Origin of the sequence: Mycobacterium colombiense (assembly GCF_001953985.1) — a bacterium.
GTDB classification, from domain to species: Bacteria; Actinomycetota; Actinomycetes; order Mycobacteriales; family Mycobacteriaceae; genus Mycobacterium; species Mycobacterium colombiense_B.
This window is the reverse complement of record NZ_MBEI01000040.1, coordinates 1-50,523: the sequence shown is the minus strand read 5'-3', so window position 1 is coordinate 50,523 and position 50,523 is coordinate 1. Positions and strand designations below refer to the sequence as shown.

Below are 50,523 nucleotides of genomic sequence, written 5' to 3'. Positions count from 1 at the left end.
GGCGGGGGCGCTCGGCCCGCCCTCCCCGGGCCCCCCCCAACCCCCCCCGGGGGGCGGGGGGGGGGCCCGGCGGCGGGTGGGGTTTGGGGCCCCTTCTCTCCCACCGCGCGCCCGCCCCCCGGGGGGGGGCCACCGCGATGCGGTGCAGGTGCCGATCGATGTTGAACTTCTCGTCGTCCACCCAGACCGGGTGGTCGAGATTCAGCGGACTGTTCGCAAGTTTTTCGCGGAACGCCGGGATCGCCTTGATGCGTAGTGCAAGGGCGTCACGCAGCCGGTCGAAGCTGTAGCCGCCCGGCGCCGTGGACGTGTCCAGCTCGATGATCGAACACACATGCATGGGCTGTGCCGAGCTCTCCAGGTACAGGAAGCTGGCGTCCAGTCCACTCAGCCGCTGCATGCGCGCATGGTATGTCTCACACCGTCACGGCGATGCAACTGCGCAAAAGAAATGGCAGAATCGAGTAGTCCAACGAACCCGGGGACCTGCAACGGCCACGAGGATCGAACCGACCACCTTTAGGGACAATGATGTCTGAGCACAACGTTTACGGTGCCAACTCGCCTGCGCAGCCCGAAAGGCCGCGGACCAAGATTCGCACCCACCACCTGCAGAAGATGAAGGCCGAAGGCCACAAGTGGGCCATGCTCACGGCCTACGACTACTCGACGGCCCGCATCTTCGACGAGGCCGGCATCCCGGTGCTGCTGGTCGGCGACTCGGCGGCCAACGTGGTGTACGGCTACGACACCACCGTGCCCGTCTCGATCGACGAGTTGATTCCATTGGTGCGCGGCGTGGTGCGGGGTGCCCCGCACGCGCTGGTCGTCGCCGACCTGCCGTTCGGCAGCTACGAGTCCGGGCCGGCCGCCGCGCTGGCCGCCGCCACCCGGTTCATGAAGGAGGGCGGCGCGCACGCGGTCAAGCTCGAGGGCGGTGAGCGGGTGGCGGAGCAGATCGCCTGCCTGACCGCCGCCGGCATTCCGGTGATGGCGCACATCGGCTTCACCCCGCAGAGCGTCAACGGCCTGGGCGGCTTCCGGGTGCAGGGCCGCGGCGACGCCGCCGAGCAGACCGTGCACGACGCGATCGCGGTCGCCGAGGCCGGCGCGTTCTCCGTCGTCATGGAGATGGTGCCGGCCGAACTGGCCACCCAGATCACCGGCAAGCTGACCATCCCGACCGTCGGCATCGGCGCCGGACCCAACTGCGACGGCCAGGTCCTGGTTTGGCAGGACATGGCCGGTATGAGCAGTGGCAAAGCCGCCCGCTTCGTCAAGCGGTTCGCGGACATCGGCGGGGAATTGCGCCGGGCCGCAACGCAATATGCGCAAGAGGTGGCCGGCGGGGTCTTTCCCGCCGACGAGCACTGCTTCTGATCCGCCCGCTGGGGGAGCCGCGCGGTGTTTTGCGCGGTCACGCCGCGGGTCTGAGGTACATGCCTGGTCGACGCGTTATCCCTGTCACCATGAAACCGCTGAAAAGCGTTGCGGTACAGGGATGTACGATAGCCTCGCGGAGAAGATCTGAACTCTGACGAGCAGGGGTGGACCACATCGACCGGGGGAATCGCGGTGACTTCGTGCACCGTCGAACCGTGCTGGCGCTGCCGCTGCTAGTAGCGGGAGGCATGGCTTTGGCCCAGACACCACGCGCGTCGGCGCGACCGCCCAACACCTCGCCGCAGGCAAGCCGGTGGTCGCCCGAGCGGGCCAACCGCTGGTATCAGGCGCAGGGCTGGCCGGTCGGCGCGAACTACATCACCTCCAACGCCATCAATCAGCTGGAGATGTTCCAGCGCGAAACCTTCGACCCACGGCGCATCGATACCGAGCTGGGCTGGGCGCGGACCAACGGGTTCAACGCGATACGGGTCTTCCTGCACGACCAGCTCTGGGCGCAGGACTACCGCGGGTTTCAGGGCCGGCTCGCCCAGTTCGTCGACATCGCCGCCCGCCACGGCATCAAACCGCTGTTCGTCCTGTTCGATTCGTGCTGGGACCCCTTCCCCAAGGCCGGCCCGCAGCGGGCACCGCGCCCGGGCATCCACAACTCCGGCTGGGTGCAGAGTCCGGGGGCGGCGCGCCTCGACGATCACGGCTACCTGCACACCATGCGCGGCTATGTCACCGGGGTGCTGACGCAGTTCCGCAGTGACGACCGCATCCTGGGCTGGGATCTGTGGAACGAGCCGGACAACCCGGCCAACGCCTACGCCTCGGTCGAGCGCAAAGACAAGGTGGACCTGGTCGCCCAGCTGCTGCCCCAGGTGTTCGAGTGGGCGCGGCGGGTCGATCCCTGCCAGCCGTTGACCAGCGGCGTCTGGCACGGCGAGTGGGCCGACCCGGGACGCCGCAGCGTCATCAGCGGCATCCAGCTCGACAACTCCGACGTCATCACGTTCCACTCCTACGCCGGCCCGGAGGAGTTCGAGAGACGCATCGCCGAGCTCGTCCCGCTGGGCCGCCCGATCCTGTGCACCGAGTACATGGCCCGGCCGCTGGGCAGCACGGTGCAGTCCATCCTGCCGATCGCGAAGCGGGCCAACGTCGGCGCGTTCAACTGGGGACTGGTCACCGGGAAGACGCAGACCTTCTTCCCGTGGGATTCCTGGGACCACCCGAACCCGGACCCCGCGATGCCGCGGGAGTGGTTTCACGACCTGCTGGGCCCCGACGGACGGCCATTCCGCGACACCGAGATCCAGACGATTCTGGAGCTGAGCGACCTGGCGATGCACATGCAACAGCGGCCGCCACCACCGGCCGGCTGAGGGCGATCGGTCAGCGGCACCGATTCTGGAAGTCGGTCAACGGCTGGCGAATGCCCTCGAGGTCGGTGTGGGTCTGCGGGTTGGCGTCCATGTACTGCTTCAACTGCGCACGCATGTCGTCGCGCGGCTGACCCTTCAAGCTGGTGAAGTACGCGTTGACGTCGGGGTGGGTGAACAAATACGCCGACGTCGCCGCGGCAACGCCCGACGAGACCTGGGCAAGATCGGCCGCCGTGCAATTCGGTTGCGACGAAGGCGCCGGTTCCGGGTCGTCCATCGGCCAGTCCGCGGCGGCCGAACCCGCCGTCCCGAAAAGCATTGCCACACTGACCGCGCCGGCCGCCATTGCGCCGGCAACAATTCGGGCCGCCGGGCGAACAAAAGACACCATGGAAACGCTCCTTCATCTCCGCATCCGCAACCGCGGCCGTTATCGGTACCGCAAACCATAAGTGGTTTTCTCGCCGCGCATGGGCTAATCACCGGCAAAGGAATATGGAGCCATTCTTCGATCTCGGCCCGCCGGTCGCGCCGCGACGGCAGAATGCTGTACGGGTGGCAGGAAGGAGACCGCAGATGATTCGGCGCCGCTGGTTTGCCGCAGTGCTGGTGTTCTCCGGCTTGGCCGTAACTCCCGCAATTGTCGTTGCCGCGCATTCCGCCGATCGGGCCGAGGCAACCGTGTGTGTGAACGCGGGCCGGCGCATCTCGGTCAGCGGGTGCACCAACATCGCCGACAACATCGAACGCTATGTCCCGCCGCCCGCCGCATATGCGCCGCTGCCCGAGGACGACGCGCCTCCTCCGCCCCCGCCGCCGTAACGGCGGCCGCGCCGGGCGCTCCACGCACCCGCCGATCCGCGACGGCCTCGTCGCTTCGGTATGGCAGGCTATGGGTGCTCATTTCCCATCCGATCCGTTCACGGCCGCGGCGACGCGCCCAACGCGCCCTCAATGGAGCCGAAGATGCCTGCAAAAGCGCCGCAACCCTCGCGTCATCTCGAGGTCGAGCGCAAGTTCGACGTAGTCGAGTCCACCGTGTCCCCCTCGTTCGAGGGGATCGCCGCGGTCGCCCACGTCGAGAAGTCACCAATGCAAACCCTGGATGCGACGTACTTCGATACGCCCATACACGATTTGGCGCGCAACAAGGTCACCCTGCGCCGCCGCACCGGTGGCTCGGACGCGGGATGGCACCTGAAGCTGCCGTCCGGTCCCGACGCCCGCACCGAGGTCCGCCTACCGCTGGACGCATCGGAGGCAAACGACTCGGTGCCCGATGAGTTGACGGACGTGGTGCTGGCGATCGTGCGCGACCGCCCGCTGCAGCCCGTCGCGCGCATCACCACCCGGCGCGAAAGCCAGGTGCTCTACGACGCCGCGGGCACCGCGCTGGCCGAGTTCAGCAACGACCATGTCACCGCGTGGTCGACGCGGGGATCCGAGGACACCGACTCGCCGACCGAACAGGAGTGGCGCGAGTGGGAATTGGAGCTCCTCGAAGCGAGCGGGCTCTCCAACGGGACGGCCGGTGTCGAGCTGCTGAACCGGTTGAGCAACCGGCTGCTGGACGCCGGGGCCGCGCCGGCGGGTCACGGCTCAAAGCTGGCGCGGGTGCTCGGCACGCCGCCCAACGGCGCCACGCCGCCCGGGGATCCGCTGCAGCGCGCGATCGCCGAGCAGGTCCGCGAGCTGGTGGTGTGGGATCGCGCGGTACGCGCCGACGCCTACGACTCCATCCACCAGATGCGGGTGACCACCCGCAAGCTGCGCAGCCTGCTGCGCGACTACCAGGAGTCCTTCGGGCTGCCCGAGGACGGGTGGGTCCTGGACGAGTTGCGTGAGCTGGCCGCAATTCTGGGCGTGGCGCGCGACGCCGAGGTGCTCGCCGAGCGATACGAGCGCGAATTGGACGGGCTCGCACCGGAATTGGTGCGCGGGCCGGTGCGCGAGCGTCTGGTCGGGGGCGCCCAGCGGCGCTACCAGACCGGGCTGCGCCGGTCATTGATCGCCATGCGCTCGCAGCGGTACTTCCGCCTGCTGGACTCCCTCGACCTGATAGCGGCCGAAACCCCGGGCGCCGCCACGGCCGAGGAACAGCCGCCGGTGACCATCGAGGCCGCCTACAAGAAGGTCCGCAAGGCCCAGAAGGCCGCCGCCCAGGTCGACCGCGAGCACCCCGACGACCAACATCAACGCGACGAGGCGATCCACCGGATCCGCAAGCGCGCCAAGCGACTTCGCTACACCGCCTCCGCCACCGGCGCCGCGAAGGTGTCCGAACAGGCCAAGGCGGTCCAGTCGTTGCTCGGTGACCATCAAGACAGCGTCGTCAGCCGCGAGCATCTGCGTCAGGAGGCCGAGATCGCGCACGCCGCCGGCGAGGACACCTTCACCTACGGGCTGTTGTATCAGCGCGAGGCCGACCTGGCCGACCGCTGCCGCGACGAACTCGACGACACCCTGCGCGAACTCGCCAAGGCGGTCCGCAAGGCGGGGCATTAGAAGGCGGGCGAGTTGGCCTGTAAGCCGGATTCTGTTCCCCGCCGCCGCGCGTAAGCAACGGCGGCGCGGCGGCGACCATCCATCTGGACACACCGTCACCGGGTGCCTCGAGCGGCCTACCCGCAGGCTCGGGCGAGCAGCCCTCGAGCGCCTGCGCGGCCACACCTTAGGTGCGGCCTTCTTGGCCTTGCTTCGGGTGGGGTTTGCCTAGCCACCCCGGTCACCCGGGATGCTGGTGCGCTCTTACCGCACCGTTTCACCCTTACCACCGCGAGGATGGCGGTCTGTTTTCTGTGGCACTTTCCCGCGAGTCACCTCGGATTGCCGTTAGCAATCACCCTGCTCTGTGAAGTCCGGACTTTCCTCGAACCGCTTGGGACGGTCCGCGGCCGCCCGGCCAACTCGTCCGCGACGATCCACGGTACTACCTGCGGCATGCTGTTGCCAGCAACTATGGCTCGCGCGGCTCTATCGTGGACCTGATGGACCGATGGGCAAAGCGTGTCGACACCGGCGATTGGGACGCCATCGCCGCCGAGGTCGACGAGTACGGCGGCGCGCTGCTGCCGCGGCTGGTCACGTCGGGTGAAGCCGCCCGGCTGCGCAAGCTCTACGCCGACGACGACCTGTTTCGGTCGACCATCGACATGGCGCCCAAACGCTATGGCGCCGGGCAATACCGCTACTTTGACGCGCCCTACCCCGCACCGATCGAAGAGCTCAAACAGGCCCTGTATCCCCGGCTGCTGCCGATAGCGCGCGACTGGTGGGGCAAGCTTGGCCGGGACGCACCCTGGCCGGACCGCCTCGACGATTGGCTGGCCGCCTGTCACGCCGCCGGTCAGAACAGGTCGACCGCCCTGATGCTGAAATACGGTGCGGGCGACTGGAATGCGTTGCACCGGGATCTCTACGGCGACTTGGTTTTCCCGCTCCAGGTCGTCATCAACCTGAGCAACCCCGAGACCGACTACACCGGCGGCGAATTCCTGCTCGTCGAACAACGGCTGCGGGCCCAATCCCGCGGCATGGCAACGCAACTGCCGCAGGGACACGGGTATGTCTTCACCACCCGGGAGCGACCGGTGCCCTCGGCCCGGGGCTGGTCCGCGGCTCCGGTGCGCCACGGCGTCTCGGTCGTTCGCTCCGGCGAGCGCTACGCGATGGGGCTGATCTTTCACGACGCGGCATAGGCGGGACTATCCCGTTTTCCGCAACACCATGATGTTGTCGGCCATCGTTCCGACTTCCCCGTTCGGGCCGACCATTTCGCGGTCGACGGCCTCGGTCCGCAGCCGGGTCCACCGCGGCGGGTTGAGGTCCAGGGACCCGAGGACCTCCTCGATGCCGGCGAAGTGGTGATCGTGATGCTCCGCCCACGGCGGTGGCGCCCCGTGGTCGACGATCAACAGCACCCCACCACGATCCACTCGCTCGGCCGCCCGCTGTAGCACCCCGTCGCGTTCCAGTCGCGCCGGGGAGTGCAGATACTGCGCGGATACCAGGTCGAAGGCCCCTTCGGGAAAGCTCTCGTTGAGGTCGTGCCGCTGAAAGTCAATGTGTGCGAGCAAGTTCCGCGCCGACGCGGCCTCGGTGGCGCGCTGTAACGCGGTGGCCGAGATATCGACGGCCACCACCTGCCAGCCGCGCTCGGCCAGCCACAGCGCGTCGGCCCCCTCACCGCAGCCCAGGTCCAGCGCCCGGCCCGCCGGCAGGCCGGCGGCCACCTCGGCCAGGCGGGGATTGACCCGTCCGCTCCACGCTCGCTCCACCGAGCGGTAGCGCTCCTCCCAGAATCGCTGGGCGTCATCAGGTTTGCACGAATTGTCCACACCGCGAGCTTGCCTACCGGATACGATTTTGCCAAGCTGAATTGCCATGCAGGCAAAAACCACCACCCCCGACATCGACCTCCTGGTGCGCCGGCGGCTGCGCGAACTGCGGGTGCAGCGAGGCTTGACGCTGCAGGAGGTCGGCGAGCGCGCCGGCATCGACGTCTCGACGCTCAGCCGCCTCGAGTCCGGAAAACGCCGGCTGGCCCTGGATCACCTGCCCCGGCTGGCCCGGGCCCTGTCGGTCAGCACCGACGAGCTGCTGCAGACGCCGCCCACTCCCGACCCGCGGGTGCGCGGCGCCGCGCACACCCACCACGGCGTCACCTATTGGCCGCTGACCCGCCAGCGCCCCGCCGGTGGCCTGCACGCGTTCAAGGTCCGGGTCAGCGCGCGTCGCCGCACCCCGCCGGCCGAGCTGCCGGTGCACGAGGGCCAGGACTGGATGTATGTGCTTTCCGGCCGGATGCGGCTCATCCTGGGCGAGCGCGACTTCACCATCGACCCTGGCCAAGCCGTCGAGTTCTCGACCTGGACGCCGCACTGGTTCGGGGTGGTGGACGGGCCGGTGGAGGCCATCGTGATCTTCGGAGCGCACGGCGAACGGCTCCACCTGCATAGTTGATCCGCGTCAGCCCATTGCCCAACAGGCACGCCGGTGCCAGGCTGACCGCATGACAGAAGCCGAAAGTTTCGTCGACCAAACGGTCACGGGGCTCGCGGAGCCGCAACCGATGTACAAGGCGCTGCGCGAAACCACCCCCGTGTTCCGGTCGCCGCAGGCGGTCGTTCTCAGCCGCCTGGCAGACATCGAAATGGCGCTGAAACACACCGAGCTGTTCTCGTCGAACATGGATGCGGTCGACCTGGGTAACGTGCGGCCGCTGATCCCGCTGCAGATCGACCCGCCCGAGCACGCGAAGTATCGGCGGATCCTCGATCCGCTGTTCACGCCGCGGGAGATGGCCCGGCGCGAACCCCGGGTCACCGAGCTGGTCAACGAGATGATCGACCGATTCGCCGGCCGGGGCGAATGCGACTTCCACACCGAGTTCGCGGTGCCGCTGCCCTGCACCGTCTTTCTGCAGCTGCTCGGCCTGCCGCTGGGCGACCTCGACCAATTCCTGGTGTGGAAAGACGGCGTCATCCGCCCCGAGGGCGACTCGGGCTACGACCGCCGCCACGAGAGCTCCGCCGGCGTGGCCCAGCAGATCTACGCATACTTCGACCGCGCGATCGACGACCACATCGCCAGCCCGCGCGACGACGTGCTGTCGGCGATGATTGCGGCGAACTTCAAAGACGGTGCCGGCCAACCACTGTCGCGCGAGGAGCTGCTCGACATCTGCTTCCTGTTCCTGATTGCCGGACTGGACACGGTCACCGACTCGCTCGACTGCTTCTTCGTGTACCTGGCGCGTCACCCCGATCACCGTCATCAACTCGTCGAGCAGCCCGACGTCCTGCCCAGCGCGGTCGAGGAGTTGTTGCGTTGGGAGACACCGGTGCCAGGCGTCGCCCGGGTCGCCATCCAGGACGTCGAGGTGGGCGGGTGCCCGATCAGCAAGGGCGAGCGGGTCAGCCCGTTACTGGGCGCGGCCAACACCGACCCCGCCGAGTTCCCCGACCCGGAGCTGGTGGACTTCACCCGCAACCCCAACCGGCACCGGGCGTTCGGCGGCGGACCGCACCGTTGCCTCGGCTCGCACCTGGCCCGCATGGAGTTGCGGGTGGCGTTGCGCGAATTCCACCGTCGCATACCCGATTACCAGATCAAGCCCGGCACCGAGCTGACCTACACCGCCGCGCTGCGTTCGGTGGAGTCGCTGCCGCTGGTCTTTCCGGTGTCATGAGCCGCGTCGGTGTCGACCCCGACCGGTGCGCCGGGCACGGGCGCTGCTACACCCTGGCCCCCGACGTCTTCGACGCAGACGAGGTCGGACACTGCCTGGTGCTCGTCGACGAGGTGTCCGGCGAGCTGGAAGCGCAGGCCGTGACCGCCGAACAGAACTGCCCGGAGAGCGCCATCACGCTGTCGCGCTGACCGCCGGCGACATACGTCGGCCATCGAATCGCGCTAGAACACGCCGTCGCGGGGTAACCCCGGGTATGGCCATGAATGTCGCTCACAAGCTGATCAGCTCGCATCTGGAGTCCGGGGAGATGTCCCCGGGAGAAGAGATCGCGCTCCGCATCGATCAGACGCTGACCCAGGATGCGACCGGCACGCTGGTGATGCAGGAACTCGAGGCGCTCGGGCTCGATCACGCCCGCACCGAGGTCAGCGTGCAGTACGTCGACCACAACCTGCTGCAGGGCGACGAGAAGAACGCCGAGGATCACGAGTACCTGCGCACCGCGGCGCAACGCTTCGGATTGTGGTTCTCCAAACCGGGCAACGGAGTCTCGCACCCAACCCACATGCAGCGCTTCGGCATCCCCGGCAAGACGATGGTGGGCTCCGACTCCCACACTCCGGCAGCCGGATCGCTGGGCATGCTCGCGATCGGTGTCGGCGGCCTCGAGGTGGCGCTGGCGATAACCGGGCGGCCACTGCACATCCGCATGCCCGAGGTATGGGGGGTGCGGCTCGAGGGTGAGCTGCCCCAGTGGTGTTCGGCCAAAGACGTGATCCTGGAGATGTTGCGCCGCCACGACGTCAAGGGCGGGGTGAACCGGATCATCGAGTATCACGGCCCCGGCGTGGCGACGCTGACGGCGATGGACCGCCACGTGATCGCCAACATGGGCGCCGAACTCGGCGCCACGACGACGGTGTTTCCCAGCGACGAGGCCGTGCGCGAATTTCTGCGCGCCGAAGAGCGCGAGGACGACTGGACGGAGTTGCTGGCCGACGACGACGCGACCTACGACGTCGAGGACACCATTGACCTGTCGCAGATCGAGCCGCTGATCGCCAAACCGTCGTCGCCGGGCAACGTGGTACCGGTTCGCGAGGTGACCGGCGAGGAGATCGCCCAGGCGGTGATCGGTTCGAGCGCCAACCCCGGGCTGCGCGATTTCGCGATCGCGGCCGCGATGGTGGCGGGGCGCCAGACGGCCCCCCAGGTCAGCTTCGACATCAACCCGACGTCGCGCGAAATCCTGGCCGACCTGACCAAGATGGGCGCGACCCTGGACCTGGTGGTGGCCGGCGCGCGCATCCACCAGGCGGGCTGCATGGGGTGCATCGGCATGGGCCAGGCGCCCGCGGTCGGTCGCAACTCGCTGCGCACGATGCCGCGCAACTTTCCCGGCCGGTCCGGCACCAAGGAGGATGCGGTGTGGCTGTGCTCGCCCGAGACCGCCGCGGCGTCGGCGCTGACGGGAGTGATCACCGATCCGCGCGACTGGGCCAAGCAGGAGGGGATGGAGTATCCGAAACTCAGTCTGCCCGAGCGCAATTCCGTCAACACCGCAATGCTGGTGCCCCCGCTCGACGCCGAGGAGGCACAACGCGTCGAACCCGTGAAGGGGCCCAACATCTCCAGCCTGCCCGAGTTGTCGCCGCTCCCAGACGAAATCGAGGCGCCGGTGCTGCTCAAAGTCGGCGACAACATCTCCACCGACGAAATCTCACCGGCCGGCGTGCAGGCCCTTCCGCTTCGGTCCAACATCCCGAAGCTCGCGATGTTCAGCTTCACCCGGGTCGATGACTCCTACCCTGAGCGGGCTCAAGAGGCCGGCGACGGCGGGCACATCATTGTCGCCGGGGACAACTATGGCCAGGGCTCCTCGCGTGAGCACGCCGCGATCGCACCGCGCTACCTCGGTTTGCGTGTCGTCATCGCCAAGTCCTTCGCTCGCATCCACTGGCAAAACCTGGCCAACTACGGAATCCTGGCGCTGGAATTCGAAAATCCCGACGACTATGACTCGGTCGACCAGGACGACATCCTCCGCATCCAGAATCTGCAGGCGCTCGACAAAGAGGATGTCCTGCAGGTCGACAATGTCGGCAAGGAATCGTCATTCGCGGTGCGGCATCGACTCTCGCCACGACAAGTCAAGGATGTGTTGGCCGGCGGGCTGATTCCCCGACTCAACCAAGAGCAGGAATGACGTTTACAGATACGCCGTCTGGTTGACCAAGCGCACGGAAGACGCTCCGTCGGAATAGAACTCGGCGATGCTCAGCGACGCCAGGTCGAGGTGCAGGCGGTACAGGATGCCGGGCCCGGCGTCCAGCGCCTCGCGCAGCAGCATCTTGATGGGTGTCACGTGCGATACCAACAGCACCGTGGTGCCCTGGTGTGCGGCGACGATCCGGTCGCGAACCCTCGACACCCGCTCGGCCACCGCGTCGAAGCTCTCCCCGCCCGGCGGGGCGGTGCTGGTGTCGCGCAGCCAGCGGCCGTGCAGTTCGGGATCGCGCTCGGCGGCCTCGGCGAACGTCAGCCCCTCCCATGCCCCGAAGTCGGTCTCGATCAGGTCGTCGTCGACGGAGACGTCCAGCCCCAGCGCCTTGGCGGCGGCCGCCGCGGTGTCGTAAGCCCGTTGCAGCGGGGAGGCGAACACCGCCGAAATGCCGCCGCGCTGCGCCAGATAGCGCGCCGCCGCGTCGCCCTGCCGCCGCCCCACCTCGGTGAGCGCCGGGTTGCCGCGGCCCGAATAGCGGCGGTGCACCGACAGCTCGGTCTGGCCGTGGCGCAGCAACAGCAGCCGGGTCGGGGTGCCGCGCGCGCCGGTCCAGCCGGGCGCCGACGGGGCCGGGGACGGCGTGGGCTTCTCCACCGGGGCGGATTGTTGTGCCGGCTCGGGCTTTTCGGTCACCCCGCTGGCCTCGGCGGCGGCGTCCATCGCCTCGTTGGCCAGCCGATCGGCGTGGGTGTTGCGCTCCCGCGGAATCCACGAGTAGCTGATCCGCTCGAAGCGTCGCGCCCGGTTTCGGGCTTCGGCGTGCAGTTCGATCAGGTCGGGGTGCTTGACCTTCCACCGCCCGGACATCTGCTCCACCAGCAGCTTGGAATCCAGGTACACCGCCGCCTCGGTGGCTCCCAGGTTCAGGGCGTCGTCCAAACCGGCTATCAGGCCCCGGTATTCGGCAACGTTGTTGGTTGCCCGGCCGATGGCCTGCTTGGCCTCCGCCAGCACGGTCGCGCGGTCCTCGGTCCACACCACCGCGCCGTATCCGGCCGGACCGGGGTTGCCGCGCGATCCGCCGTCGGCCTCGATGACGACCTTCACTGATCGAACCCCTTGACCCGCAACAGAATCGCGCCGCATTCCGGGCAGCGCACCACATCGTCTTCGGCGGCCGCCGAGATTCGGGACAGCTCGCCGCGGTCGATCTCGAGTCGGCAGGCCCCGCATCGGCGTCCCAGCAGCTGCCCGGCCCCCGCGCCTCCCCCGGCGCGCTGGCGTTCGTAGAGGGCGGCGAGCGCCGGGTCCAGGGCGGCGCTCAGCGACGCACGCCGCGAGGACTGTTGCTCGCGGGCCTCGCTGATCTCGGCGACCGCGGCGTCGAGCGCCTCACGCGCGGCGGCCATCTCGGCCTCCAGCGATGTGAGTGTCTGCTGCTCGCCGTCCAGCTGGGATTGCAGCTCCTCGCGACGCTCCATCACCTCGAGCAGGGAGTCCTCCAGGCTGGTCTGACGGCGCTGCAGGGTCTCCAGCTCGTGCTGGAGATCCGACAGTTGCTTGGCATCGGTCGCCCCCGACTGCAGCAGCGAGCGGTCGCGGTCCTCGCGCTGGCGCACCGCGTCGATCTCCGCCTCCAGCCGCGCCACCTGGGCGTCGATGTCCTCCAGCGCGATGCGCAGCGTGGCCAGCCGGTCGCCGGCGGCCTCGAATTCCACCTGCAGCCGCTCGCAGGCCTCTTGCTCGGGCAAATGCGTGGCCCGGTGCGTGATGCGGGACAGCTCGGCATCCAACTTCGACAATTCGAGCAGCGAACGCTGCTGTGCCACTTCGGCTTTCATGACCCGTCACCCCCGGACTCGTTGCCAACCCACTCGACATTCCAAGGGTCGGTGCGTATCGAGCTCACCCGCACCGGGAGCTCCGCACCGAAACGCGACCGCAGCACGCCGGCCGCCTGTCCACACCAAGGGAATTCACTTGCCCAATGTGCCACATCGATCAAAGCCACATCGGAGGCGCGGCGGTGTTCGTCGGCCGGGTGGTGGCGCAGGTCGGCCGTGACGTAGGCCTGCACGCCGGCACCGGACGCGGCGGCCAGCAGCGAATCCCCGGCGCCGCCGCACACGGCGACCCTTGACACCGGCATGTCCGGGTCGCCCGCGGCCCGCACTCCCCAGGACGTGCGCGGCAACGCCGCGTTGACGCGGGAGACGAAGTCGCGCAACGGTTCCGGGCGTTCCAGTGTCGCGACGCGGCCCAATCCGGCGTCGCCGGGCGGGGGCACCATCGCGAAGATGTCGAACGCGGGCTCCTCGTAGGGGTGGGCGGCGCGCATCGCCGCCAGCACCGCGGCCCGGGAACGCGCGGGCGCGACGACCTCGAACCGGTCTTCGGCCACCCGCTCGACATTCCCGACGCTACCCACGGCGGGCGTGGCGCCGTCGTGCGGCAGGAACTGCCCGATGCCGCTGACGGTCCAGCTGCAGTGCGAATAGTCCCCGATGTGGCCGGCCCCGGCCGCAAACACCGCCGCCTGCACCGCTTCGGCGTTCTCGGCGGGCACGTAGACAACCCACTTATCGATATCTTGTACGTCCGACGCCGGTTCGAGCACGCCCTCGACGGTGAGGCCCAGCGCCTCGGCCAGCGCATCGGACACACCCGGGCGGGCCGAATCGGCATTGGTGTGCGCGGTGAACAGCGAGCGCCCGCTCTGGATCAACCGGTGCACCAGCGCCCCCTTGGGGGTGCTGGCCGCCACGGTGTCCACCCCGCGCAACAGCAGCGGATGATGGGCCAACAGCAGACCCGCTTGGGGAACCTCGTCGACGACCGCCGGCGTCGCATCGACGGCGACGGTCACCGACTCGAGCTTGTCATCGGGGTCACCGCACACCAGGCCCACCGAATCCCAGGATTCGGCGAGCCGGGGCGGGTAGGCCTCGTCGAGCGCCGCGATGACGTCAGCCAGCTGCACGCTCACCGCTGCCCCCCGATGCTCTCCGGCGTGACCGCCTCCGAAATCGCCTGCACCAGCTGCGGCCACTCGCGGCGCACCGCGGCCCGCAGATACCGCTCGTCCAAGCCGACGAACGTATCACAGCGGCGAATGGCAATTCCCCTGTCATGCAGAGTCTTTCGTATGTGCACCGCGTCAGGCGTGCGGAACAGCACGAACGGAGCCCGGCCGTCGACCACCTCGGCGCCCACCGATGCCAGGCCGGTCACCATCTCGGCGCGCAGCCTGGCCAGTCCCGCCGCCCCGGCCGCCGCCTCGGCGACGGCTTGGCGCCCGCAGCAATCCGCGATGGCCGTCAGTTGCAGCGTCCCCACCGGCCAGTGCGCCCGCTGCGCGGTCAGCCGCGCCAGCACCTCCGGGGAACCCAGCGCGTAGCCCACCCGCAACCCGGCCAGCGCCCACGTCTTGGTCAGGCTGCGCAGCACCAGCACGTCGGGCGCCGCGTCACCGGCCAGCGATTGAGGCTCACCCGGGATCGAGTCGGCGAACGCCTCGTCGACAACCAGGATCCGTCCGGGCCGTCGCAACGCCAGCAGTTGTTCGCGGGTGTGCAGTACCGAGGTGGGGTTGGTCGGGTTACCCACCACGACAAGGTCGGCGTCATCGGGGACGGCCGCACCCGCCAGGCCGAACGGCGGCTCCAGCACGACGTGGTGCACCGGCACCCCGGCCGCGGTCAGCGCGACGGCCGGCTCGGTGAACGCCGGCGCGATGATCGCCGCCCGCCGCGGACGCAGGTTGCCCAGCAGGGCGAACGCCTCGGCCACCCCGGCCAGCGGCAGCACCTCGTCGCGGGCCCGGCCGTGCCGCTCGGCGGCCGCGTCCTGCGCCCGGTGGACGTCGTCCAGACTCGGGTAGCGCGCCAGGTCGGGCAGCCGCTCGGCCAGCCGTCGCAGCAGCCACTCCGGCGGTTGGCCGTGCCGGACGTTGACGGCGAAATCCAGCATCCCGGGCGCGACGGCCTGATCACCGTGGTAGCGCGCCGCTGGCGGGCTCAGGTTCAGACTCGCCATCCGTGAAACACTAGTGCGCCGTGCGGGCCGGGCGGAGCAACACCGTCACACCCGGCCGCACCCATCGAGGACAATGGTGAGGTGACAGGCACAACGTCAGCCGATCGCCAGGCCCGCGGCGACGCCACCGCCCCGGGTGGGGCGCAGCTGGTGATCTTCGATCTCGACGGCACGCTGACCGACTCCGCGGAGGGCATCGTCGCCAGCTTCCTGCACGCGCTCGAGCACATCGGCGCCCCGGTGCCGCCCGGCGACCTCGTCGCGCAGATCGTGGGCCCGCCGATGGACGACACCTTCCGCGCCATGGAGCTCGGCGACGACGCCGAGGAGGCGATCGCGGCCTTTCGCGCCGAGTACGGCGCCCGGGGCTGGGCGATGAACGCGCTCTTCGACGGGATCGAGGCGCTGCTGGTCGATCTGCGCGCCGCCGGTATCCGGCTGGCGGTGGCCACCTCCAAGCTGGAGCCGACGGCGCGGCGCATCCTCGCCCACTTCGGGCTCGACCAGCACTTCGAGGTCATCGCCGGCGCGAGCCCCGACGGTTCGCGCAAGACCAAGGTCGAGGTGCTGGCGCACGCCCTGTCGCAGCTGGAACCGCTGCCCGACCGGGTGCTGATGGTCGGTGACCGCAGCCACGACGTGCACGGCGCGGCCGCCCACGGCATCGACACCGTGGTGGTCGGCTGGGGCTACGGCAAGGCCGACTTTCCCGACCGCGCCGCCGCGTCCGGCGTGACGCACGCTGCGACCATCGACGAATTACGGAGGGCGCTCGGTGTCTGATCCGCTGCACGTCACGTTCGTCTGCACCGGCAACATCTGCCGTTCGGTGATGGCCGAGAAGATGTTCGCCGACCAGCTGCGCCGGCGCGGCCTGGCCGACGCGGTGCGGGTGAGCAGCGCCGGCACCGGCAATTGGCATGTCGGTGAGTGTGCCGACGAGCGCGCCGCCGGCGTGCTGCGCGCCCACGGCTACTCATGCGAGCACCGCGCCACCCAGGTCGACGCCGAGCACCTGGGCGCCGACCTGGTGGTGGCCCTGGACCGCAACCACGCCCGCATGCTGCGGCACCTGGGCGCCGACGAAGACCGCGTCCGGATGCTGCGGTCCTTCGATCCGCGCACCGGCGCCCACACCCCCGACGTCGACGACCCGTACTACGGCGACACCGGAGACTTCGAGCGCGTGTACACGGTCATCGAGGCCGCGCTGCCGGGCCTGCACGACTGGGTCGACGAGCGGCTCGCCCAGAACGGATCCACGTGATGCGCCGCCTGCCCTTTCCGCTGCGCCCGGGCTGGATCGTGCTGGCCCTGGTGGTCGCCGCCTTCGCCTACCTGTGCTTCACGGTGCTCGCGCCCTGGCAGCTCGGCAAGCACAGCAGGACCTCGCAGGAGAACCACCAGATCGAATCCTCGCTGAACACCGCGCCCGTCCCGCTGAAAACGCTGCTGCCGCAGCAGAATTCGGCAGCTCCCGACGCGCAGTGGCGCCAGGTCACCGCCACCGGACACTACCTGCCCGGAGTGCAGGTGCTGGCCCGGTTGCGGGTGATCAATTCGAAGCCGGCGTTCGAGGTGCTGGCGCCGTTCGTCGTCGATGACGGACCGACCGTACTGGTCGACCGCGGCTACGTGCGGCCCCTGGAGGGGTCCCATGTCCCGCCCATCCCCCGCCCCCCGACGCAGACGGTGACCATCACGGCGCGGCTGCGCAACTCCGAGGCCGCCGCCGTGAACAAGGATCCGTTCGTGGGAGACGGTGTGCAGCAGGTGTATTCGATCGACACCGAACAGGTGGCGGTGTTGACAAAGGTCCCGCTGGCCGGGTCGTACCTGCAACTGATCGACGGTCAGCCCGGCGGGCTCGGCGTGGTCGGCGTGCCGCAGCTGGACGCCGGTCCGTTCCTGTCCTACGGCATCCAGTGGATCGCGTTCGGCATCCTCGCCCCCATCGGGTTGGGCTACTTCGCCTACTCGGAGATCCGCGCCCGCCGCCAGGAGAAGCAACACCGGCCGTCGCCCGAGGCGCCGCCCACTCCCGAAGCGCCCGAAATCCCGCAGTCCGTGGAGGCCAAACTCGCCGACCGCTACGGCCGGCGGCGGTAATCCGACAGGTACACCACCAGCCCCACCGACACTGCGGTGCCCGCTTGCACCAGCGACGACAGGGCCACCGCGCGCCGCAGGTCGGTCACCGCCGGGACCCGGCCGTCGCCGAGGGTGGGCCGGATCTGCAGCTCGTGGCGATACTGCGTGGGGCCGCCCAGGCGCACGCCCAGCGCCCCGGCGAAGGCCGCCTCGACGACGCCGGCGTTGGGGCTGGGATGGCGGGCCGCATCGCGGCGCCAGGCCCGCGCCGCGCCCGACGGTGATCCGCCGACCAGCGGCGCCAGCAGCACCGCCAGCGACGCGGTCACCCGCGCGGCGACATAGTTGGCGACGTCATCCAATTTCGCTGCGGCCCAACCGAATCGGAGGTAGCGCGGCGAGCGGTAACCCACCATCGAGTCCAGGGTGTTGACGCCGCGATACACCAGCACCGCGGGCACGCCGCCGGCCGCCGCACACAGTAGCGGCGCCACCTGGGCGTCGGAGGTGTTCTCCGCGATCGATTCCAGTGCCGCGCGGGCCAGGCCGGCTTCGTCCAGCGACGCCGGGTCGCGCCCGCACAGCGACGGCAGCAGCCCGCGCGCGGCGTCGACGTCGCCGCGTTCCAACAGCTCCGACATGTGCAGGCCGGTGCGCGCCAGCGAGGTTCCGCCCAGCGCGACCCAGGTGGCCACGGCGGTCGCGGCGATCGACCACGCCCGGCCGCCCCGCGCCGCGGCCCGTTGCACCGCCAGGCCCAGCAGGCCCAGCGCCCCGATCAGCGCGCCGACGTGGAAAGCCCCGGCGACTCGGCTGTCGCGGTACGTCGCGTTCTCCAGCGCCGCCGCGGCCCCGCCGAACAGCGCGACCGGATGGCCGCGGCGCGGGTCGCCCAGCGCGCGGTCGGCCAGATAACCGATCGCCACGCCCGCGATCCGGGTTCGCCTCGCAACCACCTCGGCAGCGTCTCACACGCTTGCGCCCCGGCCGACTAGGCGCTCATCCGGCCAGGCGTGCCCATTCTCGGGCGGATATAACGCGGAGATCATTGATCGTGCCGATCCGGCGATGGTCTACTCGAAGGCATGAGGCCCAGCAGGCAAGGTCCGCGGTGAAGCGGCCCGCGACCCGGGTCGCCGACCTGCTGAACCCGGCGGCGGCGTTGATTCCCGCCGCGAACGTCATCATGCAGTTGTCGTTGCCCGGCGTGGGCTATGGCGTGCTGGAGAGCCCGGTGGACAGCGGCAATGTCTACAAGCATCCGTTCAAGCGCGCCCGCACCACCGGCACCTATCTGGCGGCCGCGACCATCGGGACCGAGTACGACCGGGCGTTGATCTGCGCGGCCGTCGACGTCGCCCACCGGCAGGTCCGGTCGACGTCGTCGAGCCCGGTGTCCTACAACGCTTTTGACCCCAAGTTGCAGCTGTGGGTGGCGGCGTGCCTGTATCGGTACTTCGTCGATCAGCACGAGTTCCTGCACGGCCCGCTGGATGAAGCGACGGCCGATGCGGTCTACCGAGACGCCGGCAAGCTGGGCACGACACTGCAAGTGCCCGAGCCGATGTGGCCGCCGGATCGGGCCGCGTTCGACGAGTACTGGAAACGCACGCTGGACGAGCTGCGCATCGATCCTCCGGTGCGCGAGCACCTGCACGGCGTGGCGTCGTTGGCGTTTCTGCCGTGGCCGTTGCGGGTGCTGGCGGGACCGTTCAACCTGTTCGCGACGACGGGATTCCTGCCTCCCGAGTTCCGGGAGTTGATGCGGCTGGACTGGTCGCCGGGCCAACAGCGCCGCTTCGACTGGCTGCTGACGGCACTGCGGCTGGCCGACCGCCTGATCCCGCACCGGGCCTGGATCTTCGGATACCGGCTCTACCTGTGGGACATGCGATCCCGCGCGCGCCAGGGCCGGCGGATCGTCTAGATGGCGCAGGATCGTCTCGCGGGAAAGGTCGCCATCATCACCGGCGCGGGATCCGGTATCGGGTGGGCCGCGGCCCGCCGGTTCGCCGACGAGGGTGCGCGCGTCGTCTGCGCCGACGTCAGCGGGCAGGAGCGCGAGATCGCCGCCCGGCTCGGCGATGTCGCGCTGCCGGTGCACGTCGACGTCACCGACGCCGCCGATGTCGAGCGCATGGTCGCCACCGCCGTGGACCGCTTCGGCCGGGTGGATGTGCTGCTGAACAATGCGGGATTCGGTGGGCCGCACGCGGCCCTGGCCGATACCGACGAAGAAATGTTCGACAAGATCCTGGCCATCAATCTCAAAGGCGTGTTCCTCGGCATGAAATACGCGATCCCCGCGATGCTCGAGGCGGGCGGCGGCGCCATCGTCAACACCGCGTCGGCGTCCGGGCTGGTCGGCTGGAAAGGCTTGTCCTGCTATGCCGCAGCCAAGGCGGCGGTGGTGCAGATGACGAAATCCGCCGCGCTGGATTACGCCAAGACGAACGTGCGCATCAACGCGATTTGCCCCGGCATGACCTACACCGGCCTGGCCGGGGCCAAACCCGACGACGACGTGCCGCCCGGTGGTTACCTGCCGACGCCGATGGCCCGGTGGGGCGAACCCGCCGAATTGGCCGCCGCCGCATTGTTTCTCGCCAGCGACGAGGCATCCTTCGTCACCGGCGCCGCGCTGGCCGTGGACGGTGGGTACTCGGCCAGCGGCCCGATGGTCGGCAAACCGCGCAAAGCGGACTAGCGTGGCAAGGCATGACCTTTCCAGCGCTCAACCACGTCGCGGTCACGGTGCGCGACCTCGAAGTCAGCGGCCCGTGGTATCGCAACCTGCTCGGCGCCGACCCGATCCTCGATGAGCACACCGATGCCGGCTTCCACCACCAGGTGTGGATGCTCGACGGCGGCACCGTATTCGGCATTCATCAGCACGACCGAGCGGCGCCCGAGGAACAGTTCAGCGAACACCGCGTTGGCCTCGACCACGTCGGCTTCGGCTGCGCGAGCCGCGCCGAGCTGGAGAAGTGGGTCACCCGGCTGGGCGAACTGGGCATCGAGCACGGCGGCATCGTGGATGCGCCGTACGGCTCGGGGCTGAGTTTCCGCGACCCCGACGGCATCGCGCTGGAGTTCTTCGCCCCGCCCGGCTGATCGCTCAGCGCAGGGTCGCGAAGAACACGCGCAGGTCCTCGACGAACAGCTCCGGTTGTTCGAACGCCGCGAAATGTCCGCCCCGCGGCATGTCCGTCCAGTGGGTGATGTTGTAGACCGGCTCGCACCAGCTGCGCGGCGCCTTGAGCAGTTCCCCGGGGAAAGCCGCTACGCCCGTGGGCAATTCGACGCGGTCCCCGCCGCCCCACACCGCAAAGCTCTCCCAGTACAGGCGGGCCGAGGACGCGGCGGTGTTGGTGACCCAGTAGACCATCACGTTGTCGAGCAGCTCGTCGCGGCTCACCGCGTTCTCGGGGTGCCCGTCGCAATCGGCCCAATCCCAGAACTTTTCGACGATCCAGGCCAGCTGTCCGACGGGAGAATCGGCCAGGCCGTAGCCCAGTGTTTGGGGTCGGGTGGACTGTTGCTTGGAATAGCCGGTGCCCCACTTGCGGTGGTTGGCCAACCCGGCCAGCGCTCGTTGCTCCTCCTCGGTCGGGTTGGTCAGCGAGTCCTTGGTGGGCCGGCCGACCGGCATGTTCAGGTGGATGCCTACGCAGTGGCCGACATTGCGGCCGATCTGTGTTGTGACCGCGGCACCCCAGTCGCCGCCCTGGGCGCCGTAGCGGTCGTAGCCCAGGCGCAGCATGAGCGTTTCCCACGCGTCGGCGATCTTTTCCACGCCCCAGCCGGTGTGGCTGGGCTTGCCCGAGAAGCCGTAGCCCGGCAGCGACGGGCACACGACGTGGAAGGCGTCCTCGGCGCGGCCCGAGGCGGGGTTGGTCAACGGCTCAATCACCTTGTGGAACTCCACGATTGAGCCCGGCCAGCCGTGCGTGATCACCAGCGGGAAGGCGTCGGCGTGCGGGGACCGCTGATGGATGAAATGGATGTCCAGCCCGTCGATTTCGGTGGTGAACTGATCGAAGCGGTTGAGCGCGGCCTCCCGCGAACGCCAGTCGTAGCCGCTGGCCCAGTAGTCGGCCAGTTCGCGGGTGTAGGCCAGCGGCACGCCCTGGCTCCAGTCGTCCACGCATTCGGCCTCGGGCCAACGCGTGCGGGCCAGCCGCGATCGCAGATCGTCGAGAACGTCGTCGGGAACGTCGATGCGGAACGGTTTCACGCGTTCATAGTGCTCCCGAGCGCAATCGGCACCGCGCACGCCCCCCGCTGTCGCATGCGTGCGCACGAATGGTCCCGCGGGGCGTCGAGCGTCGTCACTCTCTCAGGGTGCGAGCCTGACAAATCCCGGTGCCATGGGTGGCGCGGGCGGCGCTGGTGGCGGTGGCGCCTCGGATGGTGCCGGCGGCGGCGCAACCGGTGGTGCCGGCGGCGGCGCCGCTGGCAGATCACCACCCGTGCCTCCACCGCCGTCATTACCTGGTGCGGCCCCCGGCTGCGGGGCAACCCTGGGAGGAGGCGGCGACTGTTGTGGTGGCGGCGGCACCCGTTGCGGCCGAGGCGGTGCCGCGATCGGCTGGGGCGGCGCCTGGTGCGCCAATGGCGGTGGTGGCGCCGGAAGCTGCGGCGGGTTCGGCTGGGTTACCTCTCCGGCGGGAACCGCTCCGGTCGACGAGGCGAGCACCGCGCGATGCACATCGAAGTCCAGCCGCTCGCCGGCGGAGCGTGAGTTGACCGCGTTGCGGATGTTGTCCGCCGTCGGGCGCGTCGGATCGTTCTGTCGCGATGCGGCATCGGTGACCAGGAAGGTGATTTTGCTGCGGTCGTATGGACAGTAGGCACCCACCGACGCGGTGATGAACCGCGCTTCGGTACGCGCGAGACGGCCCGGGGCGTAGAAGCGCTCGGGTGGATCGTTGCTTCCCGCATACTCGACCATCGCGTCCAGTACGCGGTCCGCCGGAATGCCGGCATCCAGTGCGCGACACACTTTATGAGCGACGTCGACGAGGCTCGGCACGCCTTCGAGGGCGGGGATGCCTTCTTGAGCGAGCAGCGCCAGGAATTGGTCGTCTTCGTTCGAGTCAGCCGTTGCCGCGCCGCCGCGCAGAATTGCGGCGCCGCTCAGCAAAACAAGGGTGGCAACCAGAACGCCGGCATGGCTGGTGACGCCGGTGCACCTGGTGGTGGTGAACATGACAGGATTTCCGTTCTGCGAGAGCCCGTCCCCGCGCGGACTTTGGATAATCACTTATGCCGCAGGCGTAATCGCCTGCGCGCCAGCGCGTCCCCAACGCAAGTTCGCGATGGGGATATCGCCGGTGGAAGTGGAGCGCACGGTCGTTGACGCGCACCACGTGAGACGCCCATGCGCGGTCGCCGGATCCGTCTGGGTCGCCAGAGGGTAGGGGTCGTCCGCGCAGACGCCGGCGCTCAATATTTTGAGCGCTTCACCGCAGGCCAAACGGGGACGCCGGGTGAAGTAGACCTCGCCCTTCCCGACACATCCCAACAACCGCAGGATGACATATCCAGCAAACAGGTTGCCGTTAGCCAACGGCATGAAAAAATCGTACTTTCAGCACGCTGTCAGGCGACATACGCATTACCTGGGTGTGTACTGCGGGTTAGCTGTTATCCGACTAGCGAACGCCTGTCCAGATTACGAAACACGTGTACAACAAGTTTCGCCGAGGCAGGTCCCCGACCCCTCAGAGCGCTCGCAGGCCACCTAGGGTCCTGCCTATCAGTTCACGCCGTTGGTCGATCGTCATCGAGTCACCGAGGGGGGCGTGCACCCGCAAATAACCTTGTGACACCAGTTCGCCGACCAGGAACCGCGTCGCACCGAGCGGCAAGGAGAGCCGAGCGGCGATCTCTGCGACCGAAGGGCTCTGCACGCAAAACGCCAGGATCTGGCCCCGCACATCGTTTCTCGGCCAGCGCGGCGGCTTCGATGTGGTGTTGAGCGCTTCGACCGGAGCTTCGAGTGGCAGTTCGACACCAGAGTCGGTGTGGCCTCCCGTCAGCGTGTATGGCCGCACCAGGCTCGCCTCGCCCGCGGCTTCCCGCTCGCTGCCCTCGTCCCCCGGCCGCTGGTGTGCGTCGGAATCCTTTCCGCCGGCGTGCGGCGAACTATGCAGTCCCTTGCGGTGCTGCAGGAACCACAAGGTCTGGTCGGCGTGCACGGATGCTCGAAGCTCGTTGGAAACCACCTTGAGTACGGTGCGATCGGTGTCGATGACGAACGTGGTCCGTCTGACCGGCAGCAGCCGGGCCAGCAGGCCGCGGCGCCGAGTGTGCCGGCCTCGCCGGGCCGCCTCACGCGCCACGACGGATCTACTCAGCTTGGCGAGCCTGCCCCGGCGCACCCCGAACAGCTCGGACACCACGCCGTCCGCGTCGGAGAGCAGTGGATAGTCGAACGAGCGCTGTTGGGCGAAGTGGGCCTGCCTGTCGACGGTGTCGGTGCTGATGCCCACCCGCTGGGCGCCCACGGTGACGAATTCGTTGCTCAGGTCCCGAAAATGACAGGCCTGGGCCGTACAGATCGGTGAGGAGGCCAGTGGGAAGAAGAATAGGACAACCGGCCCGTCGGCCAGGAGCGCCGACAGCGCCTGGGGCCGACCGGTGTGATCGTAAAGAGTGAAGTCAGGCGCCTTCTCGCCCGCGATCATGGGCAAAGAGTAACTCTGGGAAGCTCGGCGCCACCACATTCGAAGAATTCAGTCAAGGCCGAACAGTTCACAGGGTTTGCCCGCCAAACCCGGCCGACTCGTCTTGCGACGCTGAACTGCAACAACGTTGGTGGGCGCGGACGGTATCGAACCGCCGACCGCTGGTGTGTAAAACCAGAGCTCTACCACTGAGCTACGCGCCCGTGCCCGGGCAGGCTACCTGCCCGAAGGCCAACTTCCCAAAATTCTCAGCCCCCTCAGGCCCGCAAGGCCGCCAGGGCGTCCGTCCAGAGCCGCTGGTCGCGGGACTCGCCGGGCTGCTTCATCTCGGCGAAGCGGATGATCCCGGACCGATCGACGACGAACGTCCCACGGTTGGAGTAGCCGGCGTCCTCGTTGAACACGCCGTAGCTCTGGCTGACCGCGCCGTGCGGCCAGAAGTCCGACAGCACCGGAAAGGTGAAGCCGCTGTCCAGCGACCAGACCCGGTGCGTGGGCGGCGGGCCCACCGAGATGGCCAGCGCCGCGCTCTCGTCGTTTTCGAACTCGGGCAGGTGGTCACGCAACAGGTCCAGCTCGCCCTGGCAGATCCCGGTGAAGGCCAGCGGGAAGAACACCAGCAGAACGTTCTTGGCGTCCCGATAGGAACTCAACGTGACGCGTTGTTGGTTCTGGTCGCGCAAAGTGAAATCCGGGGCGGTTGTGCCGACGGGCAGCATCAACGCTTCCCGGCACGGGATTTGGGCTGCACCAACCGGCTGGCGCTCCAGTCACCCAGGTTGACCGACGAGGTCGGCATCAGACCGGCGGTGGGGGCGGCCTCGGCGATCTCGGCCGGCAGTACGTGACCCGGCTTGCCGGTCTTGGGCGTCAGCACCCAGATCACGCCGTCTTCGGCCAGCGGGCCGATCGCGTCCATCAGGGTGTCCACCAGATCGCCGTCACCGTCTCGCCACCACAGCAGCACGACGTCGACCACCTCGTCGGTGTCCTCGTCGAGCAAGTCACTGCCGCAGGCTTCCTCGACCGCGGCGCGGATCTCGTCATCGGTGTCTTCGTCCCAGCCCCACTCCTGGACAACTTGGTCCCGTTGGATGCCCAATTTGCGGGCGTAGCTCGGGGCGTGATCCGCCGCGACCACCGTGGAGCCTCCTTAACGTCCGCGCGCTATGCGATTGGGGATTATCGTCGCACAGCCAGAACCTGGTCCATACTTCCGCATCATCACGTTGCCAGGCACAGTTTCACCGCGTTCTTTTTCGTGTCGTTGAGTTGATCGACCCGCTTGTTGAATTCCCCGGTCCCCGCGTGGGTGCCGATGGCGTTGGCCACCGCGCGGGCGGCGTCGATGTAGGCGTTGAAGGCGTCCTTGATCTGCTGCGACATCGCATCGCTGAAGCTGTTGCCCACCGTCGTGGCGCTGTCGTTGAGGGCGTCGATGGCCGGGCCCTCGGTCGGGCCGGTGCCGCTACCGGCGTTGAACGCCTTGACGAATTCGTTGGTCTTGTCGATCGCGTTCTTGCTGGTGGTGATCAGCGTGGCGCAGGCGGTGCGCACCGCCTTGGTGGTCAGCGACTGTTGCCGCTGAGACTCCCGGACGCTCGAAGTCACCGACGACGCGGACACCGAGGCCGACACCGACTGCCGGTAGGCCGGCGCCACTTTGGTGTCCGGCGTTGCCGTGCCGTTGGTGACCGAGGTGCACCCGACGATGCCCATCAACGTCACGGCGACACACCCGAGGGCCAACGCCCCTCGCCGGGGCACAGCCTTCACCTGCGTCTGAGCGACGGCACCCCACCCGATGAGCACACGCCCGACGTTACCGGGTGGCCCCCGTACTTGCCCCAGACCCGCCGAATTGTGGTTCGCCAGGTAAAGCCCCCTCGCCTACCCGACGTCGGCTATCCGCGCGAAACACCGGTGCGGCACGATGGTGGCAGGGTGCGACCCACCCGTTACGGCACACATTCCGCCACACAACAGGAGTAGTGCGTTGACAACTGAGTTCGTGCGCCACGATCTGGCCACAAACCCCACCGGCGCAACCGAACCCGACCGCGTTCGGGTGATCCGCGAGGGGGTGGCCTCCTACCTACCCGACATCGATCCGGAAGAGACGTCGGAGTGGCTGGAGTCCTTCGACGAATTGCTGGAGCGCTCCGGCCCGTCGCGGGCGCGCTATCTGATGCTGCGATTGCTGGAACGGGCCGGCGAGCAGCGAGTCGCCCTCCCGTCGCTGACGTCAACCGACTACGTCAACACCATTCCGACCGAACTCGAGCCGTGGTTCCCCGGCGACGAGGACGTCGAACGGCGCTACCGGGCATGGATCCGGTGGAACGCCGCGATCATGGTGCACCGCGCCCAGCGTCCGGGAGTCGGTGTGGGCGGCCACATTTCGACTTACGCGTCGTCCGCGGCACTCTACGAGGTCGGCTTCAACCACTTCTTCCGCGGCAAGTCCCACCCCGGCGGCGGGGACCAGGTGTTCATCCAGGGCCACGCGTCGCCCGGCATCTATGCGCGCGCCTTCCTGGAAGGCCGCCTGACCGCCGACCGGATGGACGGCTTCCGGCAGGAGCACAGCCACGCCGCCGGCGGGCTGCCCTCCTACCCGCACCCGCGGCTGATGCCCGAGTTCTGGGAGTTCCCCACCGTCTCGATGGGCCTGGGCCCGCTCAACGCGATCTACCAGGCGCGGTTCAACCACTACCTGCACGACCGGGGCATCAAGGACACTTCCGACCAGCACGTGTGGTGCTTCCTGGGCGACGGCGAGATGGACGAGCCGGAGAGTCGCGGCCTGGCACACGTCGCCGCGCTGGAGGGTCTGGACAACCTGACCTTCGTCGTCAACTGCAACCTCCAACGCCTGGACGGCCCGGTGCGCGGCAACGGCAAGATCATCCAGGAGCTCGAGTCGTACTTCCGTGGCGCCGGCTGGAACGTCATCAAGGTCGTCTGGGGACGCGAATGGGACGCCCTGCTGCACGCCGACCGCGACGGCGCGCTGGTGAACCTGATGAACACCACCCCGGACGGCGACTACCAGACGTACAAGGCCAACGACGGTGCGTACGTGCGCGACCACTTCTTCGGCCGCGATCCGCGCACCAAGGCGCTCGTGGAGAACATGAGCGATTCCGAGATCTGGAACCTCAAGCGCGGCGGCCACGACTATCGCAAGGTCTACGCCGCCTACCGGGCCGCCGTCGACCACAAGGGTCAGCCCACGGTGATCCTGGCCAAGACCATCAAGGGCTACTCGCTGGGTGCGCACTTCCAGGGCCGCAACGCCACCCATCAGATGAAAAAGCTTGCGCTGCAAGACCTTAAAGACTTCCGCGACGCGATCCGGATTCCGATCAGCGATGCCCAGCTGGAAGAGGATCCCTACCTGCCGCCCTACTACCACCCCGGCTCCGACGCCGAGGAGATCCGCTACATGGTTGACCGCCGGCGCACCCTCGGCGGCTTCCTGCCCGAGCGGCGGACCAAGACGAAGGCGCTGCGGCTGCCCGGTCGCGACATCTACGCCGCGTTGAAGAAGGGGTCGGGAACCCAGGAGGTCGCCACCACCATGGCGACGGTGCGGACCTTCAAGGAAGTGTTGCGGGACAAGGAAGTTGGCCCCCGCATCGTGCCGATCATTCCCGACGAGGCGCGCACCTTCGGCATGGACTCGTGGTTCCCGTCGCTGAAGATCTACAACCGCAACGGTCAGCTGTACACCGCCGTGGACGCCGAGTTGATGCTCGCCTACAAGGAAAGCGAAGCCGGCCACATCCTGCACGAGGGCATCAACGAGGCCGGATCGGTCGGTTCGTTCATCGCGGCGGGCACGTCCTATGCGACGCACAACGAGCCGATGATCCCGATCTACATCTTCTATTCGATGTTCGGCTTCCAGCGCACCGGTGACGGACTATGGGCCGCCGCCGATCAGATGGCTCGCGGCTTCTTACTCGGAGCCACCGCCGGGCGCACCACGCTGACCGGCGAGGGCCTGCAGCACGCCGACGGTCACTCGCTGCTGCTGGCCAGCACCAACCCGGCGGTGGTCGCGTACGATCCGGCTTTCGCCTACGAGATCGCCTACATCGTGGAGAGCGGGCTGGCGCGGATGTTCGGGGAGAACCCCGAGGACGTCTACTTCTACATCACCATCTACAACGAGCCGTACGTGCAGCCGCCCGAGCCGGAGAACTTCGATCCCGAGGGCGTGCTGCGCGGCCTGTACCGCTACCACGCCGCCACCGATCAGCGGGCCAACAAGGCGCAGATCCTGGCGTCGGGGGTGGCGATGCCATCGGCACTCAACGCCGCGCAGATGCTGGCCGCGGAGTGGGACGTCGCCGCCGACGTGTGGTCGGTGACCAGCTGGGGCGAGCTGAACCGCGACGGCGTGGCCGCCGACCGGGCGCGGCTGCGCCATCCGGACCGGCCGGCCGGCGTCCCGTACGTCACCCAGGCCCTGTCGAACGCCACCGGGCCCGTCGTCGCCGTGTCCGACTGGATGCGTGCCGTGCCCGAGCAGATCCGGCCCTGGGTGCCGGGCACCTACGTCACCCTGGGCACCGACGGGTTCGGCTTCTCCGACACCCGGCCCGCGGCGCGCCGGTACTTCAACACCGACGCCGAGTCGCAGGTGGTGGCGGTGCTGGAGGCGCTGGCCCGCGACGGCGAGATCGACCCGTCGGTGCCGGTCGCGGCCGCCCGCCAGTACAAGATCGACGACGTGCTGGCCGCCCCGGAGCAGACGTCCGACCCCGGCGTGGCCTGACCCCGAAGGCAGCCCTGACGAGTGTGCGCCCAGCCGCACAGTGGTCGCCGAGCGTGCGGCTGGCCGCACACTCGACCACTCCCGGCGCGCTATGTTGAGGCATTCTTAAGGACGCCACGCGCCGCCTTTGGCGGAAACTTCTAGAAAAGGCGCGTAGGTTTTAGGGGTGAATGACAACCCCTTCGCCGGTCCGTTCGCCAAGCAGCCCAGATCCCCGCTCGAACTGCTGGACACGGTGCCGGATTCGGTCCTGCGGCGGCTGAAGCAGTACTCCGGCCGGCTGGCCACCGAGGCGGTCTCGGTGATGGGCGATCGGTTGCCGTTCTTCGCCGACCTGGAAGCGTCGCAGCGGGCCAGCATGGCGTTGGTGGTGCAGACGGCCATCAATAACTTCGCCGAGTGGATGCAGGACCCGCACAGCAACGTCAGCCACACCGCGCAGGCATTTGAACTGGTGCCCCAGGACCTCGCCCGCCGCATCGCGCTGCGCCACAGCGTCGACATGGCGCGCGTGACCATGGACTTCTTCGAAGAGGTCGTCCCGCTGCTGGCCCGCTCCGAGGACCAGCTGACCGCGCTGACGGTGGGCATCCTCAAGTACAGCCGCGACCTGGCGTTCACCGCCGCGACCGCCTACGCGAACGCGGCCGAGGCCCGCGGAACCTGGGACAGCCGGATGGAGGCCAGCGTCGTCGACGCGGTGGTCCGCGGCGACACAGGCCCCGAGCTGCTGTCGCGCGCAGCGGCGCTGAACTGGGACACCACCGCCCCGGCGACGGTGGTGGTCGGCACCCCGGCCCCCGGGCGCGACGGGTCGACCGGTCCCGACGACAGCGAGCGCGCGAGCCAGCACGTCCGCGATATCGCCGCACAGCACGGGCGCGCGGCCCTCACCGACGTGCACGGCACCTGGCTGGTCGCGATCGTGTCCGGCCAACTGTCGCCAACCGACAAATTCCTGGGCGATCTGCTGGTCGCGTTCGCCGACGGCCCCGTGGTCGTCGGACCCACCGCGCCCATGCTGACGGCGGCCTATCACAGCGCCAGCGAGGCGATATCCGGCATGAACGCCGTCGGTGGTTGGCGTGGAGCGCCACGTCCGGTTCCGGCCCGCGAACTGCTGCCCGAACGGGCCCTGATGGGTGATGCGTCGGCGATCGTGGCGCTGCACACCGACGTGATGGGCCCGCTGGCCGACGCGGGTCCTACGCTGATCGAGACTCTTGATGCTTACTTAGATTGTGGCGGCGCCATTGAGGCTTGTGCCAGAAAGTTGTTCGTTCATCCAAACACCGTGCGCTACCGACTCAAGCGGATCACCGACTTCACCGGCCGGGATCCCATGCAGCCTCGTGACGCATATGTGCTGCGAGTGGCGGCGACGGTCGGCCAGCTCAACTACCCGACCGCTCCATCCAGCCCATCCATCAGTGCCATGCCGGCGGTTCCGCTGCCGGTCAAAGGGGCTGTCGCGGGGCAATCCTGATGATAGTGACCCAGGCAACAGATCGCGGCACGATATCAAACCAGTAGCTTAAGGAGCCGTTTTGTAGGGTGTGCACAAAAAGCTAAGACGAGGTTCATAATCTGTTACACCCGCCAAAACCGTTTCCACAGTGTTCTCTTAAACACGTGATTGCATTGCTTGCGCCCGGACAGGGTTCGCAGACCGAGGGGATGCTCTCGCCATGGCTGGAGCTCGCCGGCGCCGCTGACCAGTTGGCGCTGTGGTCCAAGGCCAGTGGCCTCGATCTCGTGCGCCTGGGCACCACCGCATCGACCGAAGAAATCACCGACACCGCGGTCACCCAGCCGCTGGTGGTGGCCGCCACGCTGTTGGCCCACCAGGAGCTGACCAAGCGCGGCCTGCTGTCGGACGCCGACCTGGTCGTCGCCGGCCACTCCGTCGGAGAGATCGCCGCCTACGCGATCGCCGGCGTGATCGCCGCCGACGACGCCGTCGCGCTGGCCGCCACCCGCGGCGCCGAGATGGCCAAGGCCTGCGCCATCGAGCCGACCGGCATGTCCGCGGTGCTCGGCGGCGACGAGGGCGAGGTCCTCGCCCGCCTCGAGCAGCTCGACCTGTTCCCGGCCAACCGCAACGCGGCCGGGCAGATCGTCGCGGCCGGCGCGTTGACCGCGCTGGAGAAGCTGGCCGAAGACCCGCCGGAGAAGGCCCGGGTGCGTGCCCTCGGTGTGGCCGGAGCGTTCCACACCAGGTACATGGCGTCGGCGCTCGACGGCTACGCCGCCGCGGCGGCCGCCGTTCAGACGTCCGAGCCCACCGCCAAGCTGCTGTCGAACCGCGACGGCAAGCCGGTCGCCTCGGCGGCCGCGGCGATGGAGGCGCTGGTCGCCCAGCTGACCCAGCCGGTCCGCTGGGACCTGTGCACCGCGACGCTGCGTGACCTGGAAGTCACTGCGGCCGTGGAGTTCCCGCCCGCGGGCACTCTCACCGGCATCGCCAAACGAGAACTTCGGGGGGTGACGGCTCGTGCCGTCAAGTCGCCCGCAGACCTGGACGCTTTGGCCGAGCTCTAAAGCCAGCTCGACCAGTTGCACAACCAGTACAACCGCATATCAAGTCAATTCGACTAACACGCAACACATCACGAAGGGAAACGCTGTGGCTGTCAGCCAGGAAGAAATCATCGCCGGTATCGCCGAGATCATCGAAGAGGTCACCGGTATCGAGCCCTCCGAGGTCACCCCGGAGAAGTCGTTCGTCGACGACCTGGACATCGACTCGCTGTCGATGGTCGAGATCGCCGTTCAGACCGAAGACAAGTACGGCGTCAAGATCCCGGACGAGGACCTCGCCGGTCTGCGTACCGTCGGTGACGTCGTCGCCTACATCCAGAAGCTCGAGGAAGAAGACCCCGAGGCCGCCGCAGCACTGCGGGCGAAGCTCGAGTCGGAGAACCCCGAGGCCGTGGCCAACGTCAAGGCGAGGCTGGAAGCGGACACCAAGTGAGCAAGCCTTCCACTGCTAACGGCGGTTACCCCAACGTTGTGGTAACCGCTGTCGCGGCAACGACTTCGATCGCGCCGGACATCGAGAGCACGTGGAAGGGATTGCTGGCCGGCGAAAGCGGCATCCACGTCCTCGAAGACGAGTTCGTCACGAAGTGGGACCTGCCCGTCAAGATCGGCGGTCACCTCAAGGAGCCCATCGACGAGCAGATGAGCAGGCTGGACATGCGGCGCATGTCGTACGTCCAGCGGTTGGCCAAGGTGCTCAGCGGTCAGCTGTGGGAGACCGCCGGTAGCCCCGAGGTCGACCCCGACCGGTTCTCGGTCGTGGTCGGCACCGGGCTCGGCGGCGCCGAGCGGATCGTGGAGACCTACGACCTGATGAACGAGGGTGGCCCCCGCAAGGTGTCGCCGCTCGCCGTTCAGATGATCATGCCCAACGGCGCCGCGGCGGTGGTCGGCCTGCAGCTCGGTGCCCGCGCCGGGGTCATCACGCCGGTCTCGGCCTGCTCGTCGGGTTCGGAGGCCATCGCCCACGCGTGGCGTCAGATCGTCATGGGTGACGCGGACTTCGCCGTCTGCGGTGGGGTCGAGGGCCCCATCGAAGCGCTGCCCATCGCGGCGTTCTCGATGATGCGGGCGATGTCGACGCGCAACGATGAGCCCGAGCGCGCATCGCGGCCGTTCGATAAGGACCGCGACGGCTTCGTGTTCGGTGAAGCCGGGGCGATGATGATCATCGAGACCGAAGAGCACGCCAAGGCTCGTGGCGCCAAGCCGCTGGCCCGGTTGATGGGTGCCGGCATCACGTCGGACGCGTTCCACATGGTGGCACCGGCGGCGGACGGCGTGCGGGCGGGTCGCGCCATGACCCGGTCGCTGGAGCTGGCGGGGTTGTCCCCCAAGGACGTCGACCACGTCAACGCCCACGGGACGGCAACTCCGATCGGTGATACGGCCGAGGCCAACGCCATTCGCGTCGCGGGTTGCCAGGAGGCGGCCGTGTACGCACCGAAGTCTGCTCTGGGGCACTCCATCGGTGCCGTCGGGGCTCTGGAATCTGTTCTTACGGTATTGAGCCTTCGGGACGGCGTGATACCGCCAACACTCAACTACGAAACCCCCGATCCCGAGATCGATTTGGACGTTGTCGCGGGCGAACCCCGCTACGGCGACTTCCGTTATGCGATCAATAACTCGTTCGGGTTCGGCGGCCACAACGTGGCACTCGCCTTCGGGCGTTACTGAGCGCTGCCAAGCACGGAAGGAACATTCGCAAGACCCATGACAGAGCTGGTTACCGGGAAAGCGCTCCCGAACGTGGTCGTCACTGGCATCGCCATGACGACCGCCCTGGCAACCGATGCCGAGAACACCTGGAAGTTGTTGCAAGACGGTCAAAGCGGCATCCGCACCCTCGACGATCCGTTCGTCGAGGAATACGACCTGCCGGTCCGCATCGGCGGCCATCTGTTGGAGGACTTCGACAGCCAGCTGACTCGCATCGAGCTGCGCCGGTCGGGATACCTGCAGCGGATGTCCACCGTTCTGGGCCGGCGGGTATGGGAGAACGCGGGCTCGCCGGAGGTCGACACGCGCCGATTGATGGTATCCATCGGCACCGGCCTGGGCTCGGCCGAAGAACTGGTCTTCAGCTATGACGAAATGCGCACTCGCGGGTTCAGGGCAGTGTCTCCGCTAACCGTGCAGAAGTACATGCCCAACGGTGCCGCCGCGGCGGTCGGGCTGGAACGGCACGCCAAGGCCGGGGTGATGACGCCGATATCGGCGTGCGCGTCCGGTTCAGAGGGCATCGCCCGGGCGTGGCAACAGATCGTGCTCGGCGAGGCCGACGTGGCGATCTGCGGCGGCGTGGAAACGAAGATCGAGGCGGTGCCGATCGCCGGGTTCGCCAACATGCGCATCGTGTTGTCCACTAACAATGACAACCCCGCCGGCGCGTGTCGGCCCTTCGACAGGGACCGCGACGGCTTCGTGTTCGGCGAGGGCGCTGCTTTGATGGTGATCGAGACCGAGGAGCACGCCAAGGCGCGTGGTGCCAACATCCTGGCCCGGATCATGGGAGCCAGCATCACCTCGGATGGGTTCCACATGGTGGCGCCGGACCCCAACGGCGAACGCGCCGGGCACGCGATGAGCCGGGCGATTCAGCTCGCGGGCCTCAGCCCCAGCGACATCGACCACGTCAACGCCCACGCCACCGGCACCTCGGTGGGTGACCTCGCCGAGGGAAAGGCGATCAACAACGCCCTGGGTGGCCACAAGCCCGCGGTGTACGCGCCCAAGTCCGCCCTCGGCCACTCGGTGGGTGCGGTCGGCGCGGTGGAATCCATCCTGACCGTGCTCGCTCTGCGCGACCAGGTGGTCCCGCCCACGCTCAACCTGGAAAACCTCGACCCCGAAATCGACCTGGACGTCGTGGCCGGCAAGCCGCGTCCCGGCAACTACGAGTACGCGATCAACAACTCGTTCGGCTTCGGCGGACACAACGTGGCCATCGCCTTCGGGCGGTACTGAACCGAGCAACACCGAACATCAGGAGACCTGCGATGACTATCACGGCCCCCGAGACGGTTGGCGAGTCGCTCGACCCTCGCGACCCGCTGTTGCGCTTGAGCACTTTCTTCGACGACGACACCGTCGAGCTGCTGCACGAGCGCGATCGTTCCGGCGTCCTTGCCGCCGCAGGGACCGTGAACGGTGTGCGCACCATCGCGTTCTGCACCGACGGCACCGTCATGGGCGGCGCGATGGGCATCGAGGGCTGCACGCACATCGTCAACGCCTACGACACCGCGATCGAGGAGCAGAGCCCGATCGTGGGCATCTGGCACTCCGGCGGTGCGCGACTGGCCGAGGGCGTGAAGGCGCTCCACGCGGTGGGCTTGGTCTTCGAGGCGATGATCCGGGCGTCCGGCTACATCCCGCAGATCTCGGTGGTCGTCGGCTTCGCGGCCGGCGGCGCCGCCTACGGGCCGGCCCTCACCGACGTAATCGTGATGGCGCCGGAGAGCCGGGTGTTCGTCACCGGGCCCGACGTGGTGCGCAGCGTCACCGGCGAGGACGTGGACATGTGCTCGCTCGGTGGCCCGGAAACCCACCACAAAAAGTCCGGGGTGTGCCACATCGTGGCCGACGACGAGCTCGACGCGTACGAGCGTGGTCGCCGGTTGGTCGGATTGTTCTGCCAGCAGGGGCATTTCGACCGCAACAAGGCCGAGGCCGGTGACACCGACATCCACGCGCTGCTGCCGGAGTCGGCGCGACGGGCCTACGACGTGCGCCCGATCGTGACCGCAATCCTCGACGACGAGACGCCGTTCGACGAGTTCCAGGCCAACTGGGCGCCGTCAATGGTGATCGGTCTGGGTCGGCTGTCCGGCCGCACGGTCGGCGTGCTGGCCAACAACCCGCTGCGTCTGGGCGGTTGCCTGAACTCCGAAAGCGCCGAGAAGGCAGCGCGTTTCGTGCGGCTGTGTGACGCGTTCGGCATTCCGCTGGTGGTGGTCGTCGACGTGCCCGGCTATCTGCCCGGTGTCGACCAGGAGTGGGGCGGCGTGGTGCGCCGCGGCGCCAAGCTGTTGCACGCGTTCGGCGAGTGCACGGTTCCACGCGTCACGCTGGTCACCCGAAAGACGTACGGCGGGGCCTACATTGCGATGAACTCGCGGTCGCTGAACGCGACGAAGGTGTACGCCTGGCCGGACGCCGAGGTTGCGGTGATGGGCGCCAAGGCCGCCGTCGGCATTCTGCACAAGAAGAAGCTGGCCGCCGCGGCGGATCACGAGCGCGAAGCGCTGCACGACCAGCTGGCCGCTGAGCACGAGCGGATCGCGGGCGGCGTGGACAGCGCCATCGAGATCGGCGTGGTCGACGAGAAGATCGACCCGTCGCACACCCGCAGCAAGCTCACCGAGGCGCTGGCCCAGGCGCCCGCGCGCCGCGGCCGCCACAAGAACATCCCGCTGTAAGTCCGCCTACGCCCGCGGAGGCAGCGGGCCCAGGATCGCCGAAAGCGCTTGCCGCAGCGCCCCTTCGGGGTCACCGGGAAGTTCGTCGGCGCGCCACCCGACGAAATCGTCCGGGCGGATCAGCAGCGCCCCGTCCGGCGGCAGTCCGGTGACCGTTGCCCACTCGTCACTGTAGAAGCGATGCGCGGCCAGCGACGCCGAAGCCGCCGCCGCACACCATCGTTCGTCTCCGGACAGCACGGTGAAGCGGGGCCCCAGCAGGTCGAGCGTCGAGACGCCCTCGCGCACCCAGACGTGCGGCACCCGGGTGCCGGGTTGGGCGCGCAACTCCTCCACCAGGCCGTCGCCGTCCGCATCGCGTGTCACGACCGCGGCCGAGCGGTATCGGTATCCGATGAGCACGGCGAACATCGAGCACTCCTCGTCGGCCGGCAACTGCGGCACCTCGCCACCCGCCCGCAGCAACGCCACCGACGGCCCGGTGAGCGACTGGCGCGCGGCGAATCGGCCCACCGGATGGCGCTCGGCGTGGTAGGTCGCCAACAGTTCGGGCGCGGCCGTCCCGTGCAGTACCGCTGCGAGTTTCCATGCCAGGTTGTGTGCGCTTTGAATGGCGGTGTTGGCTCCCCCGGCCTTGAACGGCGGCATGGTGTGTGCCGAATCTCCGACGAGAAATGCTCGCCCGCAATCGAATTGGTCGGCCACCCGCTCGTACGGTTGCCACGCCGCCACCTCGATGATCTCGATGTCCATCGGCTCGCCGAAGGCTTTGGTCAGCACGTCGCGGCAGCGCTGCGGGGTGAACTGCTCGGCCGTCTCGCCCGCGCCGGGAAAGTAGGTGGTGATGAACATGCCGAAATCGTCCTTCACGACCAGGAAGATGCCGTCCACGTCGTCGTTCTTTACCTGCACGCCGTCACCGTCGTGCAACTCCGCGATGAACCGTCGCCATGGCGCCCGGAAGTAGACGAAGACGACATAGATCGGCAGCGCGCCATAGCCGGACGTGGTGATGCCCAGCCAATCACGGATCGGGCTGTGCACGCCGTCGGCTCCGACGAGATAGCCGGCGCGGACGGTCTCCGACTTCCCCGACTCCGCGTCGCGCAGCACCGCGGTGACACCGGCCTCGTCCATCTCGATCGAGGACAGCTCCGTGCCGTAGCGCACGTCGCTGCCGCCTCGCCGCGCCGCATCGCGCAGGATCGGCTCGAGCCGGCTCTGCGGGCAATACTGTGCCGCCGGCTCAGGGCTCAGCTTGTCCAGGCCGGCGAAGATCGCCTCGACGTCGAGCGCCGGTTCTTCCACGGCGCTATTCAGCGTAGGCCTGACCACCATCGCCGAGACGTGCTCGGCGACCGCGCGCACCTCGTCGCGAAGCCCGAGGCCGCGCAGCACTTCCGAGCTGCGGAAACTCAGATTGCGGGCCTTCGGATAGAGGAAGAGTTCCCGTCGCTTCTCGACCAGCAGCGAGCGGACCCCGTGCTGGGCCAGCAGCGCCGACGTGGCCAGCCCGCCGACACCGGCTCCGACGATCAGTACCGGAACACGTGGAGCCACCGCACACCTCCGAAGCCAGAGCCAAAGTGATAGTAACTGTCATTATACATTGACTGCCATAAACTAGTTGAGGGCATCCAGAAATTCCGGCTAAGGGCTCGTTGCCGCTTCGGCTGGAGTGGGTAAACAACGCACCAGCGGGCGTCAGTGGAATCAGCTCCTAATCAGAAGGCGGCATCGAATGGTTCGTGAAGAAGGGGGCCGGTGGGACGTCGGCATCCAGAACAACGCGGTTTACGTCGCACGCATATCGGAGAGCGACAAACGGATATTCGACGATTCGATATCACCGGAAGAGGCCCGTGATCTTGCTGGCCTACTGACCAAGTTCGCGACCAAGCTCGAGGAGTCCGCGGATTCCGACACCAGCGAGGAGTCCGAGGAGTCCAAGGAATCCAAGAAATCCAGGGACGACGAAGACTCTGAGGACGACAAGGAGTCCAAGGACGATGAGGACTCCAGCGACGACGAAGACTCCGAGGACGATAAGGACTCCAAAGACGAGGACTCCAAAGACGACGAGGCCTCCGATAAGTCATCGGACTAGGTTCGGCTAGCCGAAGCGCGCCAGGAACTCCTCGGCGACGGCGACAGTCCGCTCCCGATCGCGCGCGACCAATCCGATCCGGGTCCGCCGGTCCAGGATGTCGGAGGCATCCAGCGCGCCCTCATGGGTTATCGCGTAGGCGAATTCCGCTCTGCTGACGTCGATGCCTTCCACGACCGGCTCGGTCGGCCGGTCGCAGGCCGCGACGGCGACAACCTTGGGGGCCTCGGCGCCGTAGCGCTGCACCAGCGACGTCGGCAGTTCGGTATCCGACGCCGCGACAACACCGGGATTGGCCGGCGCCCCGATCAGCGGCAGGTTGCGGGTCTGGCATTTTCCCGCGCGCAGGCGCCGCACCCGAATCGCGCGATCCAGCACATCCTGCGCCATGTAACGGTATTCGGTCAGCTTGCCGCCGATCACGCTGATCACCCCGGACGCCGATTCCACCACGGCATGCTCGCGGGAGACGTCGGCGGTGCGGCCTTCGCCGGTGTCGATCAGCGGCCGCAGCCCGGCGTAGGCGCCGATCACGTCGGTGGCGGACAGCCCGGTGCCCAATGCGGTGTTCACCGTGTCCAACAGGAAGGTGATCTCTTCGACCGACGGCTCGGGCACATCCGGGATGGGACCGGGAGCCGCTTCGTCGGTCAGCCCCAGATAAACCCGGCCCAGTTGTTCGGGCATGGCGAACACGAAGCGGTTGAGCTCGCCGGGAATCGGAATGGTCAGCGCCGCAGTCGGATTGCCGAAGACCTGGGCATCGAAGACCAGATGCGTGCCGCGACTGGGCCGCAACCGCAACGCACCGTCGATCTCGCCCGCCCACACCCCGGCCGCGTTGATGACCGCGCCCGCCGACACGTCGAACGATTCCCCCGCGCGCAGGTCGGTCAGCCGCACCGCGGTGGCGGTGGCCCGCGATGCCGACACCCGGGTCAGGATCCGCGCGCCGTGCTGCGCCGCGGTGCGCGCGACCGCGGTGACCAGTCGGGCGTCGTCGATCAACTGACCGTCGTAGGCCAGGAAGCCGCCATCCAGGCCGTCGCGCTGTACGGTCGGTGCCATCTCCACGACGCGCTGGGCCGAAACCCGGCGCGAGCGGGGCAGGGTCGACGCCGGGGTCCCGGCGAGGAACCGCAGCGCGTCACCGGCCAGGAACCCGCCGCGCACCAGCGCCCGCTTGCCCGGGCTCATCGACGGCAGCAGCGGAACCAGCTGGGGCATCGCATGAACCAGGTGGGGGGCGTTGCGCGTCATCAGGATTCCGCGCTCGATGGCGCTGCGCCGGGCGATGCCCACGTTGCCGGTCGCGAGGTAGCGCAGCCCGCCGTGCACGAGTTTGGAGCTCCAGCGGCTGGTGCCGAATGCCAGATCGTGTTTTTCCACCAGCGCCACCCGCAGGCCGCGCGCCGCGGCGTCCAGCGCGATGCCGGCGCCGGTGATACCGCCGCCGATCACGACGAGGTCCAGCGCCTCGCCGCCGGCGAGCGCGGTCAGGTCGCCGGCGCGGCGGGCGGCGTTCAGGGCGGTCGGATCGGGTATCACGACAGGTATCCGTTCAGCGAGTAGGCCAGCTCGGTGGCCAGCGCGTCGGCGTCGAGCATCGGTTCGACGATCCGCGCCGACTGGATGGTCGACTGGGCGATCAGCAGCACCATGGTCGCCATCTGGACGGGATCGCCGAGGCGCACGCTGCCGTGCCGCTGGGCCACTCGCAGCCGGGCGGCGAGGGCGTCGATCAACATGCGCTGGCTGGTCCCCAGGCGTTCGGTGATGTAGGTCGACGCGAGATCCGAGTGCAGCACCGACATCACCAATCGGTCCGCCCGCAACCGGTCGGTCGCCGTAACTATTTGTCGCACAAGCGATTCCCGATCGTTCCCGAGCAACGGGGCGTCGCGCATCACCTCGGTGATGTGCTGGGTCAGCAGCGCCGCCACGATCGACGGCGTGTCCGGCCATCGCCGGTACACCGTCGGCCTGCTGACGCCCGCGCGCCGGGCTATCTCGGCGAGGGTCACCCGGTCGACGCCGTAATCCACCACGCAGCTGGCGGCCGCCGCGAGGATGCGCTCGCCGGTGTCCAACTTTTCGTTACGGATTGACAACATATGTAATACTGTAACGCATGACCGATCCCCAGGGGCTGCTGCCGCCGATGAAATGGAACGCGTGGGGAGACCCCGCCGCGGCCAAGCCGCTCTCGGACGGGATCCGGTCGTTGCTGCAGCAGGCCGTGGGGGTCGAGGGGTCCCGCACGGCCGACCTGCGACCCGACCAGGTTCAATTGCGCCCCTCGGCGTTGTCGCAGTCCGATCGGGACGCGCTGGCCGCCATCGTCGGCGCCGACTACTGCCGCACGACGGACTCCGATCGGTTGCTGCACGCGGGCGGCAAATCCACCATCGACCTGCTGCGTCGCAACGACCAAGGGGTCCAGGATGCTCCCGACGCCGTGTTGCTGCCCGGCGATGACGACGCCGTTGCCGCGATCCTGCGCTACTGCTCGCAGCATCGCATCGCCGTCGTACCCTTCGGCGGGGGCACCAGCGTGGTCGGTGGACTCGACCCCGACCGCGGGGAGTTCGCCGCCGTCGTCTCGCTGGATCTGCGCCGCTTCGACCAACTGATCTCGCTGGACGACGTGTCCGGACAGGCCGTCTTCGGGGCCGGGGTCACCGGACCGGAGGCCGAACGCCTCCTTGGCGCACAAGGCTTTTCGCTCGGCCACTTCCCGCAGAGCTTTGAGTACGCCACCATCGGCGGCTTCGCCGCGACCCGCTCGTCCGGTCAGGACTCGGCGGGCTACGGCCGGTTCAACGACATGGTGCGCGGCCTGCGCGTGGTCACTCCGGTGGGCACCCTGGATCTGGGCCGCGCACCGGAATCCGCCGCGGGCCCCGACCTGCGCCAGCTGTTGATCGGCTCGGAGGGCACCCTGGGCGTCATCACTCAGGTGCGGTTGCGCGTGCACCGCGCGCCGGAAGCCGTCCGTTACGAGGCGTGGTCGTTCCCCGACTTCGCGACCGGGGCCGCGGCCCTGCGCGCCGTCACCCAAAATGCCACCGGCCCCACCGTCATTCGGCTCTCCGACGAGGCTGAGACCGGCGTCAACCTGGCCACCACCGAGGCGATCGGCGAATCTCAGATCACCGGCGGATGCCTGGCCATCACCATGTTCGAGGGCACCGGGGAACACGTCGACAGCCGGCACGCCGAAACCAGCGCGCTGCTGGCGGCCCAGGGCGGAACCTCGCTGGGCGACGGTCCGGCGCAGGCCTGGGAGCGCGGCCGATTCGGCGCTCCGTATCTGCGTGATTCGCTGCTCGCGGCGGGCGCGCTGTGCGAAACGCTGGAGACCGCGACCGACTGGTCCAACGTCCGGGCACTGAAAGCCGCTGTCACCCAAGCACTTACCGAGGCGCTCGCCGCGACCGGAACGCCCTCCCTGGTGATGTGTCACATCTCCCACGTCTACCCCACCGGTGCATCGTTGTACTTCACCGTCGTCGCCGGGCAGCGGGGCAACCCGATCGAGCAGTGGAAAGCCGCCAAAAAGGCCGCGTCGGATGCCATCATGGCCTCCGGCGGGACCATCACCCACCACCATGCGGTCGGTGCCGACCACCGGCCGTGGATGCGCGAGGAGATAGGCGAGCTGGGAGTGCAGGTGTTACGCGCGGTCAAGGCGACACTGGATCCGGCCGGAATTCTCAATCCCGGCAAGCTGATTCCGTGACGGCCGAGCTGCGCCGTCGAGAGATCGGCAAGGTGATCGCGCTGACCAATCCGGTGTCGGGCCACGGCGCCGCGATCCAAGCCGCGCAGCTGGCGATCGCCCGGCTGCACCGCCGCGGCGTGGAGGTCGTCGAAATCATCGGCGACGACGCGCAAGACGCCCGTCACCTGGTTGGCGCGGCCCTGGAGAAGGGCACCGACGCGGTCATGGTGACCGGCGGCGACGGCGTCGTCTCCAACGCCCTGCAGGTGTTGGCGGGCACCGACATTCCGCTGGGCGTGATTCCGGCCGGCACCGGCAACGACCACGCCCGCGAATTCGGGATCCCCACCAAGGACGCCGAGGCCGCCGCGGACATCGTCGCCGACGGCTGCACGGAATGCATTGACCTGGGCCTGATTCGGGACAGCGGCGGGGCCGAGAAATGGTTCGGCACCGTGGCGGCCGCCGGCTTCGATTCGCTGGTCACCGATCGCGCCAACCGGATGAGCTGGCCGCACGGCCGGCTGCGCTATTACGTGGCGATGCTCGCCGAGCTGTCACAGCTGCGGCTCTTGCCCTTTCGCCTGGTGCTCGACGGCACCAAAGAGCTCGACGCGGATATCACGCTCGCCGCCTTCGGCAACACCCGCAGCTACGGCGGCGGGCTGCAGATCTGCCCCGGCGCCGACCACGCCGACGGTCTGCTCGACATCACCATGGTGCACGAGGCATCGCGCACCAAGCTGGTCCGCTTCTTCCCCACCCTGATGAAAGGCACCCACGTCGACCTCGACGCGGTGACCACCGCGCGGGCCAAATCCATCCACGTCGAATGCCCCGGCATCAACGTCTACGCCGACGGCGACTTCGCCTGCGCGCTGCCGGCCGAAATCTCGGCGGTTCCGGGCGCTCTGCAGATTCTGCGCCCGGCCAACCGATAGGTCCCTGGTCTCCAGGGACCATTACCGCGTGCTCGAACGCGCTAGCGGATCCGCTAGCGCGTTTGAGAGTCGCTCATTGCCTCCAGAGACGCGGCGGGAACCCGCCGCAAGCCGATCGACTAACCGACGCCCCGGCTGAGCCAGGTCACCTCGCCGACGTCGCCGCCGTCGCGGTAGGCCTCGAGCGCCTCGTCCCAGGCGGTGCCGAGCACCGAGTCCAACTCCGCGGCCAGGGTGTCGGCGCCCTGGGCCATCATCGCCCGCAGCCGCATCTCCCCGACCATGATGTCGCCGTTGGCGCTCATCGCCCCGCTCCACAAGCCGAGCTGCGGGGTGTGGCTGAACCGGTGGCCGTCGACGCCGGGGCTGGGGTCCTCGGTGACCTCGAACCGCAGCACGGACCAGGACCGCAGCGCGTTGGCCAGTTTGGCGCCGGTGCCCACCGGTCCGACCCAATTGGTGACCGCGCGCAGCTGTCCGGGCATCGCCGGCTGGGGCGTCCAGTTCAGATTCGCCTTGGCACCCAGGGACGACGACAACGCCCACTCGACATGCGGGCAAACCGCCGCGGGCGACGCGTGCACGTACACCACGCCGGTCGTCACGTCGGCGAATTGATTCGACGCTCGCATTTCCTGCTCCTTCGGTTCCACGAGGGACGTCTTCCCCAACGACCTGCGGACCCGACAAACAGGGCAGCTTGCTTGAAATCTTCGATTTTTTGTGTGTCGTGCGTGTCTATTGTGCCTTGTGATACCCCTGTTGCGCTAGTGTGCATTTCCCACTAGCTGTAATCGGCTATCACGGCGTCCGAAATCGCCGGCCACGGCCGCAGCGCCCACTCCCCGAAATCCCGGTCCGTGAGGACCACCAGCGCCAGGTCGTTTTCGGGATCTGCCCAGATGAAACCGCCTGCTTGGCCGAAATGGCCGAACGTCCGCGCGGAATTCTGCGCGCCCGTCCAGTGCGGCGATTTGGTGTCCCGGAGCTCGAAACCGAGCCCCCAATCGTTGGGCCGCTGCACCCCGTAACCGGGCAGAACGCCGTCCAGACCGGGAAACTGCACCGTCGTCGCCTCGGCGTGCAGGCCCTGCGAGACCGTGGCCGGGCGCAGCAGGTCCCCGGCGAACGCCGCCAGGTCGGCCACCGTCGACCTGGCCCCGAAGCCGGCGGCCACCGCGCCGCCGTGCAGCTGGGTCGCCGCCATGCCCAGCGGCTCGCACACCGCCTCGGTCAGGTAGCGCGCAAACTCGATGCCGGTCTCTTGCTCCACGGTCTGGCCCAGCACGGTGAAGCCCTGGTTCGAGTAGATCCGCCGGGCGCCGGGCGCGGCCAGCACCTGGTCGTTGTGCATCGACAGACCCGAGGTGTGGGCCAGCAGGTGGCGGACGGTGGCGCCGGGCGGGCCGGCTGGCGCGTCCAGCTCGACCGCGCCTTCCTCGATGGCGACCTGCACGGCCCGGGCCGCCAGCGGCTTGGTCACCGATGCCAACTCGAACACCCGCTCGGTGTCGCCGTGGCTGGCGAGCACGCCTCCCGGACCAACGACCGCTGCGGCGGCGGCCCCGACCGGCCAGTCGTTCAGGGCGTCGAGGGCCGCCATCACTTCCGGGCGATGTAGTAGTTGTTGATCGGGTCCGACTCGATCTCGGCCACGCTCACGTCGCCGAACCCGGCATCGCCCAGCATCGAGACCGCCAGTTGCGTCCCCCAGGCGGTGCCCAGCCCGGCGCCGTCCAGCGCCAGCGACACCGTCATGCAGTGCATCAGCGACGTCGTGTAGAGGTAGGTGCTCATCGGGACGCCGACGTTCTCCTCGAGCCGGCTCGACGCCTTGATGTCGGCCATCAGCAGCACACCGCCGGGGCGCAGCGCGCGATAGATGTTCTCCAGGACTCGCGCCGGCTGCGCTTGATCGTGGATGGCGTCGAAGACGGTGATGACGTCGTAGGCGTCTGCCTTGTCCAAATCAGCGAGATTGTGGCTTTCGAAGGCGGCATTGGACAGGCCCCGCTCGGCGGCTTCCGCGATTCCGGTGGCGATGGCCTGCTCGGAAAAGTCGATGCCGGTGAAGCGGCTGGCCGGAAACGCTTGTGCCATCACGTTGATGGCGTGTCCGCTGCCGCAGCCGAAATCCGCCACGTCGGCTCCGGACCGCAGCCGCTCCACGAGGCCGTCCACTAACGGCAACACCACGTCGACCAACGCGGTGTCGTACACGACGCCGCTCTGCTCGGCCATCAACGCGTGGAAGCGGGGAAACTCGCTGTACGGCAGCCCGCCCCCGGCGCGGAAGCACCCGATGATCTTCTGTTCGACCTCGGCGAGCACCGGAACGAGCAGGGTCACCAGGGCCAAGTTGTCCGGCCCGGCCTCACGCGTCAGCACCTTGGCGCGCTGCGCGGGCAACGAGTAGGTCCCGGTGCCGGGGTCGTAGTCGACGACGCGTCCGGTGGTCATGCCGGCCAGCCACTCCCGGACGTAGCGTTCGTTGAGCCCGGCCGCCTCGGCGATCTGCTGGCTGGTGGCCGGTGCCTGTCCGGCCATCGTGTCCAGCAGCCCGGTCTGATGCCCGATGCTGAGCAACAGCGTCAGGCTGGCGCCGTCGATGGCCGCGGTGATTCGTTCGGTGAACTCTTCGGTGGTCTCCAAAGCCGTCACGCCCAGGGACGCTACACCCGGTTGATGACCGGATGGTTGCCCAGCGCGGATGGGTGGACAACCCGCCGCGAGATGTATGGCGGCGGTCAGTAGGTTGGAGCCCATGAGTCAGACAGTGCGCGGCGTGATTTCACGCAAGAAGGGCGAACCCGTTGAACTGGTGGACATCGTCGTCCCGGATCCCGGGCCCGGGGAGGCTCTGGTCGACGTCATCGCCTGCGGGGTGTGCCACACCGACCTGACCTACCGCGAAGGCGGCATCAACGACGAGTATCCCTTCCTGCTCGGCCACGAGGCCGCCGGGCGGGTCGAGGCCGTCGGCCCGGACGTGACCGCCGTCGCTCCGGGCGACTTCGTCATCCTGAACTGGCGTGCGGTGTGCGGGCAGTGCCGGGCCTGCAAGCGCGGCAGGCCGCACCTGTGCTTCGACACCTTCAATGCCACACAGAAGATGACGCTGACCGACGGCACCGAACTCACGCCCGCGCTGGGCATCGGCGCGTTCGCCGACAAGACGCTGGTGGCCGCCGGCCAGTGCACCAAGGTCAATCCCGATGCCGACCCCGCGGTCGCGGGCCTGCTGGGCTGCGGGGTGATGGCCGGGCTGGGCGCGGCGATCAACACCGGCGCGGTCACCCGCGACGACACCGTCGCGGTCATCGGTTGCGGCGGCGTGGGCGACGCCGCGATCGCCGGCGCGGCGCTGGTGGGCGCGCGTCGGATCATCGCCGTCGACACCGACAACACCAAGCTGGACTGGGCCCGCAAGTTCGGCGCCACACACACCGTCAACGCCCGCGAACTCGACGTGGTCAAGACCATTGCCGACCTCACCGACGGGTTCGGCGCCAACGTGGTGATCGACGCGGTGGGCCGGCCGGAAACCTGGAAGCAGGCCTTCTACGCCCGTGACCTCGCCGGAACCGTTGTGCTGGTTGGTGTTCCGACCCCCGACATGCGACTGGACATGCCGCTGGTGGACTTCTTCAGCCACGGCGGTTCGTTGAAGTCGTCGTGGTACGGCGACTGCCTGCCCGAACGCGACTTCCCCACCTTGATCGACCTGTATCTGCAGGGCCGGCTGCCGCTCGAGCAGTTCGTCTCCGAGCGCATCGCGCTCGGCGACGTGGAAGAGGCGTTCCACCGGATGCACGGCGGCGAGGTGCTGCGCTCGGTGGTGATCCTGTAATGGCCACCATCGACAAAATCGTCACCCACGGCACCTTCGAACTCGACGGTGGCAGTTGGGAAGTCGACAACAACATCTGGATCGTCGGCGACGATTCCGACGTGGTGGTGTTCGACGCCGCGCATTCCGCCGAGCCGATCCTGCAGGCGGTGGGTAAGCGCAATGTGGTCGCGGTGGTGTGCACCCACGGCCACAACGACCACGTCACCGTCGCACCCGAACTGGGCGCGGCGCTGGACGCCCCGGTGCTGCTGCATCCCGGCGATGACGTGCTGTGGCGAATGACTCACCCGGACAAGGACTTCCGCACGATCGCCGACGGTGACACGCTCGACGTCGCCGGCACCGAGCTGCTGGCGCTGCACACGCCGGGCCACTCCCCCGGATCGGTGTGCTGGTACGCCCCGGAGCTAGGCGTGGTGTTTAGCGGGGACACCCTGTTCTCCGGCGGCCCGGGCGCGACCGGGCGCTCGTATTCGGACTTCCCCACCATCCTGCAGTCGATTTCCGGTCGGCTCGGCACGTTGCCCGGCGACACCGTCGTGCACACCGGACACGGCGACAGCACCACGATCGGCGACGAGATCGTGCACTACGAGGAGTGGGTGGCCCGCGGACGCTAGGTAGCCGGAATCCCGCAGCGCCGTCGAGGAACTCGGGTGCCCCAAGGCGGACGATGCCAGCGAAGACTGCCGCCCGGGTTCACTGACCGCGACCAAAAGCGCACACTGGGACCCGGACTGTACCGGCGGTAAGGAGTGATACGCATGGCTAGCAACCTGGTGGCCACCGTGCCCGATCTGTCTGGAAAACGGGCGGTCGTCACCGGCGCGAACAGCGGTCTGGGGTTCGGGCTGACTCGGCGACTTTCGGCCGCGGGCGCCGATGTCGTCATGGCCATCCGCAACCGCGCCAAGGGTGAGGCGGCGATCGACGAAATCCGCTCCACGGTTCCCGGGGCCAAGCTGACCATCAAATCCCTCGACCTGTCGTCGCTCGAATCCGTCGCCGCGCTGGGTGAGGAACTCAACACCGAGGGCCGCCCGCTCGACATCCTGATCAATAACGCCGGCGTCATGACGCCGCCGGAACGCGCCAGCACCGCCGACGGATTTGAATTGCAGTTCGGCAGTAATCATCTCGGACACTTCGCGCTCACCGCCCGCCTGCTGCCGCTGCTGCGGGCCGCCAAGGGTGCGCGGGTGGTTTCGCTGAGCAGCCTGGCGGCGCGTCAAAGCGGCAAGATCCACTTCGAAGACCCGCAATTCGAAAAGTCCTACAGCGCGATGTCGGCCTACGGCCAATCAAAGCTGGCGGTGTTGATGTTCGCCCTCGAGTTGGACCGGCGCAGCCGCGCGGCCGGCTGGGGCATCGTGTCCAATGCCGCACACCCCGGCTTGACCAAGACCAACCTGCAGATCGCCGGACCTTCGCACGGCCGCGAGAAGCCCGCGCTGATGGAGCGGTTGTACAAGGCATCCTGGCGTTTCACGCCGTTCCTGTGGCAGGAGATCGACGAGGGGATTCTGCCGGCGCTGTACGCGGCCGCCGCGCCGCAGGCCGAAGGTGGCGCGTTCTATGGACCCCGCGGACCCTTCGAGGCCGCCGGCGGCGGGGTGGCTTTGGCGAAGGTGCCCCAACGCGCGCGCAACGAGGACGACTGCCGGCGACTGTGGGAGCTCTCCGCGCAGCTCACCGGCGTGGGCTTTCCAACGGCGAACTGATGCGGCCTGAACCCCAAATGCCCGAATCGAGCATTGTGGTGCGGCCCGAGCCTACCTACACCGAGGCGTCGCGTCTGCGCGCCGCCGGGTTGGCGCAGGCGACGGCGGCGTTCGAGCGGGCCGCCGAACAGGTGACGCTGCCCAGGGCTCCGCAGCCGATCGTCATCGCCGACTACGGCGCGGCCAACGGCCACAATTCACTGAAGCCGCTGTCGGCGGCCATCGCAGTGCTGCGTCGCCGCACCCGGCACGATCACGCAATCCTGGTGGCGCACACCGATGTACCGGGCAACGACTTCGCTGCGCTGTTCGAGACGGTGCACGACGACCCGGAGAGCTACCTGCACTCCGACACGGCGACGTTCACCTCGGCGGTCGGCCGTTCGTTTTACGACCAGATCGTGCCGTCCAAGACGGTCAACCTGGGCTGGACGTCGTGGGCGACGCAGTGGCTGAGCCGAACTCCCTGCGAGGTGCACGATCACGTGCACGTCTCGCGCAGCAAGGACGATGCCGTGCACTCGGCCTATGCCGACCAGGCGGCCCTGGACTGGCACAACTTCGTCGCCTTCCGCGGCCGCGAGTTGGCCCCCGAGGGCCGGCTGGTGGTGTTGACACTGGCCGCCGACGAGGATGACTCGGCCGGCTTCGCCCCGCTGCTCGACGCAATCGTCGAGGCCCTGGACGATCAGGGGCGCGACGGCCTGCTGCACCCAGATGAGTTGCGGCGCATGACGATCCCCACCTTCGCCCGTGCCGAGAAGGACTTTCGCGCCCCGTTCGCGCCGAAGGGGCGGTTCGAAGGCCTGATGATCGAGCACCTCGAGATGTTCAACGCCGAGGACCGGTTCTGGGCTCGCTACCAGTTAGACCACGACGCAGAGGCTTTCGGCGCGCAGTGGGCGGCCTTCGCTCGTTTCGCGCTGTTCCCCTCCCTGGTGGCCGCGCTCGACGGTGGAATCCACGACGAGCGCGCGGCTAACTTCGTTGAGCGATTGGAGGGCGGGCTCGCCGAACGCCTGTCCAGCGCTCCCGAGCCGATGCGGATCCCGCAGGCCGTGGTCGTGCTGGTCAAGCGCGACGCACTGCGCTGATGAGAGTTTTGGCACATCGGCGCAGCGGGTAACCCCTAGCAACCGTCAACCTGCGACCGCAAGGGGGTAGACGCATGAGCGTGCAGGACGATAAAGGGACTGAGGACGACAAGAGGACTGCCGAGGACGATAAGGCGCCCAAGGACGAGACCAAGGACGATCGGGCGAGTGATCGAGCCCAACAGGCTGATCAAACCGGTGGTCGGGATGATGAGCAACCGCTGACCGAGAAGCCAGAGCCCGACGAGGACGACAAAAAAGAGGCCGCCAAGATGATGGAGGCCTACAAGGACAAGCCGACGATCGTGTTGCCCGGCACCGGCGGCAGCGTGTCCGGCACCGCGGTCAACGAGTGGCTGGACGATGAGGGCAATCCCAAGCACGAAGAGCCCGAGGGAGCCGATGCCCAGTCGAAGTCCGACGCTGAGTCGAAGTCCGATGCCGAGTCGAAGTCCGATGCCGAGTCGAAGTCCGATGCCGAGTCGAAGTCCGATGACGAGTCGAAGGCCGATGACGACGAGCGTCACGAGCAGGCCTTGAAGGATCAGATCGAAAAGGACAAGGCCCTCAACGAGGTCCTCAGAGAGGCCGCCAAGGAAGAGAACAAAGGCGAAAAGAGTAAAAAGGGCGGAAAAGGTTGAGCCGAACCGGAATTGAGAACGTCGGACTCAGTGAGCGGGTATCGGCCCCAGGGCGCTGATGCCCAGGTTGCCCTCGATCTCCTGAATGATCTGGTTGACGCGGTCGAGCCCGGGAATGGGTTCATTGACGCCCGGAACGGGTGGGATCGGCGGGGCCGCCACTTTGCGCGGAGCCGCCGGACTGGCGGGCGCGGGTGGTGGAGCCGCCTGAGGAGTCGCCCGGGGCGTGGTGGTCATCGGCGTCTCGGTCTCGGCCGGCGGAGTGGTGTCGGAGGTTGACGGCACCGGAACGTCCGGCGGCGGCGGGGCGGGTTCGGCCGTCGCGCTGTTGGGCGCCACTGGTGGGACCGCAGGTGTGGTACTCAACGTCGGCGTGGTCGCCGACTTGTTCTGCGCGGTCAGCCCGATCGCCACGGCGGTTCCCACCAGCAGCACGGCCGCGACGGTGATGATGATTGCCGCCGCCGGCAGCAGATGCCAGCGAGACACCAGCCGCTCGCGCTTGACGGTTTCAGGCGCGGCCGCGGCCGACCCAGGCGCCGCCGCGGCCGCACCGGTCGCCGCGTCGGGGTCCGGCCCGGAGTACCCGCCGCCGGCCACCCGCGAGTTGTGCCCGGTGGCCGACCAGGCCCGTGCCGGCGCCGAGAGCGTCGCGGGCGCGGCGGGTGGGATCGGCGCGGGC

49 protein-coding genes, 1 tRNA gene, 1 other RNA gene and 2 pseudogenes are annotated in these 50,523 nt (G+C 68.3%); 30 read left to right on the top strand and 23 right to left on the bottom strand.

Annotated features, from left to right (window positions below; all coding sequences use genetic code 11):
* Nucleotides 1–400, bottom strand: a pseudogene (locus A5732_RS08755) (wax ester/triacylglycerol synthase domain-containing protein); the annotation flags it as partial.
* 131 nt (nucleotides 401–531) lie between these two features.
* Here A5732_RS08755 and panB point away from each other — a divergent pair.
* Both panB and A5732_RS08745 read left to right on the top strand, forming a co-directional pair.
* Nucleotides 532–1,380 carry a 3-methyl-2-oxobutanoate hydroxymethyltransferase gene (gene panB / locus A5732_RS08750; protein ID WP_076101974.1) on the top strand — a complete coding sequence of 283 codons (849 nt, stop codon included), beginning with the start codon at nucleotides 532–534 and terminating at the stop codon, nucleotides 1,378–1,380.
* Nucleotides 1,381–1,583: 203 nt separating this feature from the next.
* A complete protein-coding gene (locus tag A5732_RS08745; protein WP_081388610.1) occupies nucleotides 1,584–2,774 on the top strand; it encodes a 1,4-beta-xylanase in 1,191 nt (396 codons plus the stop codon).
* A 10-nt stretch (nucleotides 2,775–2,784) separates the two neighbouring features.
* On the opposite strand, the gene A5732_RS08740 is transcribed toward A5732_RS08745, so the two are convergent.
* The gene (locus A5732_RS08740; protein ID WP_249266750.1) at nucleotides 2,785–3,165 is read right to left on the bottom strand and encodes a heme-binding protein; all 381 of its coding nucleotides are present in this window, start codon (nucleotides 3,163–3,165) and stop codon (nucleotides 2,785–2,787) included.
* 185 nt (nucleotides 3,166–3,350) lie between these two features.
* Between A5732_RS08740 and A5732_RS08735 the strand changes: the two genes are divergently transcribed.
* Nucleotides 3,351–3,596: a hypothetical protein gene (locus A5732_RS08735; RefSeq protein WP_076052704.1), complete on the top strand. Its 246-nt coding sequence runs from the start codon at nucleotides 3,351–3,353 to the stop codon at nucleotides 3,594–3,596.
* 144 nt (nucleotides 3,597–3,740) lie between these two features.
* Complete coding sequence (locus tag A5732_RS08730) at nucleotides 3,741–5,279, top strand: CYTH and CHAD domain-containing protein (RefSeq protein ID WP_076052781.1); 1,539 nt, start codon at nucleotides 3,741–3,743, stop codon at nucleotides 5,277–5,279.
* A gap of 4 nt (nucleotides 5,280–5,283) precedes the next feature.
* Here A5732_RS08730 and rnpB read toward each other — a convergent pair.
* Nucleotides 5,284–5,684: RNase P RNA component class A (rnpB, locus tag A5732_RS08725), an RNA gene on the bottom strand.
* A 77-nt stretch (nucleotides 5,685–5,761) separates the two neighbouring features.
* Between rnpB and A5732_RS08720 the strand changes: the two genes are divergently transcribed.
* On the top strand, nucleotides 5,762–6,472 hold the full coding sequence (locus tag A5732_RS08720) for a 2OG-Fe(II) oxygenase (protein WP_076052782.1): 711 nt from the start codon (nucleotides 5,762–5,764) through the stop codon (nucleotides 6,470–6,472).
* Nucleotides 6,473–6,478: 6 nt separating this feature from the next.
* On the opposite strand, the gene A5732_RS08715 is transcribed toward A5732_RS08720, so the two are convergent.
* Nucleotides 6,479–7,111 carry a class I SAM-dependent methyltransferase gene (locus A5732_RS08715; RefSeq protein WP_076052705.1) on the bottom strand — a complete coding sequence of 211 codons (633 nt, stop codon included), beginning with the start codon at nucleotides 7,109–7,111 and terminating at the stop codon, nucleotides 6,479–6,481.
* 46 nt (nucleotides 7,112–7,157) lie between these two features.
* Between A5732_RS08715 and A5732_RS08710 the strand changes: the two genes are divergently transcribed.
* From A5732_RS08710 to A5732_RS08695, 4 genes are all read left to right on the top strand, one after another.
* On the top strand, nucleotides 7,158–7,736 hold the full coding sequence (locus A5732_RS08710) for a helix-turn-helix domain-containing protein (protein WP_076101971.1): 579 nt from the start codon (nucleotides 7,158–7,160) through the stop codon (nucleotides 7,734–7,736).
* A gap of 49 nt (nucleotides 7,737–7,785) precedes the next feature.
* Nucleotides 7,786–8,964, top strand: a complete 1,179-nt coding sequence (locus A5732_RS08705; protein ID WP_076101970.1) for a cytochrome P450 — start codon at nucleotides 7,786–7,788, stop codon at nucleotides 8,962–8,964.
* A complete protein-coding gene (locus A5732_RS08700; protein WP_076101969.1) occupies nucleotides 8,961–9,155 on the top strand; it encodes a ferredoxin in 195 nt (64 codons plus the stop codon). Before A5732_RS08705 ends, A5732_RS08700 begins: the two co-directional genes overlap by 4 nt.
* 65 nt (nucleotides 9,156–9,220) lie before the next feature.
* On the top strand, nucleotides 9,221–11,173 hold the full coding sequence (locus tag A5732_RS08695; RefSeq protein WP_076101968.1) for an aconitate hydratase: 1,953 nt from the start codon (nucleotides 9,221–9,223) through the stop codon (nucleotides 11,171–11,173).
* A gap of 3 nt (nucleotides 11,174–11,176) precedes the next feature.
* Here the strand turns inward: A5732_RS08695 and A5732_RS08690 are convergent, their stop codons facing one another.
* From A5732_RS08690 to cobC, 4 genes are read right to left on the bottom strand one after another with little or no spacing between them, the layout of a single operon-like run.
* Nucleotides 11,177–12,298: a bifunctional RNase H/acid phosphatase gene (locus A5732_RS08690; RefSeq protein ID WP_076101967.1), complete on the bottom strand. Its 1,122-nt coding sequence runs from the start codon at nucleotides 12,296–12,298 to the stop codon at nucleotides 11,177–11,179.
* Complete coding sequence (locus tag A5732_RS08685; RefSeq protein ID WP_064952109.1) at nucleotides 12,295–13,032, bottom strand: zinc ribbon domain-containing protein; 738 nt, start codon at nucleotides 13,030–13,032, stop codon at nucleotides 12,295–12,297. The genes A5732_RS08690 and A5732_RS08685 overlap by 4 nt, the downstream gene beginning before the upstream one ends.
* Complete coding sequence (locus A5732_RS08680) at nucleotides 13,029–14,177, bottom strand: Nif3-like dinuclear metal center hexameric protein (protein WP_076101966.1); 1,149 nt, start codon at nucleotides 14,175–14,177, stop codon at nucleotides 13,029–13,031. Before A5732_RS08680 ends, A5732_RS08685 begins: the two co-directional genes overlap by 4 nt.
* A complete protein-coding gene (gene cobC, locus A5732_RS08675; RefSeq protein WP_076101965.1) occupies nucleotides 14,174–15,226 on the bottom strand; it encodes an Rv2231c family pyridoxal phosphate-dependent protein CobC in 1,053 nt (350 codons plus the stop codon). The genes A5732_RS08680 and cobC overlap by 4 nt, the downstream gene beginning before the upstream one ends.
* A gap of 81 nt (nucleotides 15,227–15,307) precedes the next feature.
* Here cobC and A5732_RS08670 point away from each other — a divergent pair, with 81 nt between their 5' ends.
* The 3 genes from A5732_RS08670 to A5732_RS08660 are packed head-to-tail and all read left to right on the top strand — an operon-like array spanning nucleotide 15,308 to nucleotide 17,335.
* Nucleotides 15,308–16,009, top strand: a complete 702-nt coding sequence (locus A5732_RS08670) for an HAD-IA family hydrolase (protein WP_253189028.1) — start codon at nucleotides 15,308–15,310, stop codon at nucleotides 16,007–16,009.
* Nucleotides 16,002–16,493, top strand: coding sequence for a low molecular weight protein-tyrosine-phosphatase (locus A5732_RS08665; RefSeq protein WP_076101964.1), 492 nt, complete (start codon nucleotides 16,002–16,004; stop codon nucleotides 16,491–16,493). The genes A5732_RS08670 and A5732_RS08665 overlap by 8 nt, the downstream gene beginning before the upstream one ends.
* Entirely contained in the window at nucleotides 16,493–17,335 is an 843-nt protein-coding gene (locus A5732_RS08660; RefSeq protein ID WP_076101963.1) for an SURF1 family cytochrome oxidase biogenesis protein, read from the top strand. The genes A5732_RS08665 and A5732_RS08660 overlap by 1 nt, the downstream gene beginning before the upstream one ends.
* On the opposite strand, the gene A5732_RS08655 is transcribed toward A5732_RS08660, so the two are convergent.
* Nucleotides 17,317–18,273, bottom strand: a complete 957-nt coding sequence (locus A5732_RS08655) for a cobalamin biosynthesis protein (protein WP_076101962.1) — start codon at nucleotides 18,271–18,273, stop codon at nucleotides 17,317–17,319. The genes A5732_RS08660 and A5732_RS08655 overlap by 19 nt on opposite strands.
* A gap of 155 nt (nucleotides 18,274–18,428) precedes the next feature.
* Between A5732_RS08655 and A5732_RS08650 the strand changes: the two genes are divergently transcribed.
* From A5732_RS08650 to A5732_RS08640, 3 genes are read left to right on the top strand one after another with little or no spacing between them, the layout of a single operon-like run.
* Entirely contained in the window at nucleotides 18,429–19,244 is an 816-nt protein-coding gene (locus A5732_RS08650) for an oxygenase MpaB family protein (protein ID WP_075238375.1), read from the top strand.
* Nucleotides 19,245–20,024, top strand: coding sequence for an SDR family NAD(P)-dependent oxidoreductase (locus A5732_RS08645; RefSeq protein ID WP_076052717.1), 780 nt, complete (start codon nucleotides 19,245–19,247; stop codon nucleotides 20,022–20,024). It begins immediately after the preceding gene.
* 11 nt (nucleotides 20,025–20,035) lie between these two features.
* The gene (locus A5732_RS08640) at nucleotides 20,036–20,431 is read left to right on the top strand and encodes a VOC family protein (RefSeq protein ID WP_076101961.1); all 396 of its coding nucleotides are present in this window, start codon (nucleotides 20,036–20,038) and stop codon (nucleotides 20,429–20,431) included.
* A 4-nt stretch (nucleotides 20,432–20,435) separates the two neighbouring features.
* Here the strand turns inward: A5732_RS08640 and A5732_RS08635 are convergent, their stop codons facing one another.
* The 7 genes from A5732_RS08635 to A5732_RS08605 form a co-directional block, all read right to left on the bottom strand.
* Entirely contained in the window at nucleotides 20,436–21,554 is a 1,119-nt protein-coding gene (locus tag A5732_RS08635) for an epoxide hydrolase family protein (protein ID WP_076052719.1), read from the bottom strand.
* Nucleotides 21,555–21,656: 102 nt separating this feature from the next.
* Nucleotides 21,657–22,529, bottom strand: coding sequence for a DUF732 domain-containing protein (locus A5732_RS08630; protein ID WP_076101960.1), 873 nt, complete (start codon nucleotides 22,527–22,529; stop codon nucleotides 21,657–21,659).
* Nucleotides 22,530–23,043: 514 nt separating this feature from the next.
* Nucleotides 23,044–24,009 (bottom strand): peroxiredoxin, encoded by a 966-nt coding sequence (locus A5732_RS27730; protein WP_076101959.1) that lies wholly within the window; start codon nucleotides 24,007–24,009, stop codon nucleotides 23,044–23,046.
* Nucleotides 24,010–24,137: 128 nt separating this feature from the next.
* Nucleotides 24,138–24,212, bottom strand: a tRNA-Val gene (locus tag A5732_RS08620).
* Nucleotides 24,213–24,266: 54 nt separating this feature from the next.
* Nucleotides 24,267–24,728 carry a peroxiredoxin gene (locus A5732_RS08615; protein WP_076052722.1) on the bottom strand — a complete coding sequence of 154 codons (462 nt, stop codon included), beginning with the start codon at nucleotides 24,726–24,728 and terminating at the stop codon, nucleotides 24,267–24,269.
* The gene (locus tag A5732_RS08610; RefSeq protein ID WP_007770623.1) at nucleotides 24,728–25,150 is read right to left on the bottom strand and encodes a DUF3052 domain-containing protein; all 423 of its coding nucleotides are present in this window, start codon (nucleotides 25,148–25,150) and stop codon (nucleotides 24,728–24,730) included. Before A5732_RS08610 ends, A5732_RS08615 begins: the two co-directional genes overlap by 1 nt.
* 83 nt (nucleotides 25,151–25,233) lie before the next feature.
* Nucleotides 25,234–25,821 carry a hypothetical protein gene (locus A5732_RS08605; protein ID WP_076052723.1) on the bottom strand — a complete coding sequence of 196 codons (588 nt, stop codon included), beginning with the start codon at nucleotides 25,819–25,821 and terminating at the stop codon, nucleotides 25,234–25,236.
* A 184-nt stretch (nucleotides 25,822–26,005) separates the two neighbouring features.
* Here A5732_RS08605 and aceE point away from each other — a divergent pair, with 184 nt between their 5' ends.
* The 7 genes from aceE to A5732_RS08570 all read left to right on the top strand — a co-directional run bounded on the left by aceE (nucleotide 26,006) and on the right by A5732_RS08570 (nucleotide 35,760).
* Nucleotides 26,006–28,795, top strand: a complete 2,790-nt coding sequence (gene aceE / locus A5732_RS08600; RefSeq protein ID WP_076101958.1) for a pyruvate dehydrogenase (acetyl-transferring), homodimeric type — start codon at nucleotides 26,006–26,008, stop codon at nucleotides 28,793–28,795.
* 166 nt (nucleotides 28,796–28,961) lie between these two features.
* Nucleotides 28,962–30,281, top strand: a complete 1,320-nt coding sequence (locus A5732_RS08595) for a PucR family transcriptional regulator (RefSeq protein ID WP_076052725.1) — start codon at nucleotides 28,962–28,964, stop codon at nucleotides 30,279–30,281.
* Nucleotides 30,282–30,427: 146 nt separating this feature from the next.
* Nucleotides 30,428–31,336 (top strand): ACP S-malonyltransferase, encoded by a 909-nt coding sequence (locus A5732_RS08590; protein WP_076052726.1) that lies wholly within the window; start codon nucleotides 30,428–30,430, stop codon nucleotides 31,334–31,336.
* An 85-nt stretch (nucleotides 31,337–31,421) separates the two neighbouring features.
* Nucleotides 31,422–31,769: a meromycolate extension acyl carrier protein AcpM gene (gene acpM / locus A5732_RS08585; protein ID WP_064951642.1), complete on the top strand. Its 348-nt coding sequence runs from the start codon at nucleotides 31,422–31,424 to the stop codon at nucleotides 31,767–31,769.
* Complete coding sequence (gene kasA, locus A5732_RS08580; RefSeq protein WP_076052727.1) at nucleotides 31,766–33,016, top strand: 3-oxoacyl-ACP synthase KasA; 1,251 nt, start codon at nucleotides 31,766–31,768, stop codon at nucleotides 33,014–33,016. Before acpM ends, kasA begins: the two co-directional genes overlap by 4 nt.
* 36 nt (nucleotides 33,017–33,052) lie before the next feature.
* The gene (gene kasB, locus A5732_RS08575; RefSeq protein WP_076052728.1) at nucleotides 33,053–34,306 is read left to right on the top strand and encodes a 3-oxoacyl-ACP synthase KasB; all 1,254 of its coding nucleotides are present in this window, start codon (nucleotides 33,053–33,055) and stop codon (nucleotides 34,304–34,306) included.
* Between the two features lie 32 nt (nucleotides 34,307–34,338).
* Nucleotides 34,339–35,760: an acyl-CoA carboxylase subunit beta gene (locus A5732_RS08570; RefSeq protein ID WP_064951645.1), complete on the top strand. Its 1,422-nt coding sequence runs from the start codon at nucleotides 34,339–34,341 to the stop codon at nucleotides 35,758–35,760.
* A gap of 6 nt (nucleotides 35,761–35,766) precedes the next feature.
* Here A5732_RS08570 and A5732_RS08565 read toward each other — a convergent pair whose 3' ends face one another.
* Nucleotides 35,767–37,320: an FAD-dependent monooxygenase gene (locus tag A5732_RS08565; protein ID WP_076101957.1), complete on the bottom strand. Its 1,554-nt coding sequence runs from the start codon at nucleotides 37,318–37,320 to the stop codon at nucleotides 35,767–35,769.
* Nucleotides 37,321–37,501: 181 nt separating this feature from the next.
* On the opposite strand from A5732_RS08565, the gene A5732_RS08560 reads away from it, so the two are divergent.
* Complete coding sequence (locus A5732_RS08560; protein ID WP_076101956.1) at nucleotides 37,502–37,867, top strand: hypothetical protein; 366 nt, start codon at nucleotides 37,502–37,504, stop codon at nucleotides 37,865–37,867.
* 6 nt (nucleotides 37,868–37,873) lie between these two features.
* On the opposite strand, the gene A5732_RS08555 is transcribed toward A5732_RS08560, so the two are convergent.
* Together A5732_RS08555 and A5732_RS08550 are read right to left on the bottom strand one after the other, a co-directional pair.
* Entirely contained in the window at nucleotides 37,874–39,415 is a 1,542-nt protein-coding gene (locus A5732_RS08555) for a glycerol-3-phosphate dehydrogenase/oxidase (protein WP_076101955.1), read from the bottom strand.
* Entirely contained in the window at nucleotides 39,412–39,981 is a 570-nt protein-coding gene (locus A5732_RS08550; protein ID WP_076101954.1) for a TetR/AcrR family transcriptional regulator, read from the bottom strand. The genes A5732_RS08555 and A5732_RS08550 overlap by 4 nt, the downstream gene beginning before the upstream one ends.
* A 47-nt stretch (nucleotides 39,982–40,028) precedes the next feature.
* Between A5732_RS08550 and A5732_RS08545 the strand changes: the two genes are divergently transcribed.
* Both A5732_RS08545 and A5732_RS08540 read left to right on the top strand, forming a co-directional pair.
* Nucleotides 40,029–41,609 (top strand): FAD-binding oxidoreductase, encoded by a 1,581-nt coding sequence (locus A5732_RS08545; RefSeq protein WP_142256577.1) that lies wholly within the window; start codon nucleotides 40,029–40,031, stop codon nucleotides 41,607–41,609.
* Complete coding sequence (locus A5732_RS08540; RefSeq protein ID WP_076101952.1) at nucleotides 41,606–42,532, top strand: diacylglycerol kinase; 927 nt, start codon at nucleotides 41,606–41,608, stop codon at nucleotides 42,530–42,532. Before A5732_RS08545 ends, A5732_RS08540 begins: the two co-directional genes overlap by 4 nt.
* Before the next feature lie 119 nt (nucleotides 42,533–42,651).
* On the opposite strand, the gene A5732_RS08535 is transcribed toward A5732_RS08540, so the two are convergent.
* The 3 genes from A5732_RS08535 to A5732_RS08525 all read right to left on the bottom strand — a co-directional run bounded on the left by A5732_RS08535 (nucleotide 42,652) and on the right by A5732_RS08525 (nucleotide 45,193).
* Nucleotides 42,652–43,164, bottom strand: coding sequence for a DUF3145 domain-containing protein (locus A5732_RS08535; RefSeq protein ID WP_064953105.1), 513 nt, complete (start codon nucleotides 43,162–43,164; stop codon nucleotides 42,652–42,654).
* A 152-nt stretch (nucleotides 43,165–43,316) separates the two neighbouring features.
* Entirely contained in the window at nucleotides 43,317–44,135 is an 819-nt protein-coding gene (locus A5732_RS08530) for a serine hydrolase domain-containing protein (RefSeq protein ID WP_076101951.1), read from the bottom strand.
* On the bottom strand, nucleotides 44,135–45,193 hold the full coding sequence (locus tag A5732_RS08525; protein WP_076052736.1) for a class I SAM-dependent methyltransferase: 1,059 nt from the start codon (nucleotides 45,191–45,193) through the stop codon (nucleotides 44,135–44,137). Before A5732_RS08525 ends, A5732_RS08530 begins: the two co-directional genes overlap by 1 nt.
* Before the next feature lie 103 nt (nucleotides 45,194–45,296).
* Between A5732_RS08525 and A5732_RS08520 the strand changes: the two genes are divergently transcribed.
* From A5732_RS08520 to A5732_RS08500, 5 genes are all read left to right on the top strand, one after another.
* A complete protein-coding gene (locus A5732_RS08520) occupies nucleotides 45,297–46,382 on the top strand; it encodes an S-(hydroxymethyl)mycothiol dehydrogenase (RefSeq protein ID WP_076101950.1) in 1,086 nt (361 codons plus the stop codon).
* The gene (locus A5732_RS08515) at nucleotides 46,382–47,005 is read left to right on the top strand and encodes an MBL fold metallo-hydrolase (protein ID WP_076101949.1); all 624 of its coding nucleotides are present in this window, start codon (nucleotides 46,382–46,384) and stop codon (nucleotides 47,003–47,005) included. The genes A5732_RS08520 and A5732_RS08515 overlap by 1 nt, the downstream gene beginning before the upstream one ends.
* 144 nt (nucleotides 47,006–47,149) lie before the next feature.
* Nucleotides 47,150–48,106, top strand: a complete 957-nt coding sequence (locus A5732_RS08510; RefSeq protein WP_076101948.1) for an SDR family oxidoreductase — start codon at nucleotides 47,150–47,152, stop codon at nucleotides 48,104–48,106.
* Nucleotides 48,106–49,200, top strand: a complete 1,095-nt coding sequence (locus A5732_RS08505; RefSeq protein WP_076101947.1) for an SAM-dependent methyltransferase — start codon at nucleotides 48,106–48,108, stop codon at nucleotides 49,198–49,200. Before A5732_RS08510 ends, A5732_RS08505 begins: the two co-directional genes overlap by 1 nt.
* 272 nt (nucleotides 49,201–49,472) lie before the next feature.
* On the top strand, nucleotides 49,473–49,841 hold the full coding sequence (locus tag A5732_RS08500; RefSeq protein ID WP_253189030.1) for an MSCRAMM family adhesin SdrC: 369 nt from the start codon (nucleotides 49,473–49,475) through the stop codon (nucleotides 49,839–49,841).
* 27 nt (nucleotides 49,842–49,868) lie between these two features.
* Here the strand turns inward: A5732_RS08500 and A5732_RS08495 are convergent.
* Nucleotides 49,869–50,523: pseudogene (locus A5732_RS08495) on the bottom strand (Hsp70 family protein); the annotation flags it as partial.

Excerpts from the sequence above, each read along its gene's own strand:
- A5732_RS08710 (WP_076101971.1), top strand. The coding sequence starts at position 7,158 with ATGCAGGCAAAAACCACCACCCCCGACATCGACCTCCTGGTGCGCCGG.
- A5732_RS08530 (WP_076101951.1), bottom strand. The coding sequence starts at position 44,135 with ATGGCGGCCCTCGACGCCCTGAACGACTGGCCGGTCGGGGCCGCCGCC.
- A5732_RS08615 (WP_076052722.1), bottom strand. The coding sequence starts at position 24,728 with ATGCTGCCCGTCGGCACAACCGCCCCGGATTTCACTTTGCGCGACCAG.
- A5732_RS08630 (WP_076101960.1), bottom strand. The coding sequence starts at position 22,529 with ATGTTCACCACCACCAGGTGCACCGGCGTCACCAGCCATGCCGGCGTT.
- A5732_RS08695 (WP_076101968.1), top strand. The coding sequence starts at position 9,221 with ATGGCCATGAATGTCGCTCACAAGCTGATCAGCTCGCATCTGGAGTCC.
- A5732_RS08640 (WP_076101961.1), top strand. The coding sequence starts at position 20,036 with ATGACCTTTCCAGCGCTCAACCACGTCGCGGTCACGGTGCGCGACCTC.
- A5732_RS08510 (WP_076101948.1), top strand. The coding sequence starts at position 47,150 with ATGGCTAGCAACCTGGTGGCCACCGTGCCCGATCTGTCTGGAAAACGG.
- A5732_RS08735 (WP_076052704.1), top strand. The coding sequence starts at position 3,351 with ATGATTCGGCGCCGCTGGTTTGCCGCAGTGCTGGTGTTCTCCGGCTTG.
- A5732_RS08700 (WP_076101969.1), top strand. The coding sequence starts at position 8,961 with ATGAGCCGCGTCGGTGTCGACCCCGACCGGTGCGCCGGGCACGGGCGC.
- cobC (WP_076101965.1), bottom strand. The coding sequence starts at position 15,226 with ATGGCGAGTCTGAACCTGAGCCCGCCAGCGGCGCGCTACCACGGTGAT.
- A5732_RS08660 (WP_076101963.1), top strand. The coding sequence starts at position 16,493 with ATGCGCCGCCTGCCCTTTCCGCTGCGCCCGGGCTGGATCGTGCTGGCC.
- A5732_RS08645 (WP_076052717.1), top strand. The coding sequence starts at position 19,245 with ATGGCGCAGGATCGTCTCGCGGGAAAGGTCGCCATCATCACCGGCGCG.
- A5732_RS08505 (WP_076101947.1), top strand. The coding sequence starts at position 48,106 with ATGCGGCCTGAACCCCAAATGCCCGAATCGAGCATTGTGGTGCGGCCC.
- A5732_RS08545 (WP_142256577.1), top strand. The coding sequence starts at position 40,029 with ATGAAATGGAACGCGTGGGGAGACCCCGCCGCGGCCAAGCCGCTCTCG.
- A5732_RS08515 (WP_076101949.1), top strand. The coding sequence starts at position 46,382 with ATGGCCACCATCGACAAAATCGTCACCCACGGCACCTTCGAACTCGAC.
- kasB (WP_076052728.1), top strand. The coding sequence starts at position 33,053 with ATGACAGAGCTGGTTACCGGGAAAGCGCTCCCGAACGTGGTCGTCACT.
- A5732_RS08730 (WP_076052781.1), top strand. The coding sequence starts at position 3,741 with ATGCCTGCAAAAGCGCCGCAACCCTCGCGTCATCTCGAGGTCGAGCGC.
- panB (WP_076101974.1), top strand. The coding sequence starts at position 532 with ATGTCTGAGCACAACGTTTACGGTGCCAACTCGCCTGCGCAGCCCGAA.
- A5732_RS08535 (WP_064953105.1), bottom strand. The coding sequence starts at position 43,164 with ATGCGAGCGTCGAATCAATTCGCCGACGTGACGACCGGCGTGGTGTAC.
- A5732_RS08570 (WP_064951645.1), top strand. The coding sequence starts at position 34,339 with ATGACTATCACGGCCCCCGAGACGGTTGGCGAGTCGCTCGACCCTCGC.
- A5732_RS08520 (WP_076101950.1), top strand. The coding sequence starts at position 45,297 with ATGAGTCAGACAGTGCGCGGCGTGATTTCACGCAAGAAGGGCGAACCC.
- A5732_RS08550 (WP_076101954.1), bottom strand. The coding sequence starts at position 39,981 with ATGTTGTCAATCCGTAACGAAAAGTTGGACACCGGCGAGCGCATCCTC.
- A5732_RS08705 (WP_076101970.1), top strand. The coding sequence starts at position 7,786 with ATGACAGAAGCCGAAAGTTTCGTCGACCAAACGGTCACGGGGCTCGCG.
- A5732_RS08720 (WP_076052782.1), top strand. The coding sequence starts at position 5,762 with ATGGACCGATGGGCAAAGCGTGTCGACACCGGCGATTGGGACGCCATC.
- A5732_RS08500 (WP_253189030.1), top strand. The coding sequence starts at position 49,473 with ATGATGGAGGCCTACAAGGACAAGCCGACGATCGTGTTGCCCGGCACC.
- A5732_RS27730 (WP_076101959.1), bottom strand. The coding sequence starts at position 24,009 with ATGATCGCGGGCGAGAAGGCGCCTGACTTCACTCTTTACGATCACACC.
- A5732_RS08685 (WP_064952109.1), bottom strand. The coding sequence starts at position 13,032 with ATGAAAGCCGAAGTGGCACAGCAGCGTTCGCTGCTCGAATTGTCGAAG.
- A5732_RS08560 (WP_076101956.1), top strand. The coding sequence starts at position 37,502 with ATGGTTCGTGAAGAAGGGGGCCGGTGGGACGTCGGCATCCAGAACAAC.
- A5732_RS08740 (WP_249266750.1), bottom strand. The coding sequence starts at position 3,165 with ATGGTGTCTTTTGTTCGCCCGGCGGCCCGAATTGTTGCCGGCGCAATG.